This window comes from Mogibacterium timidum ATCC 33093, assembly GCF_000525775.1.
In the GTDB taxonomy this organism is placed as follows: domain Bacteria; phylum Bacillota; class Clostridia; order Peptostreptococcales; family Anaerovoracaceae; genus Mogibacterium; species Mogibacterium timidum.
On sequence record NZ_JALU01000029.1, the window covers coordinates 1 to 57,671 of the forward strand.

At 44.9% G+C, this 57,671-nt stretch carries 42 protein-coding genes, 3 tRNA genes, 3 rRNA genes and 1 riboswitch (1 of these 49 running past the window's edge); of the genes, 42 read left to right on the top strand and 6 right to left on the bottom strand.

Translation table 11 applies throughout. The annotated features are described in order from the left end of the window. Window positions 1-418: 418 nt before the first annotated feature. The 5 genes from HMPREF0581_RS07685 to HMPREF0581_RS07705 all read left to right on the top strand — a co-directional run bounded on the left by HMPREF0581_RS07685 (window position 419) and on the right by HMPREF0581_RS07705 (window position 10,500). A complete protein-coding gene (locus HMPREF0581_RS07685; RefSeq protein WP_036382045.1) occupies window positions 419-3,031 on the top strand; it encodes an ABC transporter ATP-binding protein/permease in 2,613 nt (870 codons plus the stop codon). Window positions 3,032-3,033: 2 nt separating this feature from the next. Next, window positions 3,034-5,505, top strand: coding sequence for an ABC transporter ATP-binding protein/permease (locus HMPREF0581_RS08425; protein ID WP_051426978.1), 2,472 nt, complete (start codon window positions 3,034-3,036; stop codon window positions 5,503-5,505). 211 nt (window positions 5,506-5,716) lie between these two features. Next, window positions 5,717-7,378 carry a glutamine--tRNA ligase/YqeY domain fusion protein gene (locus HMPREF0581_RS07695; protein WP_036382047.1) on the top strand — a complete coding sequence of 554 codons (1,662 nt, stop codon included), beginning with the start codon at window positions 5,717-5,719 and terminating at the stop codon, window positions 7,376-7,378. 17 nt (window positions 7,379-7,395) lie between these two features. Then, the gene (locus HMPREF0581_RS07700; protein ID WP_036382049.1) at window positions 7,396-9,129 is read left to right on the top strand and encodes an FtsW/RodA/SpoVE family cell cycle protein; all 1,734 of its coding nucleotides are present in this window, start codon (window positions 7,396-7,398) and stop codon (window positions 9,127-9,129) included. 27 nt (window positions 9,130-9,156) lie between these two features. After that, complete coding sequence (locus HMPREF0581_RS07705; RefSeq protein ID WP_036382051.1) at window positions 9,157-10,500, top strand: penicillin-binding transpeptidase domain-containing protein; 1,344 nt, start codon at window positions 9,157-9,159, stop codon at window positions 10,498-10,500. A 405-nt stretch (window positions 10,501-10,905) separates the two neighbouring features. On the opposite strand, the gene HMPREF0581_RS07710 is transcribed toward HMPREF0581_RS07705, so the two are convergent. Further along, window positions 10,906-12,561, bottom strand: a complete 1,656-nt coding sequence (locus HMPREF0581_RS07710) for a Na+/H+ antiporter NhaC family protein (RefSeq protein WP_009643317.1) — start codon at window positions 12,559-12,561, stop codon at window positions 10,906-10,908. A 95-nt stretch (window positions 12,562-12,656) separates the two neighbouring features. Further along, a riboswitch (Lysine riboswitch) is annotated at window positions 12,657-12,830 on the bottom strand. Window positions 12,831-13,167: 337 nt separating this feature from the next. On the opposite strand from HMPREF0581_RS07710, the gene HMPREF0581_RS07715 reads away from it, so the two are divergent. The 5 genes from HMPREF0581_RS07715 (at window position 13,168) to pgeF (ending at window position 18,461) form a co-directional block, all read left to right on the top strand. Further along, window positions 13,168-13,884: a pentapeptide repeat-containing protein gene (locus HMPREF0581_RS07715; RefSeq protein WP_009643321.1), complete on the top strand. Its 717-nt coding sequence runs from the start codon at window positions 13,168-13,170 to the stop codon at window positions 13,882-13,884. Window positions 13,885-14,151: 267 nt separating this feature from the next. Next, window positions 14,152-15,930, top strand: a complete 1,779-nt coding sequence (gene iorA, locus HMPREF0581_RS07720) for an indolepyruvate ferredoxin oxidoreductase subunit alpha (protein ID WP_009643334.1) — start codon at window positions 14,152-14,154, stop codon at window positions 15,928-15,930. Further along, window positions 15,930-16,505: an indolepyruvate oxidoreductase subunit beta gene (locus tag HMPREF0581_RS07725; RefSeq protein ID WP_009643326.1), complete on the top strand. Its 576-nt coding sequence runs from the start codon at window positions 15,930-15,932 to the stop codon at window positions 16,503-16,505. The genes iorA and HMPREF0581_RS07725 overlap by 1 nt, the downstream gene beginning before the upstream one ends. Window positions 16,506-16,775: 270 nt before the next feature. Further along, entirely contained in the window at window positions 16,776-17,678 is a 903-nt protein-coding gene (locus HMPREF0581_RS07730; protein WP_036382055.1) for a phosphate acyltransferase, read from the top strand. Between the two features lie 15 nt (window positions 17,679-17,693). Next, the gene (pgeF, locus tag HMPREF0581_RS07735) at window positions 17,694-18,461 is read left to right on the top strand and encodes a peptidoglycan editing factor PgeF (protein ID WP_051426979.1); all 768 of its coding nucleotides are present in this window, start codon (window positions 17,694-17,696) and stop codon (window positions 18,459-18,461) included. A gap of 333 nt (window positions 18,462-18,794) precedes the next feature. Here pgeF and HMPREF0581_RS08645 read toward each other — a convergent pair whose 3' ends face one another. After that, window positions 18,795-19,082: a cation:dicarboxylate symporter family transporter gene (locus HMPREF0581_RS08645; RefSeq protein WP_207637018.1), complete on the bottom strand. Its 288-nt coding sequence runs from the start codon at window positions 19,080-19,082 to the stop codon at window positions 18,795-18,797. Between the two features lie 322 nt (window positions 19,083-19,404). Here HMPREF0581_RS08645 and HMPREF0581_RS07740 point away from each other — a divergent pair, with 322 nt between their 5' ends. The 23 genes from HMPREF0581_RS07740 (at window position 19,405) to pheT (ending at window position 41,612) form a co-directional block, all read left to right on the top strand. Further along, window positions 19,405-20,115, top strand: coding sequence for an HdeD family acid-resistance protein (locus tag HMPREF0581_RS07740; protein ID WP_036382058.1), 711 nt, complete (start codon window positions 19,405-19,407; stop codon window positions 20,113-20,115). Window positions 20,116-20,625: 510 nt separating this feature from the next. Continuing rightward, entirely contained in the window at window positions 20,626-20,754 is a 129-nt protein-coding gene (locus HMPREF0581_RS08990) for a hypothetical protein (RefSeq protein ID WP_276324514.1), read from the top strand. A gap of 367 nt (window positions 20,755-21,121) precedes the next feature. Further along, window positions 21,122-22,638 (top strand): 16S ribosomal RNA (locus HMPREF0581_RS07745). 36 nt (window positions 22,639-22,674) lie between these two features. Then, window positions 22,675-22,751: transfer RNA gene (locus HMPREF0581_RS07750), tRNA-Ile, on the top strand. Window positions 22,752-23,055: 304 nt separating this feature from the next. Next, window positions 23,056-25,945: ribosomal RNA gene (locus tag HMPREF0581_RS07755) — 23S ribosomal RNA — on the top strand. Between the two features lie 121 nt (window positions 25,946-26,066). Then, window positions 26,067-26,183, top strand: a 5S ribosomal RNA gene (gene rrf, locus HMPREF0581_RS07760). Together the 16S, 23S and 5S rRNA genes with 3 tRNA genes alongside form the textbook arrangement of a ribosomal RNA operon. A 10-nt stretch (window positions 26,184-26,193) precedes the next feature. Next, a tRNA-Glu gene (locus HMPREF0581_RS07765) sits at window positions 26,194-26,268 on the top strand. Between the two features lie 20 nt (window positions 26,269-26,288). Then, window positions 26,289-26,371: transfer RNA gene (locus HMPREF0581_RS07770), tRNA-Leu, on the top strand. A gap of 291 nt (window positions 26,372-26,662) precedes the next feature. Beyond that, window positions 26,663-27,583, top strand: coding sequence for a hypothetical protein (locus HMPREF0581_RS07775; RefSeq protein WP_156791971.1), 921 nt, complete (start codon window positions 26,663-26,665; stop codon window positions 27,581-27,583). Between the two features lie 8 nt (window positions 27,584-27,591). Continuing rightward, window positions 27,592-28,830 carry a CpaF family protein gene (locus HMPREF0581_RS07780; RefSeq protein ID WP_009644176.1) on the top strand — a complete coding sequence of 413 codons (1,239 nt, stop codon included), beginning with the start codon at window positions 27,592-27,594 and terminating at the stop codon, window positions 28,828-28,830. A 116-nt stretch (window positions 28,831-28,946) separates the two neighbouring features. Then, window positions 28,947-29,777 (top strand): type II secretion system F family protein, encoded by an 831-nt coding sequence (locus tag HMPREF0581_RS07785; RefSeq protein ID WP_009644187.1) that lies wholly within the window; start codon window positions 28,947-28,949, stop codon window positions 29,775-29,777. Between the two features lie 45 nt (window positions 29,778-29,822). Further along, window positions 29,823-30,809: a type II secretion system F family protein gene (locus HMPREF0581_RS07790; protein ID WP_009644170.1), complete on the top strand. Its 987-nt coding sequence runs from the start codon at window positions 29,823-29,825 to the stop codon at window positions 30,807-30,809. A gap of 171 nt (window positions 30,810-30,980) precedes the next feature. Continuing rightward, window positions 30,981-31,142, top strand: coding sequence for a Flp1 family type IVb pilin (locus tag HMPREF0581_RS08650; RefSeq protein ID WP_009644189.1), 162 nt, complete (start codon window positions 30,981-30,983; stop codon window positions 31,140-31,142). Further along, window positions 31,142-31,477 carry a hypothetical protein gene (locus HMPREF0581_RS08820; protein WP_009644173.1) on the top strand — a complete coding sequence of 112 codons (336 nt, stop codon included), beginning with the start codon at window positions 31,142-31,144 and terminating at the stop codon, window positions 31,475-31,477. The genes HMPREF0581_RS08650 and HMPREF0581_RS08820 overlap by 1 nt, the downstream gene beginning before the upstream one ends. Window positions 31,478-31,538: 61 nt before the next feature. Then, the gene (locus HMPREF0581_RS07800) at window positions 31,539-32,771 is read left to right on the top strand and encodes a DUF5702 domain-containing protein (protein ID WP_009644177.1); all 1,233 of its coding nucleotides are present in this window, start codon (window positions 31,539-31,541) and stop codon (window positions 32,769-32,771) included. Continuing rightward, window positions 32,755-33,522, top strand: coding sequence for a TadE/TadG family type IV pilus assembly protein (locus tag HMPREF0581_RS07805; RefSeq protein ID WP_009644180.1), 768 nt, complete (start codon window positions 32,755-32,757; stop codon window positions 33,520-33,522). Before HMPREF0581_RS07800 ends, HMPREF0581_RS07805 begins: the two co-directional genes overlap by 17 nt. A gap of 156 nt (window positions 33,523-33,678) precedes the next feature. After that, a complete protein-coding gene (locus HMPREF0581_RS07810) occupies window positions 33,679-34,056 on the top strand; it encodes a hypothetical protein (RefSeq protein ID WP_156791970.1) in 378 nt (125 codons plus the stop codon). Window positions 34,057-34,368: 312 nt separating this feature from the next. Continuing rightward, a complete protein-coding gene (locus HMPREF0581_RS07815; RefSeq protein WP_009644178.1) occupies window positions 34,369-34,920 on the top strand; it encodes a DUF3793 family protein in 552 nt (183 codons plus the stop codon). An 11-nt stretch (window positions 34,921-34,931) separates the two neighbouring features. Continuing rightward, window positions 34,932-35,210 carry a DUF2325 domain-containing protein gene (locus tag HMPREF0581_RS07820; RefSeq protein WP_009644188.1) on the top strand — a complete coding sequence of 93 codons (279 nt, stop codon included), beginning with the start codon at window positions 34,932-34,934 and terminating at the stop codon, window positions 35,208-35,210. Window positions 35,211-35,483: 273 nt separating this feature from the next. Beyond that, window positions 35,484-35,717 carry a preprotein translocase subunit SecG gene (gene secG, locus HMPREF0581_RS07825; RefSeq protein ID WP_009644183.1) on the top strand — a complete coding sequence of 78 codons (234 nt, stop codon included), beginning with the start codon at window positions 35,484-35,486 and terminating at the stop codon, window positions 35,715-35,717. 147 nt (window positions 35,718-35,864) lie between these two features. Beyond that, the gene (locus HMPREF0581_RS07830; RefSeq protein ID WP_009644174.1) at window positions 35,865-37,883 is read left to right on the top strand and encodes a sodium-translocating pyrophosphatase; all 2,019 of its coding nucleotides are present in this window, start codon (window positions 35,865-35,867) and stop codon (window positions 37,881-37,883) included. Window positions 37,884-38,138: 255 nt separating this feature from the next. Further along, window positions 38,139-39,176: a phenylalanine--tRNA ligase subunit alpha gene (locus tag HMPREF0581_RS07835; protein ID WP_009644171.1), complete on the top strand. Its 1,038-nt coding sequence runs from the start codon at window positions 38,139-38,141 to the stop codon at window positions 39,174-39,176. Between the two features lie 9 nt (window positions 39,177-39,185). Next, the gene (gene pheT / locus HMPREF0581_RS07840; RefSeq protein WP_009644165.1) at window positions 39,186-41,612 is read left to right on the top strand and encodes a phenylalanine--tRNA ligase subunit beta; all 2,427 of its coding nucleotides are present in this window, start codon (window positions 39,186-39,188) and stop codon (window positions 41,610-41,612) included. A gap of 72 nt (window positions 41,613-41,684) precedes the next feature. Here the strand turns inward: pheT and HMPREF0581_RS07845 are convergent, their stop codons facing one another. Then, the gene (locus HMPREF0581_RS07845; RefSeq protein WP_009644172.1) at window positions 41,685-42,329 is read right to left on the bottom strand and encodes a thiamine diphosphokinase; all 645 of its coding nucleotides are present in this window, start codon (window positions 42,327-42,329) and stop codon (window positions 41,685-41,687) included. Window positions 42,330-42,416: 87 nt separating this feature from the next. Here HMPREF0581_RS07845 and HMPREF0581_RS07850 point away from each other — a divergent pair, with 87 nt between their 5' ends. Beyond that, on the top strand, window positions 42,417-43,265 hold the full coding sequence (locus tag HMPREF0581_RS07850; RefSeq protein ID WP_009644164.1) for a DUF975 family protein: 849 nt from the start codon (window positions 42,417-42,419) through the stop codon (window positions 43,263-43,265). A gap of 110 nt (window positions 43,266-43,375) precedes the next feature. Here the strand turns inward: HMPREF0581_RS07850 and HMPREF0581_RS07855 are convergent, their stop codons facing one another. Further along, entirely contained in the window at window positions 43,376-46,657 is a 3,282-nt protein-coding gene (locus HMPREF0581_RS07855; RefSeq protein ID WP_036382070.1) for a transglycosylase domain-containing protein, read from the bottom strand. Between the two features lie 214 nt (window positions 46,658-46,871). On the opposite strand from HMPREF0581_RS07855, the gene HMPREF0581_RS07860 reads away from it, so the two are divergent. Next, window positions 46,872-49,262: a DNA internalization-related competence protein ComEC/Rec2 gene (locus HMPREF0581_RS07860; protein ID WP_036382073.1), complete on the top strand. Its 2,391-nt coding sequence runs from the start codon at window positions 46,872-46,874 to the stop codon at window positions 49,260-49,262. Continuing rightward, window positions 49,252-50,301: a DNA polymerase III subunit delta gene (gene holA, locus HMPREF0581_RS07865; RefSeq protein ID WP_036382075.1), complete on the top strand. Its 1,050-nt coding sequence runs from the start codon at window positions 49,252-49,254 to the stop codon at window positions 50,299-50,301. The genes HMPREF0581_RS07860 and holA overlap by 11 nt, the downstream gene beginning before the upstream one ends. Before the next feature lie 174 nt (window positions 50,302-50,475). Here holA and recN read toward each other — a convergent pair whose 3' ends face one another. Then, the gene (gene recN / locus HMPREF0581_RS07870) at window positions 50,476-52,098 is read right to left on the bottom strand and encodes a DNA repair protein RecN (RefSeq protein ID WP_036382078.1); all 1,623 of its coding nucleotides are present in this window, start codon (window positions 52,096-52,098) and stop codon (window positions 50,476-50,478) included. A 23-nt stretch (window positions 52,099-52,121) separates the two neighbouring features. Next, window positions 52,122-52,580 (bottom strand): arginine repressor, encoded by a 459-nt coding sequence (locus tag HMPREF0581_RS07875; RefSeq protein ID WP_009644168.1) that lies wholly within the window; start codon window positions 52,578-52,580, stop codon window positions 52,122-52,124. A gap of 160 nt (window positions 52,581-52,740) precedes the next feature. Here HMPREF0581_RS07875 and ruvC point away from each other — a divergent pair, with 160 nt between their 5' ends. The 6 genes from ruvC to rlmD form a co-directional block, all read left to right on the top strand. After that, window positions 52,741-53,229 (top strand): crossover junction endodeoxyribonuclease RuvC, encoded by a 489-nt coding sequence (gene ruvC / locus HMPREF0581_RS07880; protein WP_009644162.1) that lies wholly within the window; start codon window positions 52,741-52,743, stop codon window positions 53,227-53,229. Window positions 53,230-53,232: 3 nt separating this feature from the next. Beyond that, window positions 53,233-53,832 carry a Holliday junction branch migration protein RuvA gene (ruvA, locus tag HMPREF0581_RS07885; protein WP_036382080.1) on the top strand — a complete coding sequence of 200 codons (600 nt, stop codon included), beginning with the start codon at window positions 53,233-53,235 and terminating at the stop codon, window positions 53,830-53,832. 107 nt (window positions 53,833-53,939) lie between these two features. Next, window positions 53,940-54,947 carry a Holliday junction branch migration DNA helicase RuvB gene (gene ruvB, locus HMPREF0581_RS07890; RefSeq protein WP_009644179.1) on the top strand — a complete coding sequence of 336 codons (1,008 nt, stop codon included), beginning with the start codon at window positions 53,940-53,942 and terminating at the stop codon, window positions 54,945-54,947. Between the two features lie 83 nt (window positions 54,948-55,030). Further along, on the top strand, window positions 55,031-56,080 hold the full coding sequence (queA, locus tag HMPREF0581_RS07895; RefSeq protein WP_036382083.1) for a tRNA preQ1(34) S-adenosylmethionine ribosyltransferase-isomerase QueA: 1,050 nt from the start codon (window positions 55,031-55,033) through the stop codon (window positions 56,078-56,080). A gap of 9 nt (window positions 56,081-56,089) precedes the next feature. Then, window positions 56,090-57,247 carry a tRNA guanosine(34) transglycosylase Tgt gene (tgt, locus tag HMPREF0581_RS07900; RefSeq protein ID WP_036382086.1) on the top strand — a complete coding sequence of 386 codons (1,158 nt, stop codon included), beginning with the start codon at window positions 56,090-56,092 and terminating at the stop codon, window positions 57,245-57,247. After that, window positions 57,234-57,671, top strand: partial view of a 23S rRNA (uracil(1939)-C(5))-methyltransferase RlmD gene (gene rlmD / locus HMPREF0581_RS07905; RefSeq protein WP_051426980.1) — the beginning only. The gene runs 732 nt beyond the window's last position; only the first 438 of its 1,170 coding nucleotides appear in the window; it begins with the start codon at window positions 57,234-57,236; its stop codon lies beyond the right edge, outside the window. Before tgt ends, rlmD begins: the two co-directional genes overlap by 14 nt.

Consider the following 57,671-nt stretch of genomic DNA (forward strand, 5'->3'; position numbering starts at 1 on the left):
TGCGCAGATATTGAATTCAGCTTTTACATTATAAACCTAACGGCGAGGTTGGTCAATTAAATCGACATTTAATCGCTTAATTTTAATCGTTTAATATAGATTAAGGCAGATCAAATAGGTGACAGATTAGAGAGACGTATAGGGCAAGACCGGAACAACCCAAGCAAAGCTCAAATGAACTTGATAAAGCCCGGTGTGATACCGTAGGGATAATGTCCTATTTATCTACCTGCAAATGTCCGGCTCTCAATATGTCCGTATTTCGTGCCATATGAATTAAGAATCCCGTCTAATTATTAATAATCTATTATGAGCATATTAATAAATATTGTCTTATATTGAAAACAATTCACTTCCCCTTTACAATCAATTCATACGAAATAGTGTTCGCAACTAGTAATGAACACGGGAGGAACATATGTCACACATGATTGAGCTGAATCGAGTATCCAAATATTACACCAACAGGGATACTGTCAGTACGGGGCTTTCCAAAGTAAGCCTCAACTTGGACATGGGAGAGTTTGTCGCCATCACCGGTGAGAGCGGCAGCGGCAAATCCACCTTGCTCAACGTCATTTCCGGCCTCGATACCTATGAGGAAGGTGAGATGTTTGTCGGAGGGCAGGATACCAGTGCCTTCAAGACTGTAGATTATGAACGATATAGAAAAACTTATATTGGCAATATTTTCCAGGACTTCAACCTGGTAAACAGCTACACTGTGTACCAGAATATCGAGCTGTCGATGCTTATGTGCGGCATGAAGCGGAGTGAATGCCGTGATCGTGTCAATGAGCTTATCGACCTCGTAGATCTCGGAGAATATAGGAGGACTAAAGCTTCGAGGCTTTCCGGTGGTCAGAAGCAGAGGGTGGCGATTGCGAGAGCGCTGGCCAAGGATGCTCCTATAATCGTAGCCGACGAGCCGACCGGCAATCTCGACTCAGTTTCGGCAGCCAAGGTAATGGAGACTCTGCACCGGATCTCCAAGGATAAGCTGGTTGTCATAGTTACTCACAACTACGAGCAGGCAGAGCCGTTTGTGACACGCAAGATAACTGTGCACGACGGCAAGATTATGGAAGACAAGGAGATAAGGGCGCATCAGAGTATTGACGAGTCCGAGCTTGTGTTGCCGGGAATTGTGTTCGACGAAGAAGATGAACAGCTAGCGGACAGCGACAGAACAGTGAACGAGTCTCCATCAGAGGCAGAAGCAGGAACAGCTGCTGGAGACACGGCAACTGCTTCGATAACAGCGGAGTATGCGGACGTTGCTGACAGGATTGCACATGAAGAAGCCGAGGAAGGGCAAGCAGCGGCTGCTCCGGCTCGCATGAGCAGGGTGGCGAGAAATGCCGGGAGGGAGCCGGCGAAGCCTATTTTTGACATAAGCAAGCGTGCAGACAATGGCAAGAGCGAGCATGCGGACAAACGCACAGAGAGAAGGAAGAGAACTGCGGCGACAGTGACTTGTCGAGACGATATGGGTGTTGGCAACGAGCTTAGGCTAGGTGCGAGAAACACCTTCAACCTGCCGGCCAAGTTTATATTGCTGTTTTTTATCTATGTATTTGTAGCGACATCGGTGCTGAGTCTGTACGCATCTAACAAGAGCTCGCTTCACAACATGGAGATTAGCGGCCTCAACAATCAGTTCTTCACGAATACGAGCCCAGAGCGAATAATCGTCAAGAAGGCGGATAATTCTGCATTTACAGATGAGGATTATGTCAGACTGTCTCGCATGAAGCATGTAAAGAGTATAGTTAAGGAAGATCCTGTGGTTGATTCGATATTCTCGATCAATGCGGATTTCTATGCAGCAGGGTCGCTGCACCCGGATCACAAGATTAAGCAATCTGATCTCACCTATGGCACATTACCGAAGGCAGATAACGACATCGTGCTTGTGACAGATAAGACGACTCAGTCGTATCAGGATATCGTAGCCAACAAGGATGCGATTATCGGCAAGGAGTTTGATTTCGGAGACGATGCAACCGGTGCAACACTGCCGGCAGGCAAGGTTAGAATTACAGGCATCATTATTTACAGCGACGGGGAAGGCTCGAGGATTAACCCGATGTCAGGAACCGTTAAGTACTATTGTTCCGACGCGTTCGCAAGGAAAGTCGTTATCAACTCGTTGAGCAACAAGTCCAAGGCAGTTATCGATTATAACGGTCAGAAGGTTAAGCAGACCAATGCAGGGGCATTCGTCGAACCGAATGCAAATGTTCCCAAGGGTGAAGCATACATCTTTGAAGATCAGAACAAGAACTATAAGGATGAAAAGTGGCAGAATCAACCGCTGGGAATCTCAATTTCAAACATTTATTTCTCTTCATCAGTGTCACTCAAGACGACAAAGAGCGTGACGAAGAGTAACGCTACCAAGCTGCTCGGCATATCCAAGGATGACTATGAGAACAAGACAGCTAAGGTATATATCAATCCTGAGGATTCAGCAGAGCTGTTCAATAAGGGTACCTATCAGGTTAGTGTCTTTGCAGACAACGATCTCAACATTGACGAGCTGGTGACTGCGATTAACAAGACGGGGTTGTATAAGCAATTTGCCATGAAGAAAATGGTGGACAAGAAGAATCCGACACCGCAGATGTTCTTAAGCAGGACAATGGCAATAATATTTACTGCAGTTGCTCTCGTGGTGCTGTTCTTTATAGCGTACATGATAATTCGTCTCATCATGAGATCGAGGAACTCGTACTATGCAACTCTCAGAATCCTCGGCGGTACACGTAAGAATACCAGCGCCATACTCAGAATTGAGCTCCTCATAATGATGGTGATAGCATTGGCAATCGACTTCACAGGCATATTACTGATGAAGGCCGGCTTAGTAAATATCAAGGTGCTCAAGTCTGCGATGATGTTCCTCGATTTCAAGGACTATATCATCCTGACTGCGGCGTTGCTGCTGATGTCACTACTCATCGCTAACAGGTATTCACGCAAGATATTCGGCAGATCAGCCATGAATGTATACAGGGAGGAGGAATAGAAATGATTAAATTGCAGCATGTAAATAAGTATTTCAACAAGCGAAAAGCCAACGAAATACACGTAATCAACGATACCTCTCTGGAGCTGCCTGAAAACGGCGTAGTAGCGCTGCTGGGACCTTCGGGCTGCGGTAAGACTACACTCCTAAATGCAATCGGTGGTCTCGACAAGGTGAATTCGGGACAGATATTTATAGATGATGCCAACATATCCAAGATGAGACCGGCAAAGGTAGATGCGCTCCGCAATGCCAAGATTGGGTATATATTTCAGAACTTCAACCTGCTCGACAGGATGACAGTATTCGAGAACGTTGCGATAGCACTCCGCATGATCGGAATCAAGGATAAACAGGTCATCAAGGAGCGTGTCAACTATTGTCTTAAGTCGGTTGGAATCTATCAGTTTAGGAACAAGACGACAGATGCGCTCTCAGGAGGACAAAGGCAGCGTGTCGCCATCGCGCGTGCCATTGTCAAGAATCCGCGTATCATCATAGCCGATGAGCCAACCGGCAACCTCGATAGTGCCAACACCATTGAGGTCATGAACATCATCAAGACAATCTCCAAGGACAGACTGGTTCTGCTCGTAACACACGAGAAGAAGATCGCCGAATTCTACTCATCACGAATCATAGACATGAGGGATGGCAGGATAACAGGTGATCGCAACAACGATACCGAAAATTTCCTGGATTATCAGCTTGAAAACAGGATATACCTCAAGGACATGCCTAAGCACGACGCTTATACCAATCAGGATGTGCAGTTGGATGTGTACAGCGACGGCTTGTCCGAAGCAGATATCAAGATAGTGCTTAGAGCAGGCAATCTATATATCGACACAGGCGGCAGATACAACGTAGTCGACGAGAACGGTAACATTGAGCTTATAGATGAGCACTATTCAGCGATGGATTCGAGCATTTATGAGAAGAATAGCTTTGAGTACGATAAATACCTCCCGGCAGGCTACGAGGCAAGGTACACCTCGCTCTACACACCATTCAGGATGTTTGCGAACGGATTTCGTACTATAGCTCGCTTCAACAAGCTCAAGAAGCTGCTGCTCATCGGATTTGTGTTTGCATCAATATTCACGTTTGTTTCAATCAGCAACATGTTCGGGGTGCTCAACATCAAGGAGCAGGACTTCCTGACCACTGACAGCAATTACGTGACCGTCAACAATACCAAGAAGGATCCGGCTCTGCTCGGGAAACTGCGGGGTGTATCGGGTGCATATGCGGCTTTCTCCGGTGATACGCAGGCGAAGCTTGTGATGCCCTATACCGAGTATCTGCAAAGCTCTGATTATGAGCTGAAATTCAACGCTTCAGTCACGCCGGTCGGCACGCTCAAGCAATCCGAGCTGGTCAGTGGCAAGCTGCCTGCAGACGAGCGAGGCGTGGTCATAGATAGGATGCTGACTCGTAAGCTCTTTAAGTCCAGGACGGTGCAGCAGGTTGGAATTATCAAGGAAAAAGATTTCATCGGGCGCAAGCTCAAGGTCAAGAATCTGGGAGAATTTACGATCACAGGTATTTCCAATGTCAACTCGCCATCTGCCTTCTTCGCCGACAAGCTTTGCCAGGACGTGCTTATGTACAGCGCAAACGGTTCTACTCTGGAAGGCCCGGAGAGTCTGCCGGCAGACCCGGATGGTAACGATAGCTCGGACGGTGACGGCGGCAATCAGAATTCTGCAAATCCAATCATCGATTACGCGTATGCGCCGGCTTCAACCAAGATCAAGAAGGGTAATGCGCCTGCAAATGATTACGAAGCAGTAGTCCGCGATACTCACGAGGAGGAGATGCCTCTCGGCAAGGAAATAGCCACCAAGGTGAACGGTCATAAGCTCAAGGTTGTCGGATATTATACGACAGATTTTCAGGATGACGACGCTGTCTTCACGACTAACAATACGCTTCTGCTGAATTATATCTCGAAGCAGCGCAGTGTCTCCGTATACTCGCATGATCCTGATGCATTAGTCATGAAGCTTCAGGATGCAGGCTATTCAGCTCAGAACAATTACGATCGTGATCGGGAGAATTACATAAAGTCCGAGACCAAGAATTTCCGCAAGACGATGACAGCAGCCGGTCTGATGATATTGATAGCTCTGATAGAGATGTATCTTATGCTCAGATCATCCTTCCTATCCAGAATCAAGGAGGTGGGAACGATGAGAGCGATAGGCCTTAAGAAGAGGGATGTCTACAGGATGTTCATGGGAGAAATTATCGTGATAACGTTGATCACGGCAATACCGGGCATAGCAGCGGCATATTATGTGCTGGGCAATACCACCGAGATATTTGGCTCCAAGTTTCTGATAGCTCCTTGGGTAGCGCTTCTGACGTTCGCGCTGTTGCTCATCTTCAACCTGGTAGCGGGGTTGATACCGGTTATCAGGACTATGCGCAAGACGCCTGCTGCGATACTGGCAAGGACAGACATCTAAGCACTTTTATCATTGTGCTGATACCCGGCACCTGCGGCGCATACAATGCTGCTGTTCAGAAGAGGCTGTGCCTTTTGAAAGAGCTTTGATTATGGTATAATTTTAAAAAATTCAGTGCATTCGCCAAGTTGTGGACGCTTCAGGTTCCGATGACAGGACAAGTGTTCTCAGCTTGGCGAGTATGTATTAATCTAAGCCGAGGAGGGCAATGATGGCTAGCGATAGAGATAATTCACAAGAAACCGCGATGAGAAGTAATTTCATTCACAACATGATAGATGAAGACCTGGCGGAGGGAAAGTATCAAGACGTGTATACGAGATTTCCGCCGGAGCCCAATGGGTATTTGCATATAGGCCACGCTAAATCCATTTGCCTTAACTTCGGAACGGCCAAGAAATACGGCGGCAAGTGCAATCTCAGATACGACGATACCAATCCGGTAAAGGAAGATCTCGAGTACGTAAAATCAATCGAGGCTGACGTGCACTGGCTCGGGTTCGAGTGGGATGAGAAGAGATGGGCTTCCGATTACTTCGACACTATGTATGATGCAGCGATTGAACTGATCAATAAGGGCAAGGCATATGTCTGCAACCTCACAGCGGAGGAGATCAAAGAGTACAGGGGGACACTTACCGAGCCGGGTAAGGAGAGCCCTTATAGAAATAGAACTGTAGAGGAAAACCTTACTCTATTCGAGGATATGAGAGACGGAAAGTATGGAGATGGCGAGGCAGTGCTGCGTGCCAAGATTGACATGAGCTCTCCTAACATCAACATGAGGGATCCGATCATTTACAGGGTTGCTCACGCTACTCATCACAATACCGGCGACAAGTGGTGCATTTATCCTATGTATGACTTCGCACATCCAATCGAGGATGCTATAGAAGGCATCTCGCACTCCATATGTACGCTTGAGTTCGAGGATCACAGACCGCTGTATGACTGGGTTCTCGACGAAGTCGGATTCTGGGATCCGCAGCCAAGGCAGATTGAGTTTGCCAGACTTAATATCACCAACACGCTCATGAGCAAGAGATATCTCAAGAAGCTCGTTGATGAGGGCACTGTTTCCGGCTGGGATGATCCGCGTATGCCTACAATTGCCGGCATCAGAAGGCGTGGATACACACCGGAGGCTATCAGAAGCTTTTGTGACGACATCGGTGTGGCAAAGGCCAATTCTACAGTCGATTTTGCTCAGCTCGAGGCATGCGTTCGTGACGATCTGCAGTTCAAGGTCGCAGCACGCAATGTAGTAATGAACCCGATCAAGGTGGTAATCACCAACTACCCGGAGGATCAGATTGAGATGTGTGCAGTTGAGAACAACAGAAATGCTCCGGAGCTCGGTGAACGAGAGCTTCCGTTCAGTCGTGAGCTGTGGATTGACGGAGAAGATTTCATGGAAGTACCTGTGAAAAAGTACTTTAGACTCTTCCCGGGTAACGAAGTCAGGCTCAAGGGCGGCTACTTCATCACTTGCGATGAGGTTATCAAGAATGAGGACGGTTCTATCAAGGAACTGCATTGCACATACGATCCTAATACCAAGAGCGGTACAGAAGGCGGAAACCGTAAGGTCAAGGGCACGATTCACTTTGTAGAGGCATCGACGGCAGTTAGAATCAAGATTCGCGAGTATCGGTCGCTGATGATTGAGAATGATAAAGGTGAGCTCGAGCTCAACCCGGATTCGCTCACTGAGACATGGGGCTATGCGGAGCCATCAGCAGCTGATGCCAAGGCTGGCGAGAGATTCCAGTTCTTCCGCAAGGGCTACTACATTGTCGACAGCGAGCTGACAACGGACGACGAGAAGGTGTTTAACAGCATCGTGAGTCTCAAAAGCTCCTGGAGAAAATAGAAATTACTGTAAATGGGGTGGTAACGATAGATAGCTTATTTACATCCGTACTGGCATTTGTTGAGAATAATCCGATTTTTGCAAAATACATAACTACGGGTTCAAGGTGGATCTTCGTAATTTTGGCAGTGTTCATCCTTATGAAGTCCATCATGTCCCTGCTTTCGACGCGGGTAACTCCGGAGGTCTGGGGCTATCTCTATGTCGATAACGGTGTATCACTGCCTATCACACACTGGGAGAATATTATCGGGCGGTCATCATCGGTCGACCTGCGCATTCAGCTGGATACGATTTCCAATACGCAGGCGCTTTTAATTCGCCGCAAAGACGGCAAGTGGATGTTCAAGGACCTCAACTCCAAGAACGGGACTATCATCAACGGAATCCAGCTCATTCCACGCAAAAAATATATTATAAATCCCGGAGACGAGATTGTCATGGGCGGAGCTAAATGCACGCTCGCGGCGATTAGTGTTGAAGAGGAGAAAAACAATGACGCTATGCGCTCGATGGACAAGAAGCCTGTCTCGCCATGGCCACTGATGGTTGCAATCACAGCGTTTCAGTTTCTAACGATGATTCAACTGATTATTGGCATGGGTACGGCTCTGACTCCGGGGGCGCTTCTTTCAATTCCGCTGCTTTCGTTAACCATGTGGATTTATGTCATACTGTTTAGAGCTATGGGAAGTAAGGGCTTCGAGATGGAGCTGATTGCCTTTTTCATGTCGACGATTGGGCTGGCGGTTACAACCTCGACCAATCCTGCTCTGACGATGAAGCAGTATATAGCGACACTTGTGGGAATTTTTATCTTTATATTTATGTGCATCTATATGCGTGATCTCAAGAGAACTGAGAAGCTCAAGCCGGTATTGGCAGTTCTCTCGGTGGGACTGCTGTTGTTCAACATAGTCTTTGGAACCACTAAGTTCGGTGCAGCCAACTGGGTTTCGCTCGGCGGCATATCGATTCAGCCGTCCGAGATTGTCAAGCTTGCATTCATCTGCATCGGTGCAGCAACTATGGAGAACCTGTTCAACAAGAAAAACCTATACGGATTCATGCTGTTCTCTCTATTCTGCCTGGCGTGTCTGGCCAAGATGGGCGACTTTGGTACGGCTCTCATATTCTTTGTCACATATCTCGTAATTTCGTTCCTCAGGAGCGGAGACTTCTCGAGACTGATACTGACGATTGGCGCTGCGGGCATCATGGGCATCATGGTTCTCAGATTCAAACCGTATATAGCCAGCCGCTTCAAGGCGTGGGGACACGTCTGGGAACCGGATTTTGTCAACGGCATGGGCTTTCAGCAAACTCGAACCATGTCGTATGCGTCGGGCGGCGGTCTGCTCGGACTCGGTGCGGGTAACGGCTCGCTCAAGACTGTGGGCGCGTCCAATACCGACCTTGTCTTTGGATTCGTAACTGAGGAATGGGGGCTTGTTATTGCCATCCTGCTGGTGCTCTGCATCATCACGCTTTCGCTGTTCGCAGTCAACTCGATCATCGCCGGCCGTTCGACCTTCTACACTATCGGAGCGTGTGGAGCAGCTACAATGATGATTTTCCAGACGATGCTGAATATCTTCGGGGCAGTTGATTTGTTCCCGCTCACCGGAGTCACCTTCCCGTTTATATCGACGGGAGGCACGAGTGCGATGTGCTCGTGGGCAATGCTCGCTTACTTCAAGGCCGCGGATATGCGCAAGGACGCAAGTCTCGCAATCAAGAGGAGGGCGTAGCATGGTTTTAACTGAAGGAGGTAGCGTATGCGCAAATTAGAGCGAAGAGCGAACATCTGCCTGCTGCTGGCTGCGACTCTATTTATCGGAATACTGATATTCACATGGAGATTCGTCACCAAGGGACAGGAATGGGCGAGCTTCTATGGCAATAGGCAGATATATACAAATGGCGAGATTAACAGAGGGACGATATACGATCGCAATGGTGTTATGCTTTTAAATTGCACCAAGGATGGACTCATATATCCCTCTGACCCGTCGCTTCGCAGGGCGACAGTGCATGTTGTAGGAGATCCAAAGGGCAACATCGCAACAGGCGCTATCAATATGTGGAAGCCGCAGCTTATCGGCTACGATTTGCTCAACGGTACATACGATACTAACAAGGATGGCAGCAAGATTAAGCTGACGATAGATTCCAAGGCTAACCTCGCAGCCTACAACGCGCTGGGCAAGAGGCAGGGGATGGTCGGAGTGTTCAACTACAAGACCGGAGAGATAATGGCGATGGTATGCACTCCGGCTGTAGATCCTAAGGGAACGCTGCCTAATTCCAATTCGTCAGAGTATTTCAACACATTCATATCCGGAAGCATGACGCCGGGCTCGACCTTCAAGACGATTACTGCCGCAGCGGCGATAGACAATGTTGATGATATAGACAGCTTTGAATATACGTGCAGTGGAGTTACCTATGTAAACGGTTCGCCTATAAGGTGCACCAACGGTCAGGCTCACGGTCATGTGGACTTTGAGATGGCTCTTGCTAAGTCGTGCAACGGTGCCTTCGGAGAGATTACTCGCAAGATTGGTGCGAGCAACATGAAGGAATACGTCAAGAAGGTCGGGCTTACGAATTCCCTCAACATTAGCGGAATCAAGACGGCAAAGGGCAAGTTTAATTTCCCGGCTGACGACCCAATAAAACTCAGCTGGGCGGGAATCGGACAGGCGGACGATCTAGTCAACCCGGCTTCAATGATGGTCTATATGGGCTCGATTGCAAATGGCGGCAAGGCTGTAAATCCATATCTCATCGGCTCATCAAGCTTCCTCAAGAAGGTGACAGGCGGCGACTCGCTTGGGAAATACCTCAGCGAAGCGACTGCAGATAGACTTAAGAGCATGATGAAGAACGACGTCAAGGTCACATATGGTGAGAGTAACTTCAGAGGACTGGATATCTATGCCAAGTCAGGAACAGCGGAGACAGGGGATGGAGATCCGGATGCTTGGTTTGTGGGCTTTATAGATGATCCAAAGCATCCGTATGCGTTTGTTTCGTGGGTGCGTCATGGCGGCACGGGCTTCAAGGTTGCGGGACCGGTGGCGTACAAAACTCTGATTGCGTTGGTACAGAATAATTAGAAAGAGATAATCGGATAGAACAATAGAGTTTGAATAGAAGATATTTTACTGAAAATGGCTTATTTTCAAGGGCTATAGCCCGTTTGAATGAGCAACTGGGACAAAATTGGGTAAAGATTTCAAAAAGAATAAATTGAGTAATAGCCCCCAGTGGCTTTACAAGAAAATACAAAAAATGAGACCGTAGCTTAATTGTTACGGTCTCAATACATATCTGAAGATCCAAGCTTTTACTTCACCCATCTTCATTCTGTATGGCGGCAATCGATATAAGAGTGCTTTCTTTACGGTGGTAGCGAAGAGACTTAGAGCCATATCAGAGCTTGATAACGAAAAGAGGTGCTTCAATCGAATCACCTCTTTTCGTTTCCGGTCCATATCTAAATATATCTAAAAGTAATAGAGCTAATTTGTTTGAGAAGTAGCCGTCTCTATCGCCTTAGCTTCATCCACAACATATGAACCTTCTCTCTTCTTGAAGAAGCGAAGCACGATGTAGAGAAGTACCAGTCCAACAGCGAGTGCAACCCATGGCGACTCCATGATTCCTGCAATTATGTATGACACTGTGGATACGCAGAGCACGGTAACAGCATAAGGCAGCTGTGTTTCAACGTGGCTGAGGTGCCTAACGGCAGCACCTGCGGACGACATTATAGTTGTATCTGAGATTGGTGAGCAGTGATCTCCGCAAACTCCACCGGCCATGCAAGCCGAGATGAGAACAATCATCATGTCAGGCCTGTTCGATGTAACAGCGAGGGCGATAGGAATCAATATTCCGAAGGTTCCCCACGATGTACCCGATGCGAATCCGAGTGCGCAGGATACTACGAAGAACAGCGCAGGTATGATAACGACGAATCCGCCGGGAACCTTATCCATCATATTTGCAACGAACCTGGCTAGTCCGAGCGAGTCTGTCATACCCTTGAGTGTCCAAGCCATCGAGAGTACGAGGATAGGCGATACCATGGATTTGAAGCCTTCAGGTATGCACTCCATGAGCTCCGCAAATGGAACCACTCTTCTGATTAAATAGTAAACTACAGTGATGACGAGAGCTACCGTGCTTCCGAGCACTAACGATGTAGCTGCATCACAGCCGGCAAATGCATCGACGAATGCCTTACCCTTCCAGAAGCCGCCGGTGTACAGCATTCCGATGACGCACGAGATAATTAGTACGATTACAGGGAATACCAAATCCATAACGGTGCCCTGATGAACAGTATCGGCAGCGTCGTCGTTTTTGAGAGCCGCAGCATCCTTTACGGTAAATAAATCTCCTTCTTCAGCCGCATTCTTCTCGTATACAGCCATCTTGCCATAGTCGAAGTTCATCGTGATAATCATGAACATCATAGCGATAGTCAGGAGAGCGTAGAAGTTGTAAGGGATAGCCTGGATAAATACGGATAGACCGTTCTTGCCCTGAACGAAACCGCTGACAGCAGCAGCCCAAGACGATATAGGTGCAAGGATGCAGACCGGAGCAGCAGTCGCGTCAATCAGATAAGCGAGCTTAGCTCTCGATACGTTGTATTTGTCTGTGAGCGGCTTCATAACGCTTCCAACCGTCAGACAGTTGAAATAGTCATCAACGAAAATCATTAGACCGAGAGCTACAGTAGAGTACTCTGCGCCGCGACGGGTTCTGATTTTCTGAGCAGCCCAGCTGCCAAACGCAGCCGAGCCGCCGGATAGATTCATCATGGATACGAGCATTCCCAAGATTACGAGGAAGACGAGTATTCCCACGTTGCCGGGAGTTGACAGCGACGTTACAAATCCGTCGATCATGACGTGGTTCATAAACTTTGAGAAATCCATGCCCGAATACAGCAGGCCGCCCGCGAGTATTCCGATGAACAGCGAGCTGTATACTTCCTTGGTGATCAGCGCCAAGCCGATAGCGACGATTGGTGGCAGCACAGCCCAGCCTGTAGCGTAGAGTGCCGGTTTACTGTCAGCCGCCATGGCGATAATAGGCATCGCGGTGATAAATAGAGCAGCAAGTCCGAATACGTACAAAATTCTGTTTCTGTTAATGCGTATCATTTGTAAAACCTCCGTGAAAATAAAATAGCCATGAATAACGTCTGAAACGTATCCATGGTTCGTACGTTAGTAATACAAAAATGCATCAACTATATACCATTGATAGCGCTCCACATTTTACGATGTGACAGTTCGGCGCATATTATGCACCGGCCCAGGAAATATCTCGGGGTAGATATGACCTTCGGCGGATTTCCCTTTTTCAAGCAGCAGCTTCCCCAAGCTGTAGCTACAGGATACTATTGAGCTCCGCGACCTCTATCGAGTCAGTCTTATTCAAAAGCTACATTGATTCAATAATATCTCAACAAAAAAGTCAAGTAAAATCCAAAAATAATTAATAAATTTGTACAATTTCACAATTCCACAAATAGACTATAAATAAAAATATCCTTAACATTAATCTTCATCTGCGCAGCAGCATCACATAATAAAACTAATCATCCCGGAAATTCACAAAACCCATTCAATTTTATTCATTAGCTTCTACAAAAATTTGCTCGAATGGTATAATTACCTTAAGGCGCAGGCGCAGGAGCAAATTGATATTCGTAGGTACTGCTAGTTCTTTTGTATGGATGACTGCAAACATTAAGGAGGCGCAAAATGATCAAGGAATATACAGCGGAAGAAATTACAGAAATAATAAATAACAGGGATAAAAAAGAACGGCTAGTGATAGAGGAAAGCGTAATCAAGGGCGCAGACCTCGAAGGCTGCGATTTAACCAACACCACATTCAGACTATGCCGCTTCGAGGACTGCATCCTTGCCGGTGCCGACTTCAGCGACTCCAGTATTTCGGGTACGTTATTCCTGAATTGCCCGATGCACGCCTGCCGCTTCGTCGGAACCGATATGACAGAAACCATCTTTCGCGATATAGATCTTTCGGACAGCGACATCAGTGGAGCAAATTTATACGCCGCCGTCCTCGAGGATGCCAATCTCGATGGCGTCATATCAGATGCGGACACCAAGTGGTTCAGACAGGTACCTCCGGAAGAAGGCCCCTTTATAGCTTGGAAATGCTGTACTGACCTTAGAGTAGTGCAACTGCTTGTACCGGCAGATGCCAGAAGAGTATCCGCGACAATGGAGACCTGCAGATGTGATAAGGCCAAAGTCCTTTCTATCAAGAGCATAGACGAAAGTATCAGTTATGATTGGGCACAGTCGACAGTAGATCCGGATTTCTATTATGAAAAGGGTAAGTGGATGGTGCCTGCAAACGGATTTGAACCTGACAGATGGAAGGATTCATCAAGAGGAATCCACTTCTTTATGGAGCGGGAACAATGCATAGCCTATCAAACAAAATAAGCGTAAAAAACAGCAAGTTTGTGCGCAGCGGAAAGTGCAATTATTTCATAATAATTTATAAAAAAAATATAAATTTATAACACAAAAACAAGATAAACAGGAGTTTGTAACAAAAAAATATCCACAAAACTAAAAATGTTTGTGATTAATGTCAAAAAAATGCAAAAATACACAAAAAGACTTTGTTTGACTGGAAATGTATTCATTTGTATAATTCAATTATATTTATGACAAGTTTAATACCGTTAAACTTAAGGAGGTAAGTAGATGAAAGTAATTATGTCGGGCAACGAAGCTATTGCTCGCGGCGCATACGAAGGCGGCTGCCAGTTTGCTTCGGCTTATCCCGGTACTCCAAGCACCGAGATCCTCGAGAATATGCCTCAGTACAAGGATGATGTGTACTCAGAGTGGGCTCCTAATGAAAAGGTCGCTGCAGAGGCTGCTATCGGTGCATCTATTGCAGGTGTCAGATCTTTCTGCGCGATGAAGCACGTAGGTGTTAACGTAGCTGCAGACCCAATCTTTACAGTTGCATACACAGGAGTAACAGGCGGATTTGTAATCGTTTCTGCTGACGACCCGGGTCAGCACAGCTCCCAGAATGAGCAGGATAACAGGAACTACGCTAAGGCAGCCAGACTCCTTATGCTGGAACCATCCAACTCTCAGGAGTGCAAGGACTACATGAAGATGGCATTCGGTCTTTCCGAGAGATTCGATGCTCCGGTTCTTTTCCATGTAACTACAAGAGTCTGTCATTCAAAGGGAATCGTAGAACTCGGCGATAGAGAAGAGCACGAGTACGTTCCATATAAGAAGCAGATTGCCAAGTATGTTTCCGCTCCGGCAAATGCTAAGAAGATGAGAGTTAATCTCGAGAAGAAGCTTGCTGATATGGAAGCATATGCAAATGAAATCGAGATCAACCAGCCTGAATGGCATTCGACTAAGATTGGTGTCGTTACATCCGGTATTTCGTATCAGTACGCAAAGGAAACCTTTGGCGAGGATGCTTCATATCTCAACCTTGGGATGACCTTCCCGCTGCCAACAGATCTTATCAAGGATTTCTGCAGCAAGGTAGACAAGGTATACGTAATCGAAGAGATGGATCCTTACCTGCAGGAGTTCCTCGAGGGACACGGAATCGAGTGCATTGGCAACCAGCAGATTCCTAAATTCGATGAGCTCAACACGGATATCGTTAGAGAGGCACTCACAGGAGTTAAACCTGAATCCTATGAGTCAGAGCTTAAGTCGGTTGTTCGCCCTCCAACGCTCTGTGCAGGATGCCCGCACAGAGGCTTCTTCCAGGCTATCAAGAAGAAAAAGGGCCTTATGATCAATGGAGACATCGGTTGCTATACTCTCGGAGCAAACGAGCCGCTAAGTGCTCTTGATACAGCAATCTGTATGGGAGCTTCCCTGTCTATGGCTCACGGTGCATCGCAGGCGTACAAGGTAGCCGGTGCAAAGACTAAGGCAGTAGGTGTTCTTGGAGACTCCACATTCTTCCACAGCGGCATTACAAGCTTAATGGATGCGGTATATAATCAGAGCGACAGCATCAGCGTGATCCTCGACAACAGAATCACAGGTATGACTGGTCACCAGCAGAACCCCGGAACAGGCTTCACTCTCATGGGCAAGCCGGCACCGGAGGTTGATATACCTGCGCTTGTTAAGGCTGTCGGAATCAAGGAAGAGAACATTTACGTTGTAAATCCTCTTCATCTTGATGAGGTCGATAAGGCGCTTGATGCTTGCATCGAGAAGGATGAGCCTACTGTAATTATTACAAGATGGCCATGCGTACTTAAGAAGTTCAGCCAGCAGGATCTCGAAGAGTTCACAGGACTCCACAAGACTCAGTGTCACATCATTCAGGATAAGTGCAGAAACTGCAAGGCTTGTGTAAGAACAGGCTGCCCGGCGCTCATGTCCTCAAAGGATGATGTTGTTATCGATGTTAATAGCTGCGTAGGCTGCACAGTCTGCAAGCAGGTATGCCCATTTGATGCTATTGAGGAGGTGCAGAGATAATGAGTGAAGTTAAGAATATTCTCCTCGTAGGAGTAGGTGGACAGGGAACAATCCTTGCAAGTAAGATTCTTACGAGCGGTCTGATGGAAGCCGGATATGATGTTAAGATGAGTGAGATCCACGGAATGTCACAGCGTGGCGGAAGTGTAAGCACTCAGGTTAGATACGGTGATGAGGTTCATTCTCCAATCGTTGGAAAGGGATCGGCTGACGTAATCGTTGCTTTCGAGACTATGGAGGCTCTCAGATGGCTCGAATACCTCAAGGTTGGCGGCAAGATGGTAGTTAACAATTTCAAAATCAACCCTGCTCCGGTCAACCTGGGTAAGGCGGAGTATCCGGAAGCAATTCTTGAAGATCTCAAGGCAAAGTGCCCGGTAACAGCTGTAAAGGCTGGCGAAATCGCTACAGAGCTTGGAAATGCCAAGGCTATGAACGTCGTACTTCTCGGAGCGCTCGTTAAGGCTATCGGCACTCTCGACGATGTAGACTGGGATGCTCAGATTGAGAAGAATGTCAAGCCTAAGTTTGTCGAGCTCAACAAGAAGGCATTCAAGGCCGGATACGATCTGTAAGATATTATATTTAGTTTATTCATATCTGTTGATAATGAAACAAGCTGTTGGGAGAGGGTGATGCCCTCTCCCTTTTTATAGTTATTCTCCGGGAGAACCACAGACCGGGAGAACCACAGACATAGTACATATATATTTTTGCCATGCTGCGTATAGCCCCCTAAATTTGCTGCATTGCGCTCGTGGTATGCTATAATATAGGAGTTTAGTGGATAATCAATCCAGTGACAGACATACAATGGAATCATATGTATTTTAAGGAGGTAATGTATGTTCAAAAACTTTACAGAAATGGCTGAAATGGTTAAGAGCCATCCAGTTAAAAAGAGAATTGTGTTAGCTTGTGCTCATGACGAGCACTCCCTGGAGGCTGTTAATGAGGCAGTTAAGGAAGGTATCGTTGAAGCAGTTCTCGTGGGTAAGGAAGAGGAAATCAAGGCTATAATCAAGGAACACGGATTTACTCTGGAGAACGCAACAATTTACAACGAGGACGACGACGTTGAGGCAGCTAAGACCGCAGTAAGACTTATCAACGAAGGCAAGGGAGATTTCCTCATGAAGGGCAGAATGCAGACAGCTGACCTTCTCAAGCAGGTTGTAAATAAAGAGACAGGCCTCAACATGGGCAAGGTTATGTCACACGTTGGTCTGTTTGAGGTTCCAAACTACCACAAGCTTGTGGTTCTGACAGACGGCGGAATGCTTCTTCACCCAACCCTGGAGCAGAAGGCTCAAATTATCGAGAACGCTGTAGATTCACTGCGCAATATGGGATACGAGAACCCTAAGGTTGCGGCACTTTGCGCAGCAGAGAAGCTCAATCAGAAGGCGCCTGAGTCTGTTGATGCAGCAGCTCTCAAGGAGATGAACGAAAAAGGCGAGCTTAAGGGTTGCGTAGTAGAGGGACCGATCTCTTACGATATCGCGCTCAGCAAGGAAATCGCTGACTTCAAGGGCTTCGAGAGTCCTGTTGCCGGAGATGCGGATGTTCTGCTCGTTCCGGATATGGCAGCGGGCAACTTCATAGGTAAGGCTTGGGTAATCCAAGGAGGCGGTAGAATGACGGGCCTCGTAGTTGGCGCAAAGGCTCCAATCGTTCTGACTTCCCGTGGCTCCGGTGCAGATGAGAAATTCTACTCTATCGTATTCGCAGCTGCAGCTTCTAAGTAATGAGCTGCTTTTGAGATGTTTGAACGGTTCAATGACAAGCTGATCTGCGAGTATAGCACGCGTATTGGCGGTGTCAGCACGGGTTGCTACGATTCGATGAACCTCAGTCTGACGACAGACGATGCCATTTCAAATATTCTTGCAAATTACGAAATTTGGTGCCGATCTCTCGGCGTAGATACTCGTCAGCTCGTCATGGTGCATCAGACGCATGGTAACGAGGTGGTTCGCGTCAGCCGAGAGAATTGCGGAGAAGGTTTGTATTCGCCTCGGAGAAGGGGAATAGACGGAATGGTGACAGATGCAAGGGGAGTTGCTTTAGTGACATCTCACGCGGATTGTACGCCGATTTACGTATACGACCCAATTCATGAAGCGATAGGACTTTGCCATGCGGGCTGGAGAGGCACTACCCGCGAAATAGCGGAACGCACAGTCAACAGGATGATTGATGAATTTGAGTCTGACCCGGTAGATCTATACGCAGCGATAGGACCATGCATTTCCATCAAGCATTTTGAATGTGACTCTGATGTGATCGATGCTATCTCCAACATGAACGTGAGAAATATTCCTCATGCATATACGTACAATTCGCTGAAAGGCAAGTTTAACGTGTCAATGCCTGCTATCAACAAGGCTGTGCTCATGAGTGCAGGAGTTCCTGCGGATCACATCGAGATCGACGGTTCCTGTACATACGAGCAGAGAGACAAGTATTTCTCTCACAGGAGAGACGGACTGGCACGTGGCGGACAGGTTGCGCTTCTAATGCTCAAGTAGGAGTTTATCTACCGTATAACAGATTAGCCGTTTAACTATCGGATAATCGTATTAAAGAACAAAACGAAACCAAAATCCAACCAAAAAGCTTGGAGCCGACGCTCCAAGCTTTTTGGTTCATATGAGAATTCCTACAAGTACCTTTGTAAGGTCTTCCAGCTCAAGCCGACGTTCCAAGCTTTTTGGTTTATATGAGAATCGATATTAAGAGCTCTCTGTTAAATGTCGCTATTAGTCTCTATTAGATATTAATAACCTTCCTTTCGCCTCGCCCCCTTCTTGCGATATTCATGCAGCTCTGCAGTTATAGCCAATAGTACGTCTGTCGATAGGCTACCCGCACAGCTCAAGATTGACAGGAATGTTAGCTACAGAGCTGCGAGTAAAGAACGCGGTTACGCCACTTCTGCTCAGACCTTTAAGCATGAGCGGATATGGAGTCTGGTGAGTTGCGATAAATACAATCAGCGGATTCACAATCAGTGCGATAAATACCATTGTCCCTACCGGCAGTAAAATAAGCGTTGCGTACTTCGTAAGTGTTTCGATCCCGCTCGTAGAAATCGAGTTAAATACGAGACCCGTTACGCCAGGGTGAGGGAACCTTATGATCCGGCACACACCTGGTAATAGCGTCTGAAAAACCAGTCAGCACGCTTTTTGTAGAGTTCAAGGCTGCCCTAAGTGCAACGCCGATCGACTGTAGCCTGGCATCCTGGAAATCGACTGTATCCTGGCGTCCTGCGTGGAATTGACAATCTGTAGAATGTGAAATCTGTCTTTTGAGATGAACAGCAATGTCTGATTGCGACAAAATTGCCTATGTGATAGTATAGATAAGCTAAAGGAACAATTAGGAGCTGAGGCTCATTCGCTGAGATAAACAGGGTGGAAACCCTTGAGTTTTCAATAATTAACACTTGGTTATATAAGGAGGTGCCAGATGAGAACATTAGTAATGGTTTCTAGTGCGTTAATGGTAATAGTAGGGACATTTTGTATTGCAAATTCTACGGCAGCATTCACTTCTGTTGCTTTCATCGTGGGAGGTGCGCTTCTGGCTATGGGAGTCATCGAGTTGATAGTATTCCGTAATGTCGGATACGAAGGTAATATGATAACTAAGACATATGTGGTGCAGGCTGTTATAGGAGCCTTCCTCGGGATAATGTTTCTGTCAGGGCAGGTAAATGAAGATGTTGCGGTAACGGCAATCTTCGCTATGCTGCTCATGACGAACGGCTTAGCTGCAGACTCCAGCATTAACATGGATATAAGGTCAAATTCGACAAGCGAGAAGAGAACCTTCCTTCTTGGCACGGCAATGACATTGCTGGGCGCTTATATGTTTTTCAATAAGAGTGCATTTAATTTTCACGTAATGTTATTAATTGGGATTGCATCCGTTCTGATAGGAGTAGATAGATTCAGAATCGGAATAAGCCTGGATTACAATAAACCGGAGTTCTTAAGCAAGAACGAAGAGAAGCTCGAGAGAGCTAAGCGTGAAGAAAAGCGCAACACGAGGATAGCTATTGAAGCTACACGTAGATCTAGAGAGCAGAGAAATAAGATCAAGAAGCTTGAGGAGGAAATCCAAAAGGAGAGAGCTCACAGAGAGAATTCCTCAAGATTAAGAAGAAATAAGAAATAGATATCAAGAGACGAAGGTGACAGAGTCACAAAACAGAGGATGTGGAGTATTTCACATTCTTTTTTTGTAACTTGAATTTATACTCTAAGAGCAACAATTAAATAATGACTCATAGCCTTAACAAGGAGCAGTGCAGAATAGTAAAAAATATAAAAAATAGTAGAAAAGAAATAAAAAATAAAGTGGAAAGCAAGTAATACATATGTGGTAAGACCAAAGAATAAATATCATATATATGAAAAGTCTACTAATAAAAAGTCAAGTATAAGTTTGAGGAGTTAATAGTCAGAAGTGGAAGCATTACAAAAAAGCCACCATAGGCGCTGGACGGGGAAAAGAATTGCCACATATTATTCGACAGTAGATTGAACAGCCAGACACTCCTTGACATTGCCGTAGTAGATGCGAAGGAAGATAAAGGTAAAAAAGAAATTATAAGGGCAGCAATATATGCAGTAACAGATATAGAAGAAAATAATGACTGAGTACATATATATAGACAATAAGAGGATGAATGAAAAAGAGCGCGATAGAAATAAAATGTATAGAACAAAAGAAGCAAAAAAGCTATTGACACAGGCGGGGGGATTTTCTTATAATAACAGCACTCGCTATCAAGCAGTAGCTATCAAGCAGTAGCGAGGGAGCAGACCTCTTAGCGGAGATCGCACAAGCCTTTTTCAAAAAAGAAGTGAAAAGTGCTTGACGAGGCTAAGTTGGTGCGCTATAATGATTAAGCTGTCGCGAGAGAGCGGGTGCAAAAATCGCTCAAACGCAGTCAGCAGAACCATGACAACTTCATAGTGTAGAAACTGGTCAAGAGATCGACACAGTGAAAGCTGGAGATCAGATCTCAAGATCGTATAAGAGACAAACGATGTACAATATGTCGTATGTCCCTGTACAATTCAAACACAAACAACAATGATTCGGAAATAACGAGTCGAGACGCGAAAGCGTCATCCATAACAGGATTTGGACGAATCGAAAGATTCTTCAGATAACATTTATTAAGAGTTTGATCCTGGCTCAGGATGAACGCTGGCGGCGTGCCTAATACATGCAAGTCGAGCGAGAAGCTTGGAAATGACGCTTCGGTTGATTTTCCAAGCGGACAGCGGCGGACGGGTGAGTAACGCGTAGGCAACCTGCCCCTGACAGAGGGATAGCCATTGGAAACGATGATTAAAACCTCATGACACCGTAGTAGCACATGCTACATCGGTCAAAGATTTATCGGTCAGGGATGGGCCTGCGTCTGATTAACTGGTTGGTGAGGTAACGGCTCACCAAGGTGACGATCAGTAGCCGACCTGAGAGGGTGATCGGCCACATTGGAACTGAGACACGGTCCAAACTTCTACGGAAGGCAGCAGTAGGGAATCTTGCACAATGGGCGAAAGCCTGATGCAGCAACGCCGCGTGAAGGATGAAGGCCTTCGGGTTGTAAACTTCTGTTCTAAGGGAAGAAAGAAATGACGGTACCTTAGGAGCAAGCCCCGGCTAACTACGTGCCAGCAGCCGCGGTAATACGTAGGGGGCAAGCGTTATCCGGAATTATTGGGCGTAAAGAGTGCGTAGGTGGTTACCTAAGCGCAAGGTTTAAATTAGAGGCTCAACCTCTACATGCCTTGCGAACTGGGCTACTTGAGTGCAGGAGGGGAAAGCGGAATTCCTAGTGTAGCGGTGAAATGCGTAGATATTAGGAGGAACACCGGCGGCGAAGGCGGCTTTCTGGACTGTAACTGACACTGAGGCACGAAAGCGTGGGTAGCAAACAGGATTAGATACCCTGGTAGTCCACGCCGTAAACGATGAGCACTAGGTGTTGGGTCCGTTAGGACTCAGTGCCGCAGTTAACGCAATAAGTGCTCCGCCTGGGGAGTACGCTCGCAAGAGTAAAACTCAAAGGAATTGACGGGGACCCGCACAAGCAGCGGAGCATGTGGTTTAATTCGAAGCAACGCGAAGAACCTTACCAGGGCTTGACATCCTGCTGACAGAACCTTAATCGGTTTTTTCTTCGGACAGCAGAGACAGGTGGTGCATGGTTGTCGTCAGCTCGTGTCGTGAGATGTTGGGTTAAGTCCCGCAACGAGCGCAACCCTTGTCGCTAGTTACTAACATTCAGTTGAGGACTCTAGCGAGACTGCCGAGGTCAACTCGGAGGAAGGTGGGGATGACGTCAAATCATCATGCCCCTTATGTTCTGGGCTACACACGTGCTACAATGGTCGGTACAATGAGATGCAATACTGCGAAGTGGAGCGAAACACCAAAACCGATCCCAGTTCGGATTGTAGGCTGCAACTCGCCTACATGAAGTCGGAGTTGCTAGTAATCGCAGATCAGAATGCTGCGGTGAATGCGTTCCCGGGTCTTGTACACACCGCCCGTCACACCATGGAAGTTGGGGGTGCCCAAAGTCGGTTAATTAATCTATCGCCTAAGGCAAAACCAATGACTGGGGTGAAGTCGTAACAAGGTAGCCGTTCGAGAACGAGCGGCTGGATCACCTCCTTTCTAAGGAGACCTAGTCTCTACACTATGACAGTTTATGGGCTTGTAGCTCAGCAGGTTAGAGCGCACGCCTGATAAGCGTGAGGTCGGAGGTTCGAGTCCCCCCAAGCCCACCATTACGTATATTAATTATATGTATAGTCGTACCTTGAAAATTGAATAACACACCAAGTGTAATAAAGACAAATAGACAACGAATCGAGACAGCCGAATCTCAAAGAATGAGATTCAAAACTTGTGAAGCGAATTTCTCAGCTAAACTCAGAAGAGGTAAGCGGAGGAAAGAGAAGGACAAGAGGGTAACGATTTCAGGAAGTACTATTTGTTGAGAGAAACCAGAATTCACTGAGAGAAATTACAATAGTGAATAAGACCTAGTTAACGCTAACTAGGCGAGAGAACACTTCGAGAGAAGTGAAATGGTCAAGTACAAAGAGCATCGGGTGGATGCCTTGGCACTGGGAGCCGACGAAGGACGTGATAAGCTGCGATAAGCTGCGGTAAGGAGCACATATCCGATATACCCGCAGATTTCCGAATGGGGGAACCCACATACGGTAATGCGTATGTATCATTAAGTGAATACATAGCTTAATGAGGGGAACGGGGTGAACTGAAACATCTAAGTAGCCCCAGGAAGAGAAAGAAAAATCGATTTTCTGAGTAGCGGCGAGCGAAAGGGAAAGAGGCCAAACCGGATTGTTTACAATTCGGGGTTGTGGACCACCGACATTGACGAGGTTATGCGAGCCGAATAGAGCTGGAAAGCTCAAGCGAAGAAGGTAAAACTCCTGTAGGCGAAGCAGAAGACGCATAGGTGGCACCGGAGTAGGACCGGACACGTGGAACCCGGTCTGAAGCAGGAGGGACCACCCTCCAAGCCTAAATACTACCCAGTGACCGATAGCGAATAGTACCGTGAGGGAAAGGTGAAAAGAACCCCGGGAGGGGAGTGAAATAGAATCTGAAACCTGATGCTTACAAGCATAGGGAGCGCAAGTGACCTAGTACTTTTTGTAGAACGGGCCAACGAGTTATGGTATGTAGCGAGGTTAAGTTTCTGGAGGAACGGAGCCGTAGAGAAATCGAGTCTTAATAGGGCGAGAGTTACATGCTGTAGACCCGAAACCGGGTGACCTATCCATGAGCAGGTTGAAGTAACCGTAAAAGGTTATGGAGGACCGAACCTATATCTGTTGAAAAAGGTTAGGATGACTTGTGGATAGCGGTGAAATTCCAATCGAACTCGGATATAGCTGGTTCTCCTCGAAATAGCTTTAGGGCTAGCCTCAAGGAAGAGATACACGGGGGTAGAGCACTGACTGTTCGCGGGGCCTTCACCGGTTACCAACAACTATCAAACTCCGAATACCGCAGTATCATACTTGGGAGTCAGACTATGAGAGATAAGTTCCATGGTCGAAAGGGAAACAGCCCAGATCAACAGCTAAGGTCCCAAAGAGTAAGTTAAGTGGAAAAGGATGTGGGATTGCACAAACAGCTAGGATGTTGGCTTAGAAGCAGCCATACATTTAAAGAGTGCGTAATAGCTCACTAGTCGAGTGATCCTGCGCCGAAGATAAACGGGGCTGAAACTTACCACCGAAGCTTTGGAATTAGGGAACTAATTGGTAGAGGAGCATTCTATACAGGAAGAAGGAGGCGCGTAAGCAAATCTGGACAGTATAGAAGAGAGAATGTTGGCATGAGTAGCGTAAGGCGGGTGAGAATCCCGTCCGCCGAAAATCTAAGGTTTCCTGAGGAAGGTTCGTCCTCTCAGGGTAAGTCGGGGCCTAAGCCGAGAGCGAAAGCTGTAGGCGATGGATAACAGGTTGATATTCCTGTACCACCGAGGATTGTTTGAATGAAGTGGGGACACAGAAGGATAGATTGAGCACGCCGTTGGTTGAGCGTGTCCAAGCAGTGAGGCTTGAAAGTAGGGAAATCCGCTTTCTGAAAGGTTGAGCTGTGATGGGGTGGTCTAAGACCGGTAGCAATCGATTTCACGCTGTCAAGAAAAGCCGCTAATGAGATCCAAGGTGCCCGTACCGCAAACCGACACAGGTAGATGAGGAGAGAATCCTAAGGTGAGCGAGCGAACTATTGTTAAGGAACTCGGCAAAATAACCCCGTAACTTCGGGAGAAGGGGTGCCCACGTGAGTGGGCCGCAGTGAAGAGGTCCAGGCAACTGTTTACCAAAAACACAGGTCTCTGCTAAAGCGAAAGCTGATGTATAGGGGCTGACGCCTGCCCGGTGCTGGAAGGTTAAGGGGAAGTGTTAGGGCAACCGAAGCACAGAACTTAAGCCCCAGTAAACGGCGGCCGTAACTATAACGGTCCTAAGGTAGCGAAATTCCTTGTCGGGTAAGTTCCGACCCGCACGAAAGGCGTAATGATCTGGACACTGTCTCAACAATAGGCTCGGTGAAATTGAAGTACCGGTAAAGATGCCGGTTACCCGCAGCAGGACGGAAAGACCCCGTGGAGCTTTACTGTAGCTTGATATTGATTTTCGGCATTGCATGTACAGGATAGGTGGGAGACGAAGAATTCAGCACGCCAGTGTTGAAGGAGTCACCGTTGGGATACCACCCTTGTAATGTTGGAAATCTAACCTAGTACCGTGAACCGGTACAGGGACAGTGTCAGGTGGGCAGTTTGACTGGGGCGGTCGCCTCCTAAAGAGTAACGGAGGCGCCCAAAGGTTCCCTCAGCGCGGACGGAAATCGCGCGAAGAGTGCAAAGGCAAAAGGGAGCTTGACTGCGAGACAAACAGGTCGAGCAGGGACGAAAGTCGGGCTTAGTGATCCGGTGGTTCCGAGTGGAAGGGCCATCGCTCAACGGATAAAAGCTACCCCGGGGATAACAGGCTTATACCCCCCAAGAGTTCACATCGACGGGGGTGTTTGGCACCTCGATGTCGGCTCGTCTCATCCTGGGGCTGAAGTAGGTCCCAAGGGTTGGGCTGTTCGCCCATTAAAGAGGTACGCGAGCTGGGTTCAGAACGTCGTGAGACAGTTCGGTCCCTATCCGCTGTGGGCGTTGGAAATTTGAGAGGAGCTATCCTTAGTACGAGAGGACCGGGATGGACATACCTCTGGTGTACCGGTTGTTCTGCCAAGGGCATAGCCGGGTAGCTACGTATGGAAGGGATAAGCGCTGAAAGCATCTAAGTGCGAAGCCCCCCTCAAGATAAGATTTCCTCCGAAAGGTAAGACCCGTGAGAGACTATCACGTTGATAGGTCAGAGGTGTAAGTACGGCAACGTATTTAGCTGACTGATACTAATAGGTCGAGCACTTGACCAAATGGTTTTGAGCACGAGGTGGTTATTCAATTTTGAGGGTACAGCTCTCAAAAGAGTAGAAGATGATAGAGATACATCTTACTGCGAAGAATATGAAGGTAGATTGCGAGAGCGATTTACGAATCCGGTGACAATAGCAGAGAGGTAACACCTGTTCCCATCCCGAACACAGAAGTTAAGCTCTTTAGCGCTGAAGATACTTGGTGGGAAGCTGCCTGGGAAATTAGGACGTCGCCGGTTTTTTTAATAAGGCCCCATGGTCAAGCGGTTAAGACATCGCCCTTTCACGGCGGTAACCCGGGTTCGATTCCCGGTGGGGTCACCATGTTAAAATATCAAATATAAGCGCTTGTGGCGGAACTGGCAGACGCACCAGATTTAGGTTCTGGCGGGCGACCGTGGGGGTTCGAGTCCCTCCAAGCGCACCATTTAAGACTTGCATTGTTGTAAGTCTTTTTTGTATTATTTTCTTTATTATTATTTTCTTGTTCATTAATCGAGCTTGAGAAAGTTAGAATGTGTCGGTAATTTTAATAAAGGATTAACCGCATACTGTGATACAGTGAACCTGCTATATAGTAACTCCCATCATCAAATAAACACTATTCAGATGCGAAGTGTGTGCTGAAGGGGAATTTTATTAATGCTATCATTCATTTGTAAGGAACATTGATTGTTCTGAGCTACTCCATTTGTTGTAACTGTTTCTTAAGAGGTGAATGATGAGAGTTCGTGTGTTGCTGAATGATAAAGATTATCTAACATCTTTCATTGATATGGCAAGTAAGGCTGAGAAGGATATATTTATTGATCTTGGTTTTGATGGGTTAATCAGGAATGGGGAAATGCTTATAACCGATTTTTCGATAGACTCGTTATCTCATCAGTACCCTAATTTAAGTTTAAGCTCGGTATGTATGCTTGTGGAAGGCAAAGCCGGTGAGGATTACTCGGCTGGACCGTTTAGACTTTTTAAGTATCAGAGGTTTGATGATTTAATTTCCAAGCTAAAGGTTTGTTATTATACATTAACCGGTGATTCCGGTATTAAAAGTTCAAATTGCATTAAAATTGGCTTTTGTTTTTCTAATGATGTGTATAAGTCAACTTTAATTGATGAATTAGCAAAACTTTTGGTTTATCGCTGCGGAGTTAATCTGCTGGTTCTTTCTCTCAAATTTATGTCTGATTATTGTCAAAATGCATCTTACAGACATGTAGACGAGAGTCTGCTGAAGAGACTTATTTACTCCATTGATAGGGGCATGGAAATTCCCATCGACTCATTCTTCTACACAGACTCGTTTGGGGTGTATAGATTGGAGTCATCAAGGATTATTAATCCAATTTCTGAAATGCGAGATGACATCTTCGAAAAGCTAATCAGATATGTTACACAGAATTTCTTTGATGTAATTATTTTTGACGTTTCAAGATGTTTTTCTAACAGGAATCTTAACGTCTTGAAACACATGAATCAGATTGTTGTCGTAACTAGCAGCCCTGATTTTAGTAAGGATAATTCTCCCTTCGCTGAAGAACTGGGCTTATCAGATATAACCGCAATTAATCCTGAGGTTGAAGGCAGTGCTTTAGAGATTAGGATGAATGAAATAATTGATGATATTCTTTCGAAATAGGTGAAGCAATGGGAAGAATGAAATTGACAGTATTAAAATATTCAAATTTGGTTGAGGTGGCAACAAATAAGCTTAAAGGTATTTTGTCACACTATGAGCATGAACCTTCAAATAAAGAGCTGCTGACATTGGTCGAAGAAGTGGTTTTCAGTGAAGAATATATTTGTAAGATCGAATATGGTGAACTGCTTGATATTATTGATGCGATATATCTTAGAGTTGCAAGCAAATACAGTATTTTGAAACAGTATTTGGATGATCCGAAAATCAACGAAATTATGGTGAATGGAGCTGATCATATTTTCGTCGAAAAGAACAAGCATGTATTAGAAGTTGATAATGCTTTTTATTCACCTGGTGAGCTGGAAAGCTTAATTAGAATGTTTGCATCAGATGTTCATCGTGAGGTTAACGAGGCAAATCCAATTGTGGATGCAAGACTTGAGAGCGGATATCGTGTGAATGGGGTACTGCAAAATGTTGCGCTTAATGGACCTATTCTTACTATACGGAAGTTTTCAAATGAGGAAATAACATTAGAGGATCTAATCGAAAATGGTACATTGCCTGTGGAGTGTTCAGAACTTTTATCGGCACTTGTAGCTGCAAAATACAATATTTTTATTAGCGGAGGAACCTCTTCCGGTAAGACGACATTCCTCAATGCTCTGTCTTCTGCAATTAATACGGAGGAGCGAGTCATAATAATTGAGGATTCTGCAGAGCTCAAGGTCAGTCAAATTGATAATATTGTTCATATGGAATGCAGGAATGCAAATTCAATAGGTAAAGGACGGGTTAGTATGGAGATGCTAATAAAGACTAGCTTGCGAATGCGCCCTGACCGAATTATTGTTGGGGAGGTTAGAGGACGGGAAGTGATAGATATGATTCAGGCAATGTCAACTGGACACGACGGAAGCATGTCTACAGGTCATGGAAACTCTATAAAGGGTATGTTAAACAGGCTTGAGACCATGTATTTAATGGACACACAAATACCTATTTATTCTATAAAGAGTCAGATTTCAAATGCAATTGATATTTTCGTACATCTCCGCCGAGACAGTGACGGTAAACGGCGATTGGTAGAAATTGCAGAAATGGTTGGCTTCTCGGGGACTGAATATGAACTTAATTATTTGTATTCAACCGGAAGTGATGGAAGGATTGCTAGTACAGGAAATAGGATGATAAACAGAGAAAAATTTAGGCAATGCGGTTTATCGGTTCCTAATGGTATCTAGGTACAGGGATTATTTTGATTGGTTAATAAGTGTTGCCTCATAAAGTTGATTTGATTGAAAGAGGAAAATACTTTAAGGCATATGTTTTAAAAATAGTAAGAAAAGGGACAAAATAAATGAAAATCAACTGTATTAGCAGAAAGAACAAGGGTATTTGTTTGGAAACAGTCTGCCGAGATAAAAAATCCGGTTATTTAGAACAGTCAATCATGTATGACCAATATGTAGCTAGTACCGGGGAAAAGAGGTTAATTGTTGTATCGATTATTGCAACTGGATTCGTATTGTCTATGCTCCTGTACCATAACCTTGCATTTAGCTTTGTCCTGCTTTTATTTTACAAAAAGATATTGGGCATATACTCAAACGTTATGCTTGAAAGGCGAAAACGTGCATTATCAGAACAGTTCAAGGACTTTTTATTTATTCTTTCCACTGCAATTGGAGCCGGCAGAGGAATGAGAGATTCAATAGGAGAATCTATTCCTGGGATAGAGGGAATATATGGTGAGAAGTCAATACTGGGAAATGAACTTAAGAGAATGTATAAGAGAATGGATGCCGGAAATGAGGAGGATGTTGCAGTACTTAAAGAGTTTGCGGAAAGAACGGGATCTGAAGATATTATCGATTTCGCAATAATATATTCTACTTGTAAGACGACGGGAGCAAGTTTGATTGATGCTTTGAATAAAGCGGCGAGTGTGATTATAGATAAGATGACTATAGAAAATGAAATTAGAGCGATGGCAAACAGAAAGAAAAATGAGAGTATGATTTTATTTATTATGCCTTTTCTGGTGATTTTGTTTCTGAATATTTTTTCACCAGATTATATATCTCCTCTGTATGAAAGTTTGGTTGGGAGATTAATCATGACCATCGTTGTAGCAGCCAATGTCTTCATATACTCAGTAATGCAAAAAATTACAAGTGTGGAAATTTAGTCATAGTGCAAATTGCGATTAATTATTAATGTGTGGTGATAAAAGGTGAAGGTGGATTTAAAAGAAGTTTTTGATAAAGATTTGAATAAGCAACTGTTTAAAATATCAGCTGTGGCGTTCATTTTTTTACTTATAATACTTGTTAAACCAAAGTTAGGTGGTAAATATATTGTTGATAAAAGAGGTCATGTAGTCGGAATTGAGCACGTACGTGAGGGAGTTTTTGAAGAATATGACCTGATAGCGGAGGTTCATCGTGGTGACAAGAGCATGAGCCAAAATGTAAAGCTCAAACGACATGCTAACGATAGTCCTAGGCAATCGGGTGGTGATGAATCAAAAGACATCGAGGCTGAAATGAACGCAAGTCTTGGAATTGCAGTAAGTCAAATTGAGGAGAAAACAGAAAAACGAATTGTGCTTCCAACAAAGCTTGATGATGGCAGCATAGTTATCTGGAAAAAGGACAATCGCGCAAACCGTGATTGGATTGCAATACCGCTTATGTATGTTGTGCTAGTTATAGCTGTCATTGCAAACAAGCACGATAAGATGAAACGGAGAGGGCATGAAGAGAGAAACCAAATTCTGAAGGCACTGCCGAGGTTTACAAATCAGTTATTGCTAATGATGAATTCCGGTGTTATTTTAAGTGATGCGTTTCGGAAAATACGCTATGGTTATTCTCTGATGCATAGAGAGTCGCTGGGAGAGCTTGAAAAAAGCATCGTAGAGATGACTGATGTTGCTGAGTTTACGAATCAGAGTATTCCTCTGTTGTTTTCCGAGATGGCACGCAAGTATTCGGTGAAAGAACTGATGAGGATATCGACTGTCTTGAGAGAAAATGAGAAACGAGGCAGTGATATTCAGGAAAAACTCGAGCGCGAGAGTGAATTCCTGTGGGATATAAGGAAGACCATTGCTAGGGAACAAGGCAAGTTGATTGATACGAAGATGACTTATCCGCTTGGGATGTTGCTTGTATTGCTGATTGTCATCACAATGGCGCCGGCACTTATGACCATGTAGCCTTGACATAGAGGGAGGTGTTGAAAATGTAAAGACAAGGTAGTAAATAACCGGTAGTTGTAGTGTGGATAACTGTGTAGGCATGCTCGATGCCTGATGTGTGCAAAGGAGACAGTAAAAAAGGAAAGGAGAGTATGATTTAGCCTATGAGCTAATCATACAAGGAAAGTTATGAAAAATATAAAAAGGCTATTCAAATCAAATGAAGGAATGGAACTTGTTCAAGTTGCTATTTTGATTGCAATCGCAGTTGCTTTAGGAATTATCTTTAAGACTGAAATTACATCATTTGTCAACAAGACTTTCAAGGCACTTAATGCAAGCAAGTTCTGATGAGATACTGGGATAAACGTGGCGAACAGATGGTTGAAGCAAGCATAGTGTTGCCGGTTGTGATTCTTGTGATAATGTTGCTTATCAGATTATGTACATTTTATCTTGAATGCCTGATTACCCAAACTAATATGCATAGAAAAATGCTAGGCAAGTGGGATAATACAAATTCTCCAGTAGTCAGGACAATTAGTGAATCGAGAGATGTTAGATATGCAAATATCGGGCTTGCGGGTGGACTGCTGCGAAAATCTATAGAGGTTACAGGCTTTTCGGTATGCGAAGATAAATTAGTGAGAGCTGGTGGTGTTATTGAGGAAGCTGTTAAGAAATAAGAGCGGATCTACTATTGTGTTGCTGTCATTTGTTTTCCTTGCACTAATATCCATGATAATAATGGCTATTAATATAGCGAGAAGTCGTACAGTAGAAAGCTGGGCAGAAGTAAACGGTAAACTGTGGGGAAAGGCTATTCTTTCGGAATATGATCGTTATCTTTTAGATGATTATGGAATCATGGCTTTTCAGGGAAATGACTGCGATGTTATAAAACGTTTAAGTGTGTATTCTAAATATTCATTTGAAGATAAGCTTCGAATTCGTAGAGATGTTCCGAGCGCAAATCTTGATGAATATCGCATGTCTGACCTCGATAACTTTAGAAAATCGCTGCGAAATGCAATGACAACAGAAGAGGCTAAATCTATAGTAGATGGAAAAAATAGGTCTGTTAGGAAAATTTCGTACTCATTTGGCAATAATAAAACCGAATATGGGAATCGAGCTATCGGAAATCAAGTAGTTATAGATACGTTGCCATCAAGGGGATATAAAAACCATATAAATATCAAAGGCCTGACAGGGCTTCTTAGTGATAGCAATGCAGCGGATAAGGTCAAGCCGGATGTCCTATCCAAGGTTTCAGAGATGTCATTTATCGTTAGCAAGCTGAACAGTCACCTGAAGACGGTAGGAGATAAAGAAACTTTCTTTGCTAATGAGTATGAGTATATTGTAAAAGGTAGCTTAGATGATAATAAGAATTTTGAAGCTTGTAAGAGAGAGATCTTTGCAATTAGAAATGCTCTTAATCTGGCAGCTTTATCAAAAGATCCCGAGAAGATGAAAATAATCACAGCAATTTCTGAATTGATTGCACCGGGGCCAGGTGCAATTGTGGTGCAGGGGGCGATTATGGAAAGCTGGGCTGCGCTAGAGACTCATGAAGATTTGAAGGCTCTGCTGGATAACAAACGAATTCCGCTTATGAAGAAGAAGGGAGATTGGAAAATCTCAGTTGAAGGTGTGTTAAGGGATAGTCATCTCACTGATAAGCTCGGAGACGAAGCTCGTAAGTTGCTAAATGAAAATGCGGAACAGATTCATGATTTATCCAAGCAAGAAGGTTACTCGGAAAAACTTGAAGGTCAGAATTATGAGGACTATTTACTGTTCATGATGTTAACAATCCCTAAGGATCTAAGGACAAGAAGAATAATGGATTTAATTCAGATAAACATGAAGTACAGATATTATGATGACTTTAACTTTGATGAGTATAACTGTGGGGTAAGATTCAACTTAAAGATTAATGGTAAGTCGTATGAGGTTAATGATTCATATAAGTAAGATGTTCAAAGATAATAGGGGAAGTTATATTGTTGAGGCAACACTGATTCTTCCGATATTTATGATTGCAATTATGGTGATGTCATCTATTATTTCAGCATATAGTTGTATTGAGGATGCTAACTATATATCTGCAAATCGTTTAAGGAGGACTGCTGCTGTTGCCTCGGTAATAAAGACTGATGTGATGGTGCCGTATAGTATTCAGAGGGAACTGGACAGAAGCCATTCTCAGGTAGGTGGGTTTGCCGTTAATTCGTTTTTATACAGGAAGCAGCAGCTTGGTATTGATGAAATTATCTCACTTGACGCTGACATTATGATTAACACCAAGAATCCGATTGGTCTGAATGCCAAGGCTAATTATAAATTAAAAACAGTTACACGCGCATACGTTGGCAGGAGACGAGAAGATACACACATGAGTGTTGATGAGCTCTCGGGAAACGACGACAAAGCGGTATATATTTTTCCCAAAAGAGGTGAGAAATATCATAATAAAAGTTGTTCGTTCATGCATTCGAAGGCTGTCTCAACATCCTTGGACGCTTCGATTAAAAGCAAGTATGATCCATGCCCCGTGTGTAAAAGCAGAAGAGCAAAGCTTGGAGCGAAGGTCTATTATTATCCAAGCGACGGAGAATGTTACCATCTTCCGGGATGTCGAGTGATGGAGAGAAATTATATAGAGATTTCCAAGAAGGTTGCTGAGCGGCGTGGTTATACGCCGTGCTCAAAGTGTGGAGGTTGATGTAAAATGGAGAAGGAAATCAGACAAAGTATCACGAATTATAAAATGCCACGGTACATAAGCGAAATATTGTGCAACAATTACGCTACAGCCTTTCTGCGGATGTCAATAATTTGCGAGAAAGATACGTATATATTTTCGTATGATAAGCGCAATATGAAGAGGTTAATCTTTCGAGAACTGTCAGATATGGACAAACTGCAGCTGATTGTCACGTTGATAATGATAAATGAACAGAATTGTCAGATGCTTATTGGAGCAGAACGATATCTTATAGAACCGGAACTGATGTATTCTGCGAACAACAGAACAAAATATGGACAGGTTGGACTGCTGTTTTATCCTGATACGACGATGACGCCCTTTAATGTTAAACTGATCAGGTTAATTGACAAAATTGTACCGCAAAATAAGAAAAAAGCAGTTAATTGTTTTGAGTTAATTAAAGCTGAGCTCTCTAAAAATGATTTATATCGAGCAAGGAGCATTTGTGAAAAGTATATAAGCAGAGCAATGTCAGAAAAGATTGGATAACCGAATAGAAGAGGGGCGATAATTTGTAATTTTTCACTTGACTGTTAATATATTCGTGTGATACTTTATATATAGTTAAAGGCCTCTAATCAAGAGACCTTTTTAAGGAAATGCTAGTTAGAGTTATCTAACTAAGTGGCTGGTTGGTTTCTGGCTGTTAGACTATTGTTTGTGTGACTAAACAATTAAGTATCTGTCTAAATTAGCCAGTCGGTATCTAATCAAAGCCATTAACTATTTTACACAATTTGCAGTATAAAGTCAGATAAGTATATAGTTTATGTTTTACACTACATGTGAGTGGAGAAGAGGATGTTACAGGACAAGATTGTTCAGTATTGTGCGCCTACTTTGGCTAGGTTGAAAATAGGCAGTATGTTTGGTTATAGTTATGATTCTTTCGACACCTTTACCGATGAACTTGCTTGTATCAATGACCTGCTCAACAGGAAAGGGGTAAGAGTAGGTGTTCTTCAAGATAATGGAACAAGAGCCTTGATATATGTGTATCGTCCGAAAGAGCTTAAGCACAGGCTTTCTGAACATCGCATAGAGAGCTTAATGCAAAAGTTTGGATATGAGGGAGCCGACATTAACTGCTCAATAAATAGGCTCAGAAGCAGATTAGGCGTATGCGGCAGTTTCCCTCATGAGATCGGCATATTTCTGGGTTACCCGTTGGAAGATGTGATTGGCTTTATAGAGCACTGTGGTAGCAACTGCAAGGCGTGTGGTCAATGGAAGGTGTACGGAGATGTTGAAAAAGCGATGGGTCTTTTTGCAAAGTACAGACGCTGCGAGCTTCTCTATATGAGATTATTCAGGGAAAACGGTGACATAGAAAAGTTGACTGTTTGTGCTTAACGGAGGTAATTATGAGTATTGTTATAGTAGGTGGAAATGAGTGTATGGAATGCCAGTACAAGGAGATATGTAAGAAGCATGGATGTAAAGCCAAGGTGTTTACCAAGGAACGTGGAAATGTGGGTAAGAAGATCGGCTGTCCGGATTTATTGGTGATGTTTACAAATACAGTTTCGCACAAGATGATGAATACCGCAGTAGCAGAAGCTAAGCGAAAGAACGTAGAAGTTGCATGGGTTCATTCCAGCAGTTCGTCGGCACTTAAGAATCTGCTTGCACAGTATGTTTAAAGCATTTGTGCTAAATTAATATCTGATGAATTACATAAGACCTTGTTTAATCATAAATGAGGTCTTTTAAGTTAAACATTGCACATATATGTATAGGAATGCTTTTAAATACATGAATCATACTGAAGCTTACATACTGAATATTACTAATGTAGAGTCCCCGGAAATCTTGCTAATGCAGAGTCCCCGGAGTCATTGACTTTGTGTGTTTTGCATGTTAAACTGAATTAGTTTAACACAGATTATATCTTGATAATTTACGTGGAGGAGTTTATGCACACAGCATTAATGGTAATTTTGCTTGTGACTAGCGTGATTCTGATTCTCAGCATTTTGCTGCAGTCTAGTAAGAGCGATGGGCTTTCGGGATCAATAGCTGGAGGAGCTGAGCAGCTTTTCGGGAAGAAAAAGAGCAACGGATACGATGCAATTCTGTCTAAAATTACAACAATAGTATCAATTATTTATATCGTTGTTTCATTAGTCATCGTAGCAATTTTCAATTAGTATTTGTAAAAATACACAGTTTATTATAAAATTGTTCATGTTGATATACAGAGGTAAGGGTGATGCACCTCTGTATATCTTTAATATATTTATATTTTATTTTCGAAATATGAAAATGATTATTTTCTAATTTCAAGGAGGTTTATTATGGCGATTAAGTGGATGGTTCCTGTTGCGGCATTGATCGGTCTGCTCGTAGCTTTTGCGCTTGCTTCTTGGGTGGGTAAGGCGCCGGAAGGTACTGACAGAATGAAGGAAATATCCGGTTACATCAGAGAGGGTGCGCTGGCGTTCCTTAAGAGAGAGTACAGAACAATGGCTGTTGTTATCGTTGCTCTATTTGTGCTTGTTGGTCTGGCAATTAACTGGACATCTGCAGTTCTGTACGTATGCGGAGCGTTGTTATCCGTATTGGCAGGCTTTTTCGGAATGAATGTTGCTACAAAGGGTAATGTTAGAACTGCCAATGCGGCAATGGAATCAGGAATGCCAAAGGCACTTAAGATTGCATTCAGAAGTGGTGCGGTTATGGGACTTTGCGTTGCCGGCCTTGGACTTTTCGGTCTAGGTGTTGTAGTTGTTGTACTCGACCTGGCGACAGTCATGCAGTGCATAACAAGTTTCGGACTTGGTGCTTCTTCGATGGCGTTATTTGGACGTGTAGGCGGCGGTATATATACTAAGGCGGCTGATGTTGGCGCTGACCTTGTAGGAAAGGTTGAGGCCGGTATCCCTGAGGATGATCCTAGAAATCCTGCTGTTATCGCTGATAATGTAGGAGATAACGTAGGAGATGTTGCCGGCATGGGTTCCGACCTGTTTGAGTCATATGTCGGATCGATCATCTCCGCTGTAACGCTTGCAGCTGTAGCTGTTAATGCTTCCGGTGTAAGTGGAACCTTTACAGAGGAAACTGCTGCTATTTTCCCACTGTTAATCACTGCTGTAGGTATTATTGCATCTGTAATCGGTGTGCTTTGTGTAAGAGGTAACGCTAATGTGAACCCTGCCAAGTCGCTAAACGTTGGAACATATGTGAGCAGTGCAATCGTAATTGTATGCGCTTTGGTTCTAAGTAGTAAGCTTCTTGGGTCTCTCACATATGCGTATGCTATTATCGCGGGTCTTCTAGTAGGAGTCATCATAGGTGCAATTACCGAGATATATACTTCAGATTCTTATAAGTTCGTTAAGAAGATTGCTGAACAGTCACAGACCGGTGCAGCTACAACAATCATCAGTGGTCTCGGTGTAGGAATGAGCTCAACATTTTGGCCAATCCTATTTATCTGCGTTGGTATCATCGTTGCTTACAACTTTGCTGGTCTATATGGAATTGCGCTTGCTGCTGTAGGTATGCTTTCTACAACAGGCATGACAGTAGCCGTTGACGCTTATGGTCCGGTATCTGATAACGCCGGTGGTATAGCTGAGATGTCTGAGCTTCCTGAGGGAGTAAGAGATATTACCGATACACTTGACTCTGTTGGTAACACAACAGCGGCTATCGGAAAGGGATTTGCTATCGGATCAGCTGCTCTTACGTCACTAGCTCTTTTCGCAGCATTCGCTGTATCAGCTAAGCTTAGTCAGATCAGCTTACTCAATCCGCTAGTAATCGTTGGTTTATTTATCGGAGCTATGCTTCCATTCCTCTTCTCGGCTATGACTATGAACTCAGTAGGTAAGGCTGCTAACGAGATGATTGAAGAGGTTAGGCGTCAGTTCCGTGAGAACAAGGGCATTATGGAGGGAACATCTAAGCCAGACTATGCAAGATGTGTACATATCTCCACGGGCGCTGCTCTTCACGAGATGATCGCTCCCGGACTACTCGCAATCGTTGCTCCACTGCTGATCGGTCTGCTGCTTGGTACAGAGGCTCTTGGTGGAATGCTTGCCGGATCGCTTGCATCGGGTGTTCTGCTGGCTATTATGATGGCTAATGCAGGTGGTGCCTGGGATAACGCTAAGAAGTACGTTGAAAGTGGAGCTTACGGCGGCAAGGGAAGCGAGACTCATAAGGCGGCAGTCGTTGGTGATACGGTGGGTGATCCGTTCAAGGATACCTCCGGTCCATCGATCAACATCCTCATCAAACTGATGACAATTGTTTCGCTTGTATTTGCTCCTGTATTCGTACAGTTCGGTGGAATTTTATTCTAGAATTAAGTAAGTTAGAGGCAGATTTATAAATTCAAAGGCATGCGATATTGCATGTCTTTTTTCAATTCTAAAATCAACACCGAGTTTTATGGTGTTCCGACTCGTCGTAAATATGAGGTGTGTGAGAGGGATTTTATTGGAAATACTGAAATTTACACGGATTCGAAGAAGCTCAATTGTTGAATATAACAACAAAAAATGATAAACTATTTGGGTATATTTTAAGATAGCATGCTTACAAGGAGGGTTTAAGTAATGCAGAATAGGCTAGAAGAAATTCGTGAAAAGGGACTTTTGAGCATTGAAAATGCCGGAAATGTTGAAAAATTACATGAGGTTCGCAGGGAACTGACAGGTAAGAAGAGTGCGCTGACTGACGTGCTCAAGAACCTGGGCAAGCTTGAGCCGGAGATGAGAAAATCCGTCGGAATGAAGGCAAATGATATCAAGAACTTTTTTGCTGAAAAAATCAAAGAGAGAGAGGATCAGTTAGTTGCAACTGAGTCTGTTCTCGATGAGAAGATTGATCTCACTCTGCCAGGTACCCCAATTCATGGTGGTGCACTTCATCCAATTACTCAGATGTGCTACGATCTCAACGATGCCTTTCTCTCCTTGGGCTTTGAGATATTTAGTGAGAATGATATAAGCAGTGAGAAGTATGCTTTTGATAATCTGAACTTCCCGGCTGATCATCCGGCAAGGCAGATGATGGATACATACTGGATTGAGGGTACCGAGGATAAGAGTGGAGCAGATAGACTTTGCATGAGACCTCACCTCACAGGCGCTTCAGTTAGACACTTGCTTGAGGCTGGAGCACCTGCGAGATTTGTGTACCCGGGTCGTGTCTACAGAAATGAGAACACAGATGCAAGACACGAGAGGGCTTTTTTTCAGTATGAAGCGCTAATCGTAGATAAGGATCTGTCATTTTCTTCCGGAAAGGTAATGATTGAGACTATTCTCGAAAAGGTATTTGGAAGAAAAATCAACGTGCGCATGCGTGAAGGCTTCTTCCCGTTTACTGAGCCCGGATATGAGATTGACATGGAATGCCTCGTTTGCGGCGGTAAGGGCTGCAGGGTGTGCAATCAGAACGGCTGGATTGAGGTTATGCCGGGTGGCGTAATTCATCCCAATGTACTACGAGCTGCTAACCTGGATCCTGACGTATGGACCGGATTCTACACAAACATCGGTCTGGACAGACTCGTAATGATGCGTTATGGAGTTGATGACGTAAGATTATTCCACAGCGCTGATCTTAGATTTTTAAAGCAGTTCAAGTAGGAGGTTGTAATGAAGGTTTCACTAAATTGGGTAAAGAAATACATTGATATTCCTGCGGATTTAACCAATGCACAGATTGCATATGACCTGACTATGAGAACGGTTGAGGTTGAAGCTGTTGTGGATACGGCTGCAAAGTTTCACGACATTGTCGTTGGTCAGATTACCTCCGTGGAAGCACATCCAAACGCTGATAAGCTGAAAGTGTGTTTAGTTAATATCGGCGAGACTGAGGACGTGCAAATCGTATGTGGCGGTTCGAACCTATACTCAGGAGAGAAGGTCGTAGTATCAAAGCCGGGAGCCGAGGTATATTGGCACGGTGAGAGCGAGCTTATGAAGATCAAAGAGACTAAGATGCGTGGAGTTGCATCCTATGGGATGATTTGCGGAGCTGAAGAGGTGTATCTGGGTGATTTCTATCCAACAGATGATCCAACTGTTATCGTCGATCTCGGAGATGTTGATGCTGCTCCAGGACAGAATATCGCCGATATCATCGGCATGAATGATACGGTTCTCGAGATTGATAATAAGTCGCTTACAAATAGACCCGATCTCTGGGGACATTATGGAATCGCTAGAGAGCTGGCGGCAATATATAAGTTGCCGCTTAAGCTTTTGGACGAGTTTGACGCTCCAACAGGTCTTAAGGACTATGACGTAGAGATTATCAATGCTGAGAAGTGCTATAGATATGCTGCACTTGAGATTAGAAATCTATCGGTCAAGGAGTCACCAACCTGGATGAAGGCTGCGATTATCAACGGTGGTATGAGACCTATCAACGCAATCGTAGACATTACGAATTACGTAATGCTGAGTGTTGGTCAGCCGACACATGCATTTGACAGAACACATGTTAAGGGCGAGAAAATCATAATTCGCGATGCTAAGACTGATGAAAAGCTAGAGCTGCTTGACGGTGCAAATATCGATCTTACAGAGCAGGATCTCGTTATCTGCGATGCTGAGGGCCCAATGGCACTCGCAGGTATCAGAGGCGGTAAGAAGGATTCAATTCTCGATGACACAGTTGATGTTGTGCTTGAGGTTGCTAACTTCGCTGCCGTAACGATTAGAAATACGGGTAAGCGTTTTGATGAAAAGACTGACTCATCCATACGATATGAAAAGGGAATCGATACCGAGAGAGTTGAGCAAGGCTTGTCGCTCAGTATGAAGCTGTTCAAGGAGCTGTTTCCTGAGGCGGAGTTCACAGCATATGCAGACGTGAACCCGGTTGCAACCAAGAGAACTGAGGTTGATATCACCAAGGCCTTTCTGGACACAAGACTCGGCAAGGTTCTGGAGGAGTCGGAGGTAGCGGACACGCTGGAGCGTCTGGGCTTTGAGGTTAAGTTTGAGAACGGCGTATATCATACAGTTGCGCCGACATGGCGTTCGACCGGAGATATCTCGATGAGAGACGACGTGCTGGGTGAGATTGCCAGACTTGTGGGGTATGAAAATTTCAAGGTTAAGCCGTTACCGATAAACTTTGAGAATGCGGTTCATCAGATTAAGTATGATCTCAACAGGAAAGTAAGAGAGCATCTCGCGTTTAGATGTGGATTCAATGAGATATTCACTTATCCTTGGATAGATGAGAAATACATCAAGTCAGCCAAGATTGACATGTCAGGCGGTGTTAGGCTTGCAACTCCACCGGCTCCGGAGCTCGCAACTTTGAGGCAGTCTCTGGTACCGGGTGCGCTGGAGGCAATTGTCAAGAACTTGAGATATTACGACAGTTTCAAGATTTTCGAGGTCGCTGAAGTATTTGAGCAGGGAGAGTTTCACCCATCTTCAGAGGATGAGACGCTCCCAATTCACAAGCTGATGCTTACGGGTGCAGTTGTTGGCAAGGATGCCAAGGATATATTCTTTGAGGCAAAGGGTGTTGTTGAGTCGTTACCCAGATATTGCCATATGAATGGTTATAAGTTTAAGCAGGTAGAGAAACCATCGTGGGCTGATTCCGATGTATACCTCAATCTTGTAAATGAACGGAAGGATGTCATCGGCTCGCTTGGTCTCGTTTCCGTAGCAACTTTGGCGGAGGCGGGCGTTAAGAGATCCAACATAGCGATATTTGAGATAGATGTCAACAAACTTGCTCCATTTAGTTCTAGGACAAATGAATTTGAGTATCTGCCACAGTTTCCGCTTGTTGAGGAGGATTTATCGCTTCTCGCAGATGAGGATGTAAAATGGGAAGATATCTACGAGGCTATCAAGTACATGGCAAAGGAAGTTGCCTTTGTTGAGGAATACAGGGGTTCGCAGATTCCGGAGGGTAAGAAATCTATCATGATTCGTATCAAAATCGGAAATGAGGACAGCACTATGACCTCAAAGCAAATTGAGAAGAAGACCAAGGGAATTCTCAAGGTGCTGGAGAAGAAAACCGGTGTGACACTCCGAGAAGAGTAGCTTAAGAAAAGTAAACATAATCAGAGACTCCATATATTTGTGGAGTCTCTTGTCTTGCCTGCGGGTTTTTAACTACTCTCCGGATCTTATAAGCAGAACCTTGCCTTTTCTGACCGTTATATGAGCTTGACGACGAGAAACCTCATTGGAGATACAAAGTGTCGACGATCGGTTAATTGATGCGTTGTCGAGGCTGTATTTGGCACCTGTGATGGTAACACCGCTTACACTAGCATCAAATGGAACCAGCGAGAAGTATTTATAGTTTGGGTCATCCGGCAGTATTATTGTGTTGTTAAATTCGCCATCAAGCAGTTGCATCGTGTTCTTACCATCGATGAACTCAAGGTGCTCCAGCTGTCCCATGTATTTCTCGAGGAGTCCGGCATTTCCGAGAGTGTGATCTAGTCTGCCACCGATTCCTCCGTATACTGTTATATAACGGATGCCAAGTTCCAGGACATGGTTGATTGCTGCCTCGGTATCTGTTAAATCTTTTTCAGTCGGCAAGGTAATATACAGACAGTCAAAGCGGTTGCTGATGCTCGAAGAATCAAAATCACCAATCACACAATCGGGTCTGATTCCGAATTTGTCAGCAACATCAACGCCGCCATCTGCACAAATGATATAGTCGCTGGAGCTCGAAAGCTCATGTAACTGTGACACGTTGGTATTCTCGATAAACGAAAGTATTATAAGCGCTGTCTTACACATAGTATTACCTCTGTTTTTATCGTTCTTGAATTACTATCTTCAGTATATTACAATTATAGGCGATTCAAAACTAGAAAGTGAGTTATTATGCCTGAAAATAACAACAAAAATTATATCGTAAATGAAGATCTTGGCGAGCTGAGATATCTATCTGCAATGCACATGAAGAACACTGTTGCGCAGTTTATGGTTGGGATCATAATGCTGTATATGTTTACCAACTTGGTCCCTGATGTACTTGGGTTTTTCATGCCCAAATCATATTTTTCGGTTATTCCGACTGAAATAGACCCGAAGTTGCTCAAGAAGTTTGTTGTAGATTACCCTTTTGCTTCGTTTGTGTACACTATAGCGTTTGGGGGGATGTTTACGCTAGGCAGATCGTTGTATATGCTGAGATACCTGAGAAATAAAGAATGCGATTATCCGTCTATACTCGACGGTGCGAGGCATATTTTTTCCGCTACGTTGCTCTTTATTGTACAGCTTGCTATAATAGCAGCATTTGCCACACTATTTGTTGTTCCCGGTGTATATGCATTTTACACTTATAGACAGTCTTTCCTCATTATGGCCGAGGATCCGTCAAAAGGGGTGTTTAAGTGTCTTGCCGAGAGCAGAAGATTGATGGCCGGAAACCGTATGCGGCAGTTCCAATTGGATTTTACTTATATCCCGCTCATAATAATTGCGAACGTGCCTGCTATATTATTTGGGTATGTAGGTATGCCGGATTTAGGGATGTATACAAATCTAATAGTTATTTTAATTCGGTTCATACTGCAGATTCCCGTGTTCTATGCGATGGGGAACCTGTTCTTTGGACAGGCGGTTTTCTACGAACTCATGGTGTCTAAGGGGTTTAGTAACTTCATATACAAGGGCGAGGATGTATTTAGAGCCGGTGTGAGAGCGAGGTTGCAGGATAGGGAATAGATAGCTATAGTAATCAAGGTTGTAATGAAACAGCAGCGAGAGCTCTCACGTGAAAGCTCTCGCTGTTTTATACGTTATACTTTATTTATGGGTATTCAGGCAACCACTCATTACCCCCCGGCCGGGTTACCTGATCCGTTATTGCCTGAATTGTTGGGTTGCTGTCCTTGTTGTGGCTGCTGTGCCTGATTGTTTTGAGCAGCCTGATTGTTATTATCGTTCTGATCCTGTTCAGTAACCTCTTGTTCTTCTTCTATAATCTCGGATTCTTCTGATTCATCCAGCGGACTCTTGCCAAGGCCGCCTTCGGTACCCTTGGTGAAATATTCACCGTTCTTACGAACTATATTAGAAGGGGCAGGCTTATATGAACCTTTTCGCACATTAGGCACATTGCTCATGATTCTCGACCACAGCCTTGCTGCAGCGACGGATGAAGAGGTAAGCGGAATATTGACATCAGTACCAATCCAGAGCGAAGCGGCGTATTTTGGAGTAATTCCGTCAAACCAGACGTCGTATTTAGCGTCAGTCGTGCCGGTCTTACCGCCGACCTCAACTCCCGAAATTGCAGCGTTTGTACCGGTTCCGCCGTTTACAACAGACTTGAGCATTGTCACCATGATATATGCAACGCCTTCGTCTAGAACCTTGTGCTGTTTCTTTTCGGTCGATAGAATCGTGCGACCGTCTCTGTCCACTACCTTGGTATATACTCTGTTCTCCACTCTGACACCGCCGTTAGGGAATGTTGCATATGCCTCGGCCATTTCGTAAGGTGAAACACCCTTGGACAGACCGCCAAGTGCCAGTGACGCCGGGTTGAGATCGCCGTTAGGTGTCTTGTTGAGAGTGCTGATTCCATATTTCTCAACCATGCTTGCGGAGTAATCAGATCCGAGCTGTTCATAGAGCTTAACGGCTACGACATTTGTCGAGGTCTGCATACCCCTACGCATGGTCATAGGTCCGGAATATCTATTGTTAGAGTTCTTAGGCCATACCTTGCCGTTGAACTTGATAGGTTCATCGACTATCACAGAAGAAGCTGTCAGGTAGTCACCGTAGTATTTTGTGCCTTGCTTATCGTTGTCGGGGTCGGTGAGAGGGAAGGTCTGTCCGCTCTCTGCCAGCTCGTAGCTCCTCTGCAGTGAAGCGCTGTAAATTGCCAAAGGCTTGATAGATGAGCCGGGTTGACGAGCGTTGACAGCGCGGTTAAACAGCTTTTTGCCAGAGACACCACGACCGCCAATCATAGCTTTGACCTTACCGGTTCCGACTTCTGTAATAACCATTGCACCCTGCGGCTGTATAACCTTGTCCTGCAGGGTATAGAGCTTGTCCGTGAAAGCCGGGGCACCATCGTCGCTGGTAATCAGCTTGCTGTTTTTATTGATGAATTTTGCGCTGATTTTGAGATTACCGTTCTTATCTAGTGTCTTGCTTTCAGTAGGTATATTGATGAAACCTCCGGGAATGATGTAGAGGCTTCCGTTCTCAACCACATATGATGGTTTGAACTCCAAGCTGTAATCAGAGCCGTTTGCGGTCGAAGTCTTGTATATATTCAGTCGTTTATTCTTATATATGGTCAGCGAACCATCATTGTTTTTTTTGTATTCCCCGTCGGCAAGCTTGAATTTCCCATCCTGGAACATATTGTTATATGCGTACAGGGTGATAACTCCTTTGTCACTGACAATATTGCCGGCACTGTCCTTTTTGAGACCGGTTAGCGACGGGAAGTAATTGCCTTCCTTGAAACCAGCCTCGACAGCCTTCTGAGCCTTTGAATCCATTGTGGAGTATATCTTGAGTCCGCCGTTGTAAACCATGTCGTGAGCACTCTGGTAGTCGAGCTTGTACTTCTTCATCAAATCCTTGATAATCTGCTCAACCATGTAGTCGGTGAAGTACGAGGTATCGGTTTCTCTTCCTGCATTGAGTGATGGGTTCAGGAAGTCAGCCAGATTGCTGGCTGCATTTTCCTCATATTCGGCCCTGGTGATATAGCCCTGATCTGCCATCAGCTTGAGCGCAATTTGACGTCTTGGCTTAGAGATATCGTTTGCAATGTATGACTTGCCATCTATCTTGATTGGTGTCGACGTCGACTGCGAAGCCACAGGGGAATCGGCATTTTGGATGAGTGCATAGGTGTCCGGGGATTGAGGCATAGCGGCCAGAGCAGCGCTTTCTTTGAGTGTCAATTGACTTACATCTTTTGAGAAATAGGTCTTTGATGCGTTTTCAATTCCGTAGTTTCCGTATCCGAAATAGATACTGTTGACATACGCTGCGAAAATCTCTTTCTTGGACAGTGTGTGCTCAATTTTAGATGCGTAGTACATCTCGAGAATCTTACGGCGTGCGGAACGCTGACTCTTGATATTAGGCAGGTATACGTTTCTCGCAAGCTGCTGCGTGAGCGTACTTGTTCCTCGGATATTGCCTCTGCCAAATGAAGAGGCGATTGCACCAATCATTCTCTTCCAGTTGAATCCGTGGTGCTTCCAGAAGGTCTTATCCTCCAGAGCTACAAATGCATCAACTGTGTGCTTAGGAATGTCCTTGTACTTGATAATAGTCCGACTTTCGCCGGAACTTACGCTATCGATACGCGTACCGTTATCATCGTATATAACTGAGTTTGTTGAAATCTGATCGTAAATCTTGTTAGGGTCTATTTTAGGGGCGAATGCGATTACGGTTGCAGCATAAATTGAAAACATCAAAATCATTGCAACCATCATAACAACGAGGTTGCGAATAGTGTATTTGATGCTTAGCGTGCGGGCTTTGTTCTTTATCTTCTTGCCTGCAACTACAACGAACGCATCTGCACCGGGAGTATAGTACGGATTAGGTTTGGTAAATATACGCTTTATAAATGCCGCCGGATGTCTGAGGTCTCTCTTAAGGCTGAATCCGGTTCTGTCACCATTCAACATAGCCTTGCGTTCTTCCTTGAGAAGCTTCTTTTCTTCCTTTGCTCTCTTCTTGATAGACTTGTCACGCTTTGCTGCATCCGCCTCGGCTTTGGCGACCTGTTCATGGAACGATGGCTTGTTGCGTTCATTGACTGCGTGAACGCGGCCATATAATTCCGCATCTTCACGTGCAGCATGTTTTGCAGAGTGCTTCTCCAAGTTGTTGCGAAGTCTGTTCTTCTTGGCCTCAGCCTCAGCCTTGGCGACCTGCTCATGAAAGGATGGTCCTTTAGGCTTGTCGCTGCTGTGTGCAGCAGCCTGCATACGCTTCTCGTGCTGTTTCTTTTCAAATTGAAGCTGTGCCATATGGTGAGCGACAACCCTCATCTCTTCCGGTGATAGGCGTTCGCCATTTTTCAGTCTCTTTATTAATATTTGTATGTTTGTTGAGTTTTTTTCCATTTGTTGCCTCTTAAATAAAATATAGCATTTTATTCTATCATGAATTGCTTGGTAAATTAATATTTTGAGCGATTTAAATGTGAAGATTATATGCAGATTATAGTTATTTATACATGAAGGTCGTCTGCTAACAAAAATTGTGCTGAAGGGAATTTTTGACGTGATAGAATTCAGACACCTGTTTAGTGAAATTAAAGATAGTCGGGGGATGTGTGTGTTTAGAAGGAAAATTGTTGCTTATGCAGTTTCTATGGCTTTAGGAATTATATCAGCAGACGTACTGATTAACAGACGTAAAATCATTATTAGCCTTGTCATTGTCGCTGTAGTTATGTTTTCTCTATGGGCTGTAGCTCGAATCAGACGTGGACTTGAGAGCAGAGGTTGCAGCAGCACAATAAACAGAGAGATGATTATCTGCGCGATAGTATTTGCGATGGGGATGTTAAATCTTTCGATAAATCATGTCTATCAGAAACCAATAACATCTTGCAAATTAGAAAAACACAATGCAATAGAGGGTCAAGCAATCAGGTATAAGGAAGATGATAAAGGAATAATCATTGATGTTGAGACGGATACTCTTGGACGCAGAACCGTTATAAGATGCCGGAAATGGCAGTCTTCAGAAAAGGCGGGTGATAGAGGGGATTCAGTAAATAGGAAACGGGGAGGTGCAATTAGGTGCACAGAGACTGCGAGTCGGAATTTATATGGCAGGAAAGTCAGGGTTGAAGGGCAAATAGAAATACCTGAAACAGCGAGAAATCCCGGATGCTTTGATTATAGGAGATATCTGCAGACAAAGAGAATCACACATATGATGAAGGCTTCGCGTATAAAGGTATTTCAAGATAGGGATAAAGCCATAGTGTGGAAAGCCAGGCGTCGATTGCAGGTTATCAAAGAGAGCTTTGCGCGGGAAGCCTCCGGTGGCAAAGAAAGCGTATATGGATTTATAAAAGGTGTGACATACGGTGACACTGGCGATATCGATAATGACACAATAAAGGAATTTAGAGAAAATACCACCGCTCATGTGTTGGCAGTCAGCGGCCTGCATGTAGGCGTTATATATGGGATGCTTAGGCTGATGGCAATGGGGCGACATGGAGGTATTGTAGGAATTGTAACTATAATTGTAATGCTGGGCTACGGAGAGGTGACAGCCTGGAACGTATCGACGACAAGAGCCGTTCTATTAACGTGCACTGCTATATTGGCATTCTATCTGAAGAGACCATTTGACCTGTCAGCTGCTCTGGCTACATCGTTTATAGCCTTGCTCATATACAATCCGTATCTGTTGTTCGGAGCCGGCTTTCAGATGTCTTTTCTGGCAGTTGCCGGTATTGCATTTCTGTGTGATCCACTTGGCAGATTAATAGGCAAATCTGCCGGATTTATTCTTTCGATTCAGCTGGTTATGGTGCCATACACTGTGTATACATTCAACAAGATCAATCCGATTGGGTTCCTTGTAAATATTCCTATCGTCGGACTTATCAGCTTGCTGGTACCGTTCGCAATAGGTGGTTTAATAGTGTTTTTATTTACCGGCAGTGCGGGGTTTATCATCAAAAGCGTGATGTATTATCTTATCAGAATCGTACTGAAGCTAAACCACCTGTTGAATATGAATGGATGCTTTTCGTATTCGGCTAGATCGCATAAGGTTGCTATAGTGCTTGTAGCGTATGCGGTGCTGTTCTTCGTATGCTCCGAATTTGGAATTGTCATGATTCTGCGCAGGAAATACAGGACATTAGCAGTATGTATGATGTTGATTACTCTTGTTTCGGTTGCAGTCGGCTTTGCATATAGAAATCCCTTTTTAAATGATGAGATTGTATTTGTAGATGTTGGGCAAGGTGATGGAATACATATTAGGACTGATAGATATGACATGCTGATAGACGGCGGCGGTGATATAAAGAAGAATATCGGAGAGAAGGTCCTTAAAGAGTACTTCCTGAAAAACGGTATTAATGACCTTGATATGAGTCTCTTTACGCACATGCACACAGATCACTGCAAAGGGGCAATGGAACTCGGTGAGGTTTTTCCTGTAAAAAAATATGTTATCCCATATCCGTACAGAAACGAGGTATCGGGAGGTGGCGTGAAGATGATTGGCTTTAGAGATAAAATACAGCTGTCAAAAGAGGTATGGATTGAAGCAATATGGCCTATGGATGATAGAACCGCTAAAAGCGGAGACGATGATAATGAACTCAATACTGTGTACATAGTGCATTACGATGGTGTCAAGGTGATGATAACGGGCGACCTTGTTGAGCAGGATGAGCTCGATATGGTAAAATACTATAATTCTTCCGATGTGTTAAAGTGCGACATACTTAAGGTTGCACATCATGGAAGCCGATATAGTTCAACTGAAGATTTTATCAGCGCTGTGAGCCCTAAAATTGCAGTAATCCAAGTGGGAAAGCACAATACTTACGGACATCCGAATCCGGGGATAATCAGACGTCTCCGTAGACATGGAGCAGCGGTGTGCAGGAACGATAAGCAGGGCGCTATAGGTATAGATATCAATAGAGATAGAATTAGAATTGACAGGATGATAGAAGATGTCATTTAAAGAGTTTAACAACGACCTCAAGAACGGAATACTTGGTAACGCCATATTTATGTACGGAGAGGAAGGATTTCTAACCGATTGGGCATTAAAGACTGTAATCGATAGAATTTCTACCCCTGAGGACAGAAAATATGTGGTAACAGACTTTGATGGAGAGCGGGTAACAGCTCAGGAAATCGTTGAAACTGCAAATACCATGACGATGTTTGCCGGCACACGAGTGTTAACGGTCAAAAATTATTCACCTTTAATCAAAAAGAGTGTGGTCTCCGAGACTGCTACGATTCTGGAGTATTTGAGTTGCCCGAACCCGGCTACGATAATTGTATTTTCCCTTGATAGAGGACACAGCCCGGGGAAGCGTGACAAGCTAAATGCCTTTGCAACTAAGGTTGCGACTGCATGTAGGACTTATAATTTTGAAAGACTGAGCACTGCAGAGTTGAAGTCGTTTGTGAACAAGAGAATCAGAGCCGCCGGAAAGCTAATCGGAGCTCGCGATATGGATTATCTAGTGGATATAACCGGATATCTCAACAATGATAGCGAATATGATTTGTATAGGATGGAGTCTGATCTGACCAAGCTGGTCAATGCTTCAGATGAAGATACGATATCTCGCCAGCTAATTGAGGAAATTATGATAGGCGATAAGGACAGGTTCGTATTTAACTTTATCGATTATCTGCTGGATGGTAAAAAGAATATGGCGATGCAGCTGCTGGTCAACACCGTTGCTGCCGGAGACAATTCGAGGTCGAGAGGCAATGTTTTTTCTTTAGCGTCTATGCTCGTCGGACAATTTGAGCTTATGTACGACTCTTTGGAGCTGGATGAAGAAGGCATGTCCGTTAAGGCTATGGCCAAGAGATTGGGAGTCAACGAGTACAGGCTTAAGAAGGCGTATTCGGCAGCCGTTGAGATTGGCAAAGCCAAGATAAAGAATTCCCTGCTGGCCCTATATGATACCGACAGATTGCTCAAATCAGGAGAGCTGGACAAGACCACATCGCTGGAGCTATTCGTCTTCAACTGGTAGTATGAGCATAATATGAGCCTGAGTTTGCCCTTGTGAGATATGCCGACCATCATCATGTCCCTGATAGTATGAACATAATATGAGCCTAAGCTGATATGCGAAATGTAGAAAGCCTGAGTTTGTGTGCTTGATAAAACGCCGACTCGCTTTTTTCTTTTATTACACAGTGATCTGTTATTCGGTCTTGACAGCTGCGATCAGTTCACGTGCTGCCTCGATCGCATTACTGCTGTCAGGAGCTCCGCTAATTAGCCTTGCCAGCATCTCCAGCTTGCCGTTATCGTTTAGATGTTCGATGACGGTGTGTGATTTTCCATCAGATATCTTCTTATCGATTGAGAAGTTATCATCACCTGATGCGGCTATCTGCGGCAGGTGTGTGATGCAGACAATCTGTCTGTGCTTGGCTATCTCGCTTAGCTTGTGACCGACAACAAGTGCAGTCTTGCCGCTGATTCCGGTATCAATCTCGTCAAAAATCATGGTTTCGACACTATCGTTGCTGCCGAAGATATGCTTGAAAGCCAGCATTATTCTGGAGATTTCTCCACCGGATGCAATCTTGGACATAGGTCTGAGAGGGTCTCCCGGGTTAGTTGATATGAGGAATTCGACACCGTCATAGCCTAATTCGGTAATTTCGTCAAGGCGAGTGATCTCAATTCTAAAATCGGAATTAGCAAAGGCCAGGTCATTTAGCTCACGTAGCATTTCCCGTTCCAAGGCTTCAGCGTTAGACCTTCGCAGTCTGCTTACTACATTAGCCTGAGTCTCAAGATTACGGTATCTGCTATCGATTAGCTCCGCCACCCGTTCTTTTTCGCTGTCCAGATTGTGGATGACGCCGAGCTTGTTATCTAACTCTTCTTTATACTCGATCATCTCTTCGATAGACATGTTGTATTTTCGTTTAGCATCTTCAAGCACGCTAAGCCTTGAGGAGACGCTATCGATCTCTTCCTCGGAGAAGTTGATAGACTCGCCGGTAGTCCTCAAGGTAGAAGAGAGGTCTTCCAAATTATAATAAAGTTCAGTGAAGTTGCTTGAGAGCTCACCGAGCTCTTCACTATATGAAGCTACGCCCTGAAGCTGATGCATGCATGAACCCAGCAGGCTGAGAACCGACGGATCCTCGGTCAACCTGCTGTATGATCCCACAACCGCTTCATATATGCGCTCGCTGTTGCGCATGAGGTCTAGCTGTTCTCGAAGCTCTTCATCCTCGCCTGGTGTCAGGTCAAGCTTGTCGATGTAGTCAAATTCAAATTGGTAGAAGTCCTGCTGCCTGCGAGATTCCGACTCGCTGTGCAGCAGCTTGTCGTATTCACGTCTAACCTCATGGTAGCTTCTGTAAAGCTCAGCCAGCTTGATCAACTCTCCGGAAATGGTCCCATGCCTGTAGCTGTCGGTTATAAGGATGTGGTTCTCCGGATCGAGAATCTGCTGGTTGTCATACTGTCCGTGGATGTCGACAAAATCCTTGCAGAAATCACGAAGCTTGGCAAGCGAAACTATCTCGCCATTGAGCTTAGCAACACTTTTGCCGCTCTTGAGCAGCTCGCGTGAGATTATTACGTCATCATCGCCGATATGGCCGGTCACTTGGATGAGAGCTTTGTCCGAACCGTTTCTAATCATCGAAATATCAGCACGACCACCGAGGGCTGTGCTGATAGCCTGTACCAGAACAGATTTACCCGAACCTGTCTCACCGGTGATAATGTTGAGCGAAGATCCGAGATCAAAGGACATATATGCAATTGTCGCAAAGTTAGTTATTTCAACACGATCTAGCATCAATTTACCTCTGTGCCTCGCATTTATGCTCTAAGAGCAATCATATTCTCGAAGCCGTCCAAAATTTCCTTAACGTTATCCTCGTGATCCACGATTATCAGCAATGTATTATCTCCTGCGACTGAACCGACAACATGGTCGAGTCCCAGACAGTCTATGGCTTCGGCAGCGGCGTTGCCACAGCCGGATAGTGTCTTGACGACGATCAGATTCTGTGCCGAGGCGTAGGATATAATCGTCTCTCTGAAAATCTTGACAAATCTCTCGGATATAGGCTGCTTGTCAAACTTGCCTGAAGTGTATTTGTAGCGATCCTTATCAATCGATACCTTTACAAGCTGAAGCTCCTTGATATCTCTGGAAATAGTTGCCTGGGTGACCTTATAACCTGCTTCTTCCAGCAGATCCTGCAGCTGATCCTGAGTTTCAACCACGTGAGTCTTGATTAGTTCCAGAATCTTGTTTTGTCTTGAGTAACGCATTTTTCCTCCTAAATTGCAATACATGGGTTACACTCAATTTTACAGGCTAATTATAGCATAAACTTACAGCTCAATGTATAAATGCGAAAGATTGATACTGAAGTGGTGCATTTATAGACATAATAGGCGGATTTTGATAAAATATCCGAGGTGATTGATGATGAGAATTTTAGGAATAGACCCAGGTTATGCCATCATGGGATATGGCGTTCTAGATTACAATGGTAATCGCTTTAAGACCGTAGGCTACGGTTCGGTAGAAACTGAAGCCGGACTGCCGATGCCTGAGAGATTGAAGCTGCTCTACGATGGACTGACTGAGATAATTCAGAAATACGAACCGGACGAAGTATCAATAGAGGAGCTTTTTTTTAATAGAAATGTTACAACTGCGATTGGGGTAGGTGAAGCTCGTGGGGTTGCTATGCTCGCATGCGTTGAAGGTGGACTTGTCGTGTCCGAATACACACCTATGCAGATTAAACAGGCACTTGTCGGATACGGTAAGGCGGAGAAGGCTCAGGTGCAGATGATGGTTAAAACTATCCTAAACCTGCCTGAGGTGCCTAAACCGGATGATACAGCCGATGCTGTGGCGGCAGCAATTTGCCACGCGCATTCTAGAAACGCAAGGGGTTTAGGGAGATAACTAATGATTAGAAACATCAAGGGGGAATACCTCTATTACGATAAGGGCGCAATGGTCGTGGAGACCAGGGGCGGTATTGGATTTCGCATATACATCGCAGATACATCGCCACTGCTGCTCCATCAGGAGGGAGATCTTGTAAATATATTTACGTATATGCAGGTTAAAGAAGACGGTATGTCTCTCTATGGCTTTTCTCAGCTTGATTCACTCAATCTCTTTGAACAGCTAATCACTGTAAAGGGAGTTGGCCCCAGGGCCGGACTTGCTATCATGTCGACAGGCTCTGCGGATGAGATAAAATACAATATCATCAATAAGGATGCAAGTGCTATTGCCAGGGCGCAGGGGGTCGGAAAGAAAACAGCTGAAAGAGTAATACTCGAGTTATGCGACAAAGTGGATGCTGTTCCTATGCCGGACATATCAGCACCTGCCGGTGTCAATATACCGAGGCTCGATGCGACGAGAAGAGAGGCTGTCATGGCTCTCACTACGCTTGGTTATTCCAAGGCAGAGGCGGAGGAAGCAATCGGGAATGTATCAGAGGAAGATCTGGAAGTAGAGACTTATATCAAGAAGGCGCTCAAATATCTGCTGTAGCGGCTCGTGAGCATTGCTTTAAATTTTGCGAGTCGGAGGAATAAAACGGCGCTTTACTTATCTTTAATCTGATAATCTGAAATTCACCTAATAGTAAGGATTGGGAAATGCTGGACAATATTACATCTACAAAGGTAATACCTAACGAAATAAACGGAGAATATACCCTCAGACCGCAGTACCTCAGCGAGTACTGCGGGCAGTCTGCGGCGAAGGAGAACCTGTCTATTTACATCGAGGCTGCTAAGATGCGCGGCGAGTCGCTTGACCACGTGCTTTTTTACGGACCTCCGGGGCTTGGAAAGACCACACTTGCCAACATTATTGCAAATGAGCTGGGGGTGGACATTAAGGTGACGTCCGGCCCGGCAATAAGCAGAGCCGGCGACTTAGCTGCAATTCTTACGAATCTCAACGAAAATGATGTGTTGTTTATAGACGAGATTCACAGGCTGAACCGTTCGGTTGAGGAGGTTCTGTATTCGGCTATGGAGGACTTTGCGCTTGATATAATCATAGGTAAGGGTCCTGCTGCAAGATCGCTGCGTATCGACATCGCTAAATTTACGCTAGTCGGAGCGACGACAAGAGCCGGAAGCCTGTCTGCACCATTAAGGGATAGGTTTGGAATAATTACGAAGTTTGAATTCTACACACATGAGGAGATAAGAAATATCCTGCTGCGTTCGGCTAAGGTGCTTGATATTGAGATAGACGACGAGTCCCTTGACGAGCTTGCGAGCAGATCGAGAGGAACTCCTAGAATAGGCAACAGGTTGCTCAAGCGAGTTAGAGATTTCAGCGAGGTGATCAGCGATGGCAGGATTGACATCAAGGTTACATGCAAGGCACTTGATGCGCTCGGTGTGGATGCGCGCGGTCTGGACAAGCTGGACAGACAGATATTGGAGACTATCATCAGGAGCTTTGGCGGAGGCCCGGTTGGAATTGAGACTATCGCAAGCGCAATCGGTGAGGAGAGGGTTACACTCGAGGACGTAAACGAGCCGTTCTTGATTCAATCGGAACTGATGTACAGAACGCAGAAGGGGCGCATGGTCACGAAGCTGGCATACGAGCATATGGGAATGATGTCCTGCTACAAAGAAGATTAAACACGTTGAGGCGCGGCAATTGGGTTGCTTAGCAGTCCAACTGTAATCGCGTCTCACTGATTAAGACCGGAGAATATTGGTATATGAAACTTGAAGATTTTGATTATAACCTACCAAAGGAGCTAATCGCACAGGCACCCTCTCTCAAGCGGGATGAATGTCGTCTGATGGTGCTCAACAGGGCTGCAGATACGATAGAACACAAGCATTTCTACGATATACTCGACTACCTGCATGAGGGCGACTGCTTGGTTGTAAACGATTCGCGAGTTATCCCTGCCAGGCTGTACGGCACCAAGGAGAAGACCGGCGCTCATATAGAGTTTTTGTTGATCAAACGACTCGAGGGTGACAAGTGGGAGAGCCTCGTCAAGCCCGGCAAGCGCCTCAAGGAAGGTGACACGGTAATCCTAGATGATAACAAGCTGTTTAAGGCTCACATACTGGGATTCAAGGATGAGGGTAATGGAACCAGGATCATAGAGTTCGAATACGAAGGTATATTCATGGAACGCTTGGAGGAGATAGGCAGTATGCCGCTTCCGCCATATATTGAGAGGCGTGCCGTGGACGATGACAAGGAGAGGTACCAGACTGTATACAGCAAGATAGACGGGTCGGTGGCCGCTCCGACGGCAGGTCTGCATTTTACAGATGAGCTGCTGGAGAAGGTCAAGGTCAAGGGTATTGAAGTCGCTTCTGTTACGCTTCACGTCGGTATCGGTACGTTTAGACCGGTAAAGGTCGAGAACGTCGAGGACCACAAAATGCACTTTGAGGAATATACGATTAATTCTGAGACTGCTGAGACCATTAATCGTGCGATTCGCGATGGCAGAAGAATCATTTCGGTCGGGACGACTTCGACGAGGACGCTCGAAAGCGCTGCCAAGCAGGTCGACGGAGTGTGGCAGATTGAGAGCGGACACAGGAGCACAGGAATATTCATCTATCCGGGATATGAGTACAAGGTGGTGGATGGTCTAATCACAAATTTCCACCTGCCCAAATCGACACTTATAATGCTCGTTTCGGCATTATACGACAGAGAGCACATACTTAAGGCGTATGAAGAGGCGGTGGGCGAGAATTACAAGTTCTTTAGCTACGGCGACGCTATGTTTATCAGATAGGAGGTGCAGATGAAGGAGTCACTGAGCTTTGAGCTGCTTAAGAGAGATTATCGCACGCGTGCCAGGCGCGGCAGGATTACTACTCCGCACGGCACTATTGAAACACCTGTATTCATGCCGGTAGGTACTCAGGCCACAGTTAAGGCCATGAAGCCGGAAGATGTCGAGAAGACGGGTGCAGAAATCATCCTAGGAAATACATATCACCTATATCTGAGACCCGGTGAGGAAATAATTCGTGAGGCCGGCGGTCTGCATAAATTCATGAACTGGCACAGGCCAATTCTGACGGACAGCGGCGGTTTTCAGGTGTTTTCGCTCGGCAAGTTTCGCAAGATAACCGAGGAGGGTGCAAAGTTTAAATCGTATATAGACGGTTCATCTCACATGATGACACCTGAAAGTTCGGTTGAGGTACAGAGGGCACTCGGTTCGGATATCATTATGGCGTTTGACGAATGTGTCGCTTATCCGGCTGAGAGAAAATATGTCGAGAGATCTTTGGCGCGCACGACCAGATGGCTGAAGCGCTGCGACGACCATCACAGAAGACTTGAGACAAAGGCTGCTACTGAGTCCGGATCTGATACTATGAAGCAGGCACTGTTCGGAATCATGCAGGGCGGAATGTACAAGGAGCTGCGTGAGGCCAGTGCCAAGCAGATCACTGAGTTTGATTTGCCGGGATATGCGATAGGCGGTCTTTCAGTAGGCGAGCCTAAGGATATAATGCTGGATGTACTTGATGAATGCACTGATCTGCTGCCTGAGGACAAGCCGAGATATCTGATGGGTGTCGGTACACCGGACTACTTATTTGAAGGTGTGGAGCGCGGTGTAGATATGTTCGATTGTGTTCTGCCTACGAGACTGGCAAGGCACGGTGTAGCGATGACGAGTCGGGGCAATATAAATATCAAGAATGCTGCATTTGCAAGGGATTTCAGGACGTTGGATCATGATTGTGAATGCTATTGCTGTAGTAACTACTCGCGTGCATACCTCAGGCATTTATTCAAGAATGAGGAGATACTGTGCTCAATGCTGCTATCGGAACACAATATTCATTTCTTGGTAAACATGATGAAAAATATCAGAAAGGCGATTGAAGAGGACAGGTTCCTCGAGTATAAGCGGGAATTCTATAACAAATATGGAGAATTTTAAGAAATGTCCTATCTCCGAGTTCTGCGGGGGATGCCTGTATCAGGGTGTACCATACGAACAGCAGCGCGCGGAGAAGGAGAATATTATCAGGGAGCAGCTAGTTAGGCACCAAGTTGATGATTCTGTATTCAGAGGGCTTGTGCCGGCGCTCTCGGAATATAGATATAGGAATAAGATGGAGTATACCTTCGGCGATTTTGAAATCGGCGGAGAACTCACTCTTGGCATGCATAAGAAAAAGCATTTCATGTCGATTGTGACATGTGATGAATGTCAGCTGGTGCCGATGGATTTCAATAGGGTGCTGCGTGCAACACTGGATTTCTGCATTGATAAGGGATATTCGTTCTATCACAAGAAGTCTCATCAGGGTCTACTTAGAAATCTCGTGGTGCGTCACGGTGTAAAGACTCACGAGCTGCTG

Bases quoted from the DNA above. Each gene is read 5' to 3' on its own strand.
- HMPREF0581_RS07855 (WP_036382070.1), bottom strand. From the start codon at position 46,657: ATGGAAAAAAACTCAACAAACATACAAATATTAATAAAGAGACTGAAA.
- HMPREF0581_RS07710 (WP_009643317.1), bottom strand. From the start codon at position 12,561: ATGATACGCATTAACAGAAACAGAATTTTGTACGTATTCGGACTTGCT.
- HMPREF0581_RS08990 (WP_276324514.1), top strand. From the start codon at position 20,626: ATGAATGAAAAAGAGCGCGATAGAAATAAAATGTATAGAACAAAAGAA.
- HMPREF0581_RS07830 (WP_009644174.1), top strand. From the start codon at position 35,865: ATGGCGATTAAGTGGATGGTTCCTGTTGCGGCATTGATCGGTCTGCTC.
- HMPREF0581_RS07705 (WP_036382051.1), top strand. From the start codon at position 9,157: ATGCGCAAATTAGAGCGAAGAGCGAACATCTGCCTGCTGCTGGCTGCG.
- ruvC (WP_009644162.1), top strand. From the start codon at position 52,741: ATGAGAATTTTAGGAATAGACCCAGGTTATGCCATCATGGGATATGGC.
- HMPREF0581_RS08820 (WP_009644173.1), top strand. From the start codon at position 31,142: ATGAGATACTGGGATAAACGTGGCGAACAGATGGTTGAAGCAAGCATA.
- pgeF (WP_051426979.1), top strand. From the start codon at position 17,694: ATGTTTGAACGGTTCAATGACAAGCTGATCTGCGAGTATAGCACGCGT.
- HMPREF0581_RS07780 (WP_009644176.1), top strand. From the start codon at position 27,592: ATGGGAAGAATGAAATTGACAGTATTAAAATATTCAAATTTGGTTGAG.
- HMPREF0581_RS07875 (WP_009644168.1), bottom strand. From the start codon at position 52,580: ATGCGTTACTCAAGACAAAACAAGATTCTGGAACTAATCAAGACTCAC.
- HMPREF0581_RS07800 (WP_009644177.1), top strand. From the start codon at position 31,539: ATGGCTATTAATATAGCGAGAAGTCGTACAGTAGAAAGCTGGGCAGAA.
- HMPREF0581_RS07820 (WP_009644188.1), top strand. From the start codon at position 34,932: ATGAGTATTGTTATAGTAGGTGGAAATGAGTGTATGGAATGCCAGTAC.
- HMPREF0581_RS07775 (WP_156791971.1), top strand. From the start codon at position 26,663: ATGATGAGAGTTCGTGTGTTGCTGAATGATAAAGATTATCTAACATCT.
- HMPREF0581_RS07850 (WP_009644164.1), top strand. From the start codon at position 42,417: ATGCCTGAAAATAACAACAAAAATTATATCGTAAATGAAGATCTTGGC.
- pheT (WP_009644165.1), top strand. From the start codon at position 39,186: ATGAAGGTTTCACTAAATTGGGTAAAGAAATACATTGATATTCCTGCG.
- HMPREF0581_RS07725 (WP_009643326.1), top strand. From the start codon at position 15,930: ATGAGTGAAGTTAAGAATATTCTCCTCGTAGGAGTAGGTGGACAGGGA.
- HMPREF0581_RS08425 (WP_051426978.1), top strand. From the start codon at position 3,034: ATGATTAAATTGCAGCATGTAAATAAGTATTTCAACAAGCGAAAAGCC.
- HMPREF0581_RS07810 (WP_156791970.1), top strand. From the start codon at position 33,679: ATGAAGAGGTTAATCTTTCGAGAACTGTCAGATATGGACAAACTGCAG.
- secG (WP_009644183.1), top strand. From the start codon at position 35,484: ATGCACACAGCATTAATGGTAATTTTGCTTGTGACTAGCGTGATTCTG.
- queA (WP_036382083.1), top strand. From the start codon at position 55,031: ATGAAACTTGAAGATTTTGATTATAACCTACCAAAGGAGCTAATCGCA.
- HMPREF0581_RS07845 (WP_009644172.1), bottom strand. From the start codon at position 42,329: ATGTGTAAGACAGCGCTTATAATACTTTCGTTTATCGAGAATACCAAC.
- HMPREF0581_RS08650 (WP_009644189.1), top strand. From the start codon at position 30,981: ATGAAAAATATAAAAAGGCTATTCAAATCAAATGAAGGAATGGAACTT.
- HMPREF0581_RS07805 (WP_009644180.1), top strand. From the start codon at position 32,755: ATGATTCATATAAGTAAGATGTTCAAAGATAATAGGGGAAGTTATATT.
- HMPREF0581_RS07715 (WP_009643321.1), top strand. From the start codon at position 13,168: ATGATCAAGGAATATACAGCGGAAGAAATTACAGAAATAATAAATAAC.
- iorA (WP_009643334.1), top strand. From the start codon at position 14,152: ATGAAAGTAATTATGTCGGGCAACGAAGCTATTGCTCGCGGCGCATAC.
- HMPREF0581_RS07835 (WP_009644171.1), top strand. From the start codon at position 38,139: ATGCAGAATAGGCTAGAAGAAATTCGTGAAAAGGGACTTTTGAGCATT.
- holA (WP_036382075.1), top strand. From the start codon at position 49,252: ATGTCATTTAAAGAGTTTAACAACGACCTCAAGAACGGAATACTTGGT.
- recN (WP_036382078.1), bottom strand. From the start codon at position 52,098: ATGCTAGATCGTGTTGAAATAACTAACTTTGCGACAATTGCATATATG.
- ruvB (WP_009644179.1), top strand. From the start codon at position 53,940: ATGCTGGACAATATTACATCTACAAAGGTAATACCTAACGAAATAAAC.
- ruvA (WP_036382080.1), top strand. From the start codon at position 53,233: ATGATTAGAAACATCAAGGGGGAATACCTCTATTACGATAAGGGCGCA.
- HMPREF0581_RS07695 (WP_036382047.1), top strand. From the start codon at position 5,717: ATGGCTAGCGATAGAGATAATTCACAAGAAACCGCGATGAGAAGTAAT.
- tgt (WP_036382086.1), top strand. From the start codon at position 56,090: ATGAAGGAGTCACTGAGCTTTGAGCTGCTTAAGAGAGATTATCGCACG.
- HMPREF0581_RS07685 (WP_036382045.1), top strand. From the start codon at position 419: ATGTCACACATGATTGAGCTGAATCGAGTATCCAAATATTACACCAAC.
- HMPREF0581_RS07730 (WP_036382055.1), top strand. From the start codon at position 16,776: ATGTTCAAAAACTTTACAGAAATGGCTGAAATGGTTAAGAGCCATCCA.
- HMPREF0581_RS07740 (WP_036382058.1), top strand. From the start codon at position 19,405: ATGAGAACATTAGTAATGGTTTCTAGTGCGTTAATGGTAATAGTAGGG.
- HMPREF0581_RS07785 (WP_009644187.1), top strand. From the start codon at position 28,947: ATGAAAATCAACTGTATTAGCAGAAAGAACAAGGGTATTTGTTTGGAA.
- HMPREF0581_RS07815 (WP_009644178.1), top strand. From the start codon at position 34,369: ATGTTACAGGACAAGATTGTTCAGTATTGTGCGCCTACTTTGGCTAGG.